This window comes from Desulfogranum japonicum DSM 18378, from assembly GCF_000429945.1.
GTDB classification, from domain to species: Bacteria; Desulfobacterota; Desulfobulbia; order Desulfobulbales; family Desulfobulbaceae; genus Desulfogranum; species Desulfogranum japonicum.
On record NZ_AUCV01000002.1, the window covers coordinates 115343 to 173013 of the forward strand.

48 protein-coding genes and 1 riboswitch (1 of these 49 cut by a window edge) are annotated in these 57671 nt (G+C 44.8%); of the genes, 21 read left to right on the forward strand and 27 right to left on the reverse strand.

Annotation, left to right across the window (positions count from 1 at the left end; genetic code table 11):
* Window positions 1-316 precede the first annotated feature (316 nt).
* The 5 genes from G493_RS0102515 to G493_RS27490 are packed head-to-tail and all read right to left on the reverse strand — an operon-like array spanning window position 317 to window position 3777.
* On the reverse strand, window positions 317-901 hold the full coding sequence (locus tag G493_RS0102515; RefSeq protein WP_028579100.1) for a flavodoxin family protein: 585 nt from the start codon (window positions 899-901) through the stop codon (window positions 317-319).
* A 4-nt stretch (window positions 902-905) separates the two neighbouring features.
* The gene (locus tag G493_RS0102520; protein WP_232363702.1) at window positions 906-1508 is read right to left on the reverse strand and encodes a 2-oxoacid:acceptor oxidoreductase family protein; all 603 of its coding nucleotides are present in this window, start codon (window positions 1506-1508) and stop codon (window positions 906-908) included.
* Window positions 1505-2347 (reverse strand): 2-oxoacid:ferredoxin oxidoreductase subunit beta, encoded by an 843-nt coding sequence (locus G493_RS0102525; protein WP_028579102.1) that lies wholly within the window; start codon window positions 2345-2347, stop codon window positions 1505-1507. The genes G493_RS0102520 and G493_RS0102525 overlap by 4 nt, the downstream gene beginning before the upstream one ends.
* 10 nt (window positions 2348-2357) lie before the next feature.
* A complete protein-coding gene (locus tag G493_RS0102530) occupies window positions 2358-3500 on the reverse strand; it encodes a 2-oxoacid:acceptor oxidoreductase subunit alpha (protein ID WP_028579103.1) in 1143 nt (380 codons plus the stop codon).
* Window positions 3490-3777: a 4Fe-4S binding protein gene (locus G493_RS27490; RefSeq protein ID WP_084813387.1), complete on the reverse strand. Its 288-nt coding sequence runs from the start codon at window positions 3775-3777 to the stop codon at window positions 3490-3492. Before G493_RS27490 ends, G493_RS0102530 begins: the two co-directional genes overlap by 11 nt.
* Window positions 3778-4108: 331 nt before the next feature.
* On the opposite strand from G493_RS27490, the gene G493_RS0102545 reads away from it, so the two are divergent.
* From G493_RS0102545 to G493_RS0102570, 5 genes are all read left to right on the forward strand, one after another.
* Window positions 4109-5080, forward strand: coding sequence for a TAXI family TRAP transporter solute-binding subunit (locus G493_RS0102545; protein WP_028579105.1), 972 nt, complete (start codon window positions 4109-4111; stop codon window positions 5078-5080).
* A gap of 567 nt (window positions 5081-5647) precedes the next feature.
* A complete protein-coding gene (locus tag G493_RS0102555; protein ID WP_028579106.1) occupies window positions 5648-7723 on the forward strand; it encodes a TRAP transporter permease in 2076 nt (691 codons plus the stop codon).
* Between the two features lie 32 nt (window positions 7724-7755).
* Window positions 7756-8247, forward strand: coding sequence for a universal stress protein (locus G493_RS0102560; protein ID WP_028579107.1), 492 nt, complete (start codon window positions 7756-7758; stop codon window positions 8245-8247).
* 600 nt (window positions 8248-8847) lie between these two features.
* Window positions 8848-9489: a transcriptional repressor LexA gene (gene lexA / locus G493_RS0102565; RefSeq protein ID WP_028579108.1), complete on the forward strand. Its 642-nt coding sequence runs from the start codon at window positions 8848-8850 to the stop codon at window positions 9487-9489.
* A 44-nt stretch (window positions 9490-9533) separates the two neighbouring features.
* Entirely contained in the window at window positions 9534-10322 is a 789-nt protein-coding gene (locus tag G493_RS0102570; RefSeq protein WP_028579109.1) for a DUF72 domain-containing protein, read from the forward strand.
* A 12-nt stretch (window positions 10323-10334) separates the two neighbouring features.
* Here the strand turns inward: G493_RS0102570 and G493_RS0102575 are convergent, their stop codons facing one another.
* The 3 genes from G493_RS0102575 to G493_RS0102585 are packed head-to-tail and all read right to left on the reverse strand — an operon-like array spanning window position 10335 to window position 13721.
* The gene (locus G493_RS0102575; protein ID WP_028579110.1) at window positions 10335-11027 is read right to left on the reverse strand and encodes a hypothetical protein; all 693 of its coding nucleotides are present in this window, start codon (window positions 11025-11027) and stop codon (window positions 10335-10337) included.
* Window positions 11024-11689, reverse strand: a complete 666-nt coding sequence (locus tag G493_RS0102580) for a potassium channel family protein (RefSeq protein ID WP_028579111.1) — start codon at window positions 11687-11689, stop codon at window positions 11024-11026. Before G493_RS0102580 ends, G493_RS0102575 begins: the two co-directional genes overlap by 4 nt.
* Window positions 11690-11708: 19 nt before the next feature.
* The gene (locus G493_RS0102585) at window positions 11709-13721 is read right to left on the reverse strand and encodes a TrkH family potassium uptake protein (RefSeq protein WP_205623624.1); all 2013 of its coding nucleotides are present in this window, start codon (window positions 13719-13721) and stop codon (window positions 11709-11711) included.
* Window positions 13722-14018: 297 nt separating this feature from the next.
* Between G493_RS0102585 and G493_RS0102590 the strand changes: the two genes are divergently transcribed.
* Window positions 14019-15218 (forward strand): DNA polymerase Y family protein, encoded by a 1200-nt coding sequence (locus G493_RS0102590; protein ID WP_028579113.1) that lies wholly within the window; start codon window positions 14019-14021, stop codon window positions 15216-15218.
* Between the two features lie 101 nt (window positions 15219-15319).
* A complete protein-coding gene (locus tag G493_RS27495; protein WP_051308958.1) occupies window positions 15320-18325 on the forward strand; it encodes a DNA polymerase III subunit alpha in 3006 nt (1001 codons plus the stop codon).
* Window positions 18326-18391: 66 nt separating this feature from the next.
* Here the strand turns inward: G493_RS27495 and G493_RS27500 are convergent, their stop codons facing one another.
* Window positions 18392-20344 carry a methyl-accepting chemotaxis protein gene (locus G493_RS27500; protein ID WP_084813388.1) on the reverse strand — a complete coding sequence of 651 codons (1953 nt, stop codon included), beginning with the start codon at window positions 20342-20344 and terminating at the stop codon, window positions 18392-18394.
* A gap of 790 nt (window positions 20345-21134) precedes the next feature.
* Here G493_RS27500 and G493_RS27505 point away from each other — a divergent pair.
* Window positions 21135-22049 (forward strand): DMT family transporter, encoded by a 915-nt coding sequence (locus G493_RS27505; RefSeq protein ID WP_035273282.1) that lies wholly within the window; start codon window positions 21135-21137, stop codon window positions 22047-22049.
* A gap of 201 nt (window positions 22050-22250) precedes the next feature.
* Here G493_RS27505 and ppk1 read toward each other — a convergent pair whose 3' ends face one another.
* From ppk1 to recD2, 6 genes are all read right to left on the reverse strand, one after another.
* Window positions 22251-24407, reverse strand: coding sequence for a polyphosphate kinase 1 (gene ppk1, locus G493_RS27510; RefSeq protein WP_035273400.1), 2157 nt, complete (start codon window positions 24405-24407; stop codon window positions 22251-22253).
* A 96-nt stretch (window positions 24408-24503) separates the two neighbouring features.
* Entirely contained in the window at window positions 24504-25067 is a 564-nt protein-coding gene (locus tag G493_RS31705; RefSeq protein ID WP_028579114.1) for a DUF4136 domain-containing protein, read from the reverse strand.
* Window positions 25068-25335: 268 nt separating this feature from the next.
* Window positions 25336-26376, reverse strand: coding sequence for a phospholipase A (locus G493_RS0102620; protein WP_028579115.1), 1041 nt, complete (start codon window positions 26374-26376; stop codon window positions 25336-25338).
* A 23-nt stretch (window positions 26377-26399) separates the two neighbouring features.
* The gene (locus G493_RS0102625) at window positions 26400-26579 is read right to left on the reverse strand and encodes a hypothetical protein (RefSeq protein ID WP_028579116.1); all 180 of its coding nucleotides are present in this window, start codon (window positions 26577-26579) and stop codon (window positions 26400-26402) included.
* 5 nt (window positions 26580-26584) lie between these two features.
* Window positions 26585-27472 carry a bifunctional methylenetetrahydrofolate dehydrogenase/methenyltetrahydrofolate cyclohydrolase FolD gene (gene folD / locus G493_RS0102630; RefSeq protein ID WP_028579117.1) on the reverse strand — a complete coding sequence of 296 codons (888 nt, stop codon included), beginning with the start codon at window positions 27470-27472 and terminating at the stop codon, window positions 26585-26587.
* A 105-nt stretch (window positions 27473-27577) separates the two neighbouring features.
* Entirely contained in the window at window positions 27578-30049 is a 2472-nt protein-coding gene (gene recD2, locus G493_RS0102635; RefSeq protein ID WP_028579118.1) for an SF1B family DNA helicase RecD2, read from the reverse strand.
* Window positions 30050-30253: 204 nt separating this feature from the next.
* On the opposite strand from recD2, the gene G493_RS0102640 reads away from it, so the two are divergent.
* Window positions 30254-30487 (forward strand): NifU family protein, encoded by a 234-nt coding sequence (locus G493_RS0102640; RefSeq protein WP_028579119.1) that lies wholly within the window; start codon window positions 30254-30256, stop codon window positions 30485-30487.
* A gap of 11 nt (window positions 30488-30498) precedes the next feature.
* Complete coding sequence (locus G493_RS0102645; protein ID WP_028579120.1) at window positions 30499-30891, forward strand: cell wall hydrolase; 393 nt, start codon at window positions 30499-30501, stop codon at window positions 30889-30891.
* Window positions 30892-31079: 188 nt separating this feature from the next.
* Here the strand turns inward: G493_RS0102645 and G493_RS0102650 are convergent, their stop codons facing one another.
* Both G493_RS0102650 and G493_RS34595 read right to left on the reverse strand, forming a co-directional pair.
* The gene (locus G493_RS0102650) at window positions 31080-31445 is read right to left on the reverse strand and encodes a hypothetical protein (RefSeq protein ID WP_028579121.1); all 366 of its coding nucleotides are present in this window, start codon (window positions 31443-31445) and stop codon (window positions 31080-31082) included.
* Between the two features lie 763 nt (window positions 31446-32208).
* Window positions 32209-32580 (reverse strand): type II secretion system protein, encoded by a 372-nt coding sequence (locus G493_RS34595; RefSeq protein WP_035273284.1) that lies wholly within the window; start codon window positions 32578-32580, stop codon window positions 32209-32211.
* A gap of 501 nt (window positions 32581-33081) precedes the next feature.
* On the opposite strand from G493_RS34595, the gene G493_RS0102660 reads away from it, so the two are divergent.
* A complete protein-coding gene (locus G493_RS0102660; RefSeq protein WP_028579122.1) occupies window positions 33082-33939 on the forward strand; it encodes a transporter in 858 nt (285 codons plus the stop codon).
* 296 nt (window positions 33940-34235) lie between these two features.
* Here G493_RS0102660 and icmF read toward each other — a convergent pair whose 3' ends face one another.
* Together icmF and G493_RS0102670 are read right to left on the reverse strand one after the other, a co-directional pair.
* Window positions 34236-37520 carry a fused isobutyryl-CoA mutase/GTPase IcmF gene (gene icmF / locus G493_RS0102665; protein ID WP_035273285.1) on the reverse strand — a complete coding sequence of 1095 codons (3285 nt, stop codon included), beginning with the start codon at window positions 37518-37520 and terminating at the stop codon, window positions 34236-34238.
* Between the two features lie 89 nt (window positions 37521-37609).
* Window positions 37610-38206: a TetR/AcrR family transcriptional regulator gene (locus G493_RS0102670; RefSeq protein ID WP_028579124.1), complete on the reverse strand. Its 597-nt coding sequence runs from the start codon at window positions 38204-38206 to the stop codon at window positions 37610-37612.
* 319 nt (window positions 38207-38525) lie between these two features.
* A riboswitch (TPP riboswitch) is annotated at window positions 38526-38625 on the forward strand.
* Between the two features lie 100 nt (window positions 38626-38725).
* Here G493_RS0102670 and thiS point away from each other — a divergent pair.
* The 6 genes from thiS to thiC all read left to right on the forward strand — a co-directional run bounded on the left by thiS (window position 38726) and on the right by thiC (window position 43374).
* Window positions 38726-38923 (forward strand): sulfur carrier protein ThiS, encoded by a 198-nt coding sequence (gene thiS / locus G493_RS0102675; protein ID WP_028579125.1) that lies wholly within the window; start codon window positions 38726-38728, stop codon window positions 38921-38923.
* 3 nt (window positions 38924-38926) lie between these two features.
* On the forward strand, window positions 38927-39697 hold the full coding sequence (locus G493_RS0102680; RefSeq protein ID WP_028579126.1) for a thiazole synthase: 771 nt from the start codon (window positions 38927-38929) through the stop codon (window positions 39695-39697).
* 21 nt (window positions 39698-39718) lie between these two features.
* Window positions 39719-40828, forward strand: coding sequence for a 2-iminoacetate synthase ThiH (gene thiH, locus G493_RS0102685; RefSeq protein ID WP_028579127.1), 1110 nt, complete (start codon window positions 39719-39721; stop codon window positions 40826-40828).
* On the forward strand, window positions 40825-41361 hold the full coding sequence (gene thiF, locus G493_RS0102690; protein WP_028579128.1) for a sulfur carrier protein ThiS adenylyltransferase ThiF: 537 nt from the start codon (window positions 40825-40827) through the stop codon (window positions 41359-41361). The genes thiH and thiF overlap by 4 nt, the downstream gene beginning before the upstream one ends.
* The gene (thiE, locus tag G493_RS0102695; protein ID WP_035273288.1) at window positions 41358-41996 is read left to right on the forward strand and encodes a thiamine phosphate synthase; all 639 of its coding nucleotides are present in this window, start codon (window positions 41358-41360) and stop codon (window positions 41994-41996) included. The genes thiF and thiE overlap by 4 nt, the downstream gene beginning before the upstream one ends.
* An 85-nt stretch (window positions 41997-42081) precedes the next feature.
* Window positions 42082-43374: a phosphomethylpyrimidine synthase ThiC gene (gene thiC, locus G493_RS0102700; RefSeq protein WP_028579130.1), complete on the forward strand. Its 1293-nt coding sequence runs from the start codon at window positions 42082-42084 to the stop codon at window positions 43372-43374.
* A 237-nt stretch (window positions 43375-43611) separates the two neighbouring features.
* On the opposite strand, the gene msrB is transcribed toward thiC, so the two are convergent.
* From msrB to cutA, 8 genes are all read right to left on the reverse strand, one after another.
* Window positions 43612-44709, reverse strand: coding sequence for a peptide-methionine (R)-S-oxide reductase MsrB (gene msrB, locus G493_RS0102705; RefSeq protein WP_332308196.1), 1098 nt, complete (start codon window positions 44707-44709; stop codon window positions 43612-43614).
* 330 nt (window positions 44710-45039) lie between these two features.
* Window positions 45040-47046 (reverse strand): hybrid sensor histidine kinase/response regulator, encoded by a 2007-nt coding sequence (locus G493_RS0102710; protein ID WP_028579132.1) that lies wholly within the window; start codon window positions 47044-47046, stop codon window positions 45040-45042.
* 9 nt (window positions 47047-47055) lie between these two features.
* The gene (locus G493_RS0102715; protein ID WP_028579133.1) at window positions 47056-47595 is read right to left on the reverse strand and encodes a YfiR family protein; all 540 of its coding nucleotides are present in this window, start codon (window positions 47593-47595) and stop codon (window positions 47056-47058) included.
* 63 nt (window positions 47596-47658) lie between these two features.
* On the reverse strand, window positions 47659-49728 hold the full coding sequence (locus G493_RS27525; protein WP_051308961.1) for a TonB-dependent receptor plug domain-containing protein: 2070 nt from the start codon (window positions 49726-49728) through the stop codon (window positions 47659-47661).
* Window positions 49729-50273: 545 nt separating this feature from the next.
* Window positions 50274-52295 (reverse strand): DNA topoisomerase IV subunit A, encoded by a 2022-nt coding sequence (locus G493_RS0102725; RefSeq protein ID WP_028579134.1) that lies wholly within the window; start codon window positions 52293-52295, stop codon window positions 50274-50276.
* Complete coding sequence (locus tag G493_RS0102730; protein ID WP_028579135.1) at window positions 52292-54124, reverse strand: DNA topoisomerase IV subunit B; 1833 nt, start codon at window positions 54122-54124, stop codon at window positions 52292-52294. Before G493_RS0102730 ends, G493_RS0102725 begins: the two co-directional genes overlap by 4 nt.
* A gap of 70 nt (window positions 54125-54194) precedes the next feature.
* The gene (locus tag G493_RS0102735) at window positions 54195-54407 is read right to left on the reverse strand and encodes a hypothetical protein (RefSeq protein ID WP_028579136.1); all 213 of its coding nucleotides are present in this window, start codon (window positions 54405-54407) and stop codon (window positions 54195-54197) included.
* Window positions 54400-54729: a divalent-cation tolerance protein CutA gene (gene cutA, locus G493_RS0102740; RefSeq protein WP_028579137.1), complete on the reverse strand. Its 330-nt coding sequence runs from the start codon at window positions 54727-54729 to the stop codon at window positions 54400-54402. The genes G493_RS0102735 and cutA overlap by 8 nt, the downstream gene beginning before the upstream one ends.
* 141 nt (window positions 54730-54870) lie before the next feature.
* Between cutA and G493_RS0102745 the strand changes: the two genes are divergently transcribed.
* The 4 genes from G493_RS0102745 to G493_RS0102760 form a co-directional block, all read left to right on the forward strand.
* Complete coding sequence (locus G493_RS0102745) at window positions 54871-55659, forward strand: type III pantothenate kinase (RefSeq protein ID WP_028579138.1); 789 nt, start codon at window positions 54871-54873, stop codon at window positions 55657-55659.
* A gap of 3 nt (window positions 55660-55662) precedes the next feature.
* Complete coding sequence (locus tag G493_RS0102750) at window positions 55663-56604, forward strand: S66 peptidase family protein (protein WP_028579139.1); 942 nt, start codon at window positions 55663-55665, stop codon at window positions 56602-56604.
* A 146-nt stretch (window positions 56605-56750) separates the two neighbouring features.
* Window positions 56751-57263 (forward strand): hypothetical protein, encoded by a 513-nt coding sequence (locus G493_RS0102755; RefSeq protein ID WP_153306414.1) that lies wholly within the window; start codon window positions 56751-56753, stop codon window positions 57261-57263.
* A 229-nt stretch (window positions 57264-57492) separates the two neighbouring features.
* A protein-coding gene (locus G493_RS0102760; RefSeq protein WP_028579141.1) for a PilZ domain-containing protein crosses the window boundary here: on the forward strand, window positions 57493-57671 show its 5' portion. Its footprint extends 259 nt past the window's final position; only the first 179 of its 438 coding nucleotides appear in the window; its start codon is at window positions 57493-57495; its stop codon lies off the right edge, out of view.

Below are 57671 nucleotides of genomic sequence, written 5' to 3' on the forward strand. Positions count from 1 at the left end.
TTCGATCCATTACCTCCAAAGCAGCCAAATCCTTACTCATCCGAAATCGGAGATACACCTAACAGGTGCCAGTCTCAATATGAAATTTGCTCACGCCAGGGGCGTGTATCTCAAAGTGTGCTGCTTGGTTGAGAGTACACACCGGCTCCAAATTTCTAGCTCCAGGATGGTACAGAAAAGAAATATACATTCCCTTCATCGTTGTACTGTTATATGGCATCCAGACACGGGACGTCAATATTTAAGGTTAAAGGCTCGGAAAATAATACACACTAATAGAAATGATACGGTACCCCCGTTAATTGTTCCTGCCAACCTAAGCGGCTGGGATATTGAGTTTATTTAGCAGCCACGCCATGTTTTTACCCAAATCCTGCATGGTTGCCACACCCTCCGTATCATCTGCAAACTCACCTTTTTCTCTCCCGATTCCTATATTCCAATAACTGGACCCCACTATAATCATCTGGCTGATGGTAAACAGATGGTTCATGGAATCAAAAGCATGTATAGCCCCACCCCGTCGTCGGGCAACCACTGCTGCACCGATCTTACGTTTGAACATGTCGTTGTTTGCCCGGGCAACCATTCCGGCTCTGTCTATAAGTGCTTTCATCTCAGGACTGATGTCAGCAAAATAGGTTGGAGAGGCGAGTATAATAGCATCGGCCTCCACCATCTTCTCTATACAGGAATTGATGCAGTCCACATCCACAATGCATTTTTCATTTTTTTTCTTAAAGCATTGATAACAGGCAATACATCCGTGTGGATGCTCACCGGCAAGTTGTATCTCCTCTGTGTCAATGCCTGCTTTTTCCAACTCTGCAAAAATATATTGAATCATCATGGAAGTGTTCCCGTTTTTTCTGGCACTTCCATTAAACGCGGCAACTTTCATTTGCTTATACCTCGTCAGTTTCTGTAAGTATTGATCGTGGAAGATCCTGCAGGTTACACTTTTCAGCTTCTTCCACCCCTCTCCGAAACGCTTCCTGGTTGAGTTTCTCTGTACCCTTCGGAACACGATTGAGTAACGCCTTTTCCAGGTTCTCTAACGTAACTCTATGACACAAGTGCCCCACTGCCCCTAATGCAATCATATTTGCAACCATTTCCCGGCCAAGCTCGTCCCGTGCAATACCTGTAAAAGGTATGGGGATAATCCTGCTTGTCGGATACTGTTCCACCAGGGTGGAATCAACAATCAATAACCCCGATGCGTTGAGATCGAAAAAATACGCATCGCAGGCGACCTGATTCATAGCCAGGAGTAAATCAAGATTCAATGCCTTGGGATAATCAATGGGACTATCGCTGAGAACAACTTCAGCCTTTGAGCGCCCTCCCCTGGCTTCTGGGCCATAACTCTGGGTCTGACAGACAAACTTACCATCGTAAACACCCGCAGCTTCTGCAAAAATAACAGCGGCTGTTATTAAACCCTGTCCTCCTGATCCACTGAAACGTATCTCATATCGTTGCCTGATGGCTTTCATCGGTCTCATAGCTCACCCTCAGCCTCATTTGCCCGCTGCCGTACCTTTTTATACTCTTCCGTACTTATCGGCATTTCACGATCAGTGAGGACACCAATTGTAATTTTGCCCGCCAGCTCCTCTGCACTCAGCTTTTCAGCCTTTTTCACTGTAACGGCATTGTCCCGATAGGTTTTCAGCATCTCTACAGCTCCTCCAAGCTTATTTCTGCGGCCATATTGCACGTGACAGTTGGAAATAACCTCCACTACAGCGAACCCGCGTTTACGCATGGCCTGCTCAATAAGTTTGTCCATTAACGCTGCATGATACACTGTAGCCCGTGCGACAAAGGAGGCACCAGCTGTGACCGCCAGTTCGGCGATAGAGAAATCATGTTCAATATGGCCGTACAAGGAAGTTGTCGATTTGGATCCGAAAGGAGTTGTGGGAGAATACTGTCCTCCGGTCATCCCATAAATGGAGTTGTTGACTATAATTGCCGTTAAGTTCAAATTTCTTCGCGCAGCGTGGATAAAATGATTGCCGCCAATAGCAGTGGCATCACCGTCTCCCATAATGGTTACCACATTCAATGAAGGTTTGGCCAACTTTAAACCTGTGGCGAAAGTCAAGGCTCGGCCATGGGTCGTATGCAATGTGTTGAAATCAGTGTACGTGGGCATCCTGCTGGAACAGCCTATCCCCGAAGCGAGAACAATTTCATCCTTACTGAGTTCCATGCGATAAATCGCTCTAAGGAGAGCGGCCATGACTATTCCGTTGCCGCATCCAGGGCACCAGACATGGGGGAATTTCTTATTATGACGAAGATATTTATGGCGTATTGCCTGAGCAGGTATGGTCATGGAGTTCCTCCTACAGCTTAACCAGTTGCGTATACAGTTCCTGGGGAGTGATAAAGTTGCCGTCTATGCGGTTATGCTTGACCACAATGCTTTTTCCCTGGTTCACCCGTTGAACTTCCCGGCTGATCTGCCCCATGTTCATTTCAGGAACAAGAACAGCCCTGCATTGCTCGAGTACAGGAGTGACTTGGCTTCTGCAGAACGGGAACAGGGTAATAAGCTGCAGAAGTCCGGCCTTTGTTCCTTGCTTACGAGCATCTTCCACTGCCTTATAAGCTGACCTGGCTACTGATCCGTAAGCAATGACGGCTACTTCAGCATCTTCCAACATGAAATTCCTCGTCATCATGATTTCAGGAAATCCCCTGGTAATCTTTTGGGTTAGGCGATTCTGAAAATGGAGGACTTCATTTTCTTTCTGAGTAGGAAAACCATGCTCATCGTGAATCAGCCCTGTAACATGATGACGATACCCATCCCCAAATGCAGCCATATGGGGTACGCCCCGGTTGTCTCCTTCATATGGCTTATACCAATCAGGAGGTACACTTGGACGTATACGATCCACTATTCTGATTCTTTTGAGTTCGGGCAGTTGAACACATTCCCTTGTATGGGCAACAACCTCATCGGAAAGAATAATAACCGGCACACGAAACTGTTCGGAGAGATTGAAAGCCTTTACTGTAATGGAAAAGGAATCTTCCACCGATGAAGTGGCCAGCACTATAATCGGGTGGTCCCCATGGGTTCCCCATCGGGCCATCTGAACATCACCCTGGGAAGGGCATGTCGGCAGGCCTGTGGAAGGACCTCCTCGCATAACATTCACGATGACACAGGGGACTTCGGCAACGCAGGCATAGCCCAGATTTTCCTGCATCAAAGAAAATCCAGGGCCAGAAGTAGCGGTCATGGATTTGACGCCGGCGAGAGATGCTCCAATTATTGCCCCCATACTGGCAATTTCGTCTTCCATCTGGGCAAATGTACCCCCAACCTTTGGCAGTTCCGCCGCGAGAAGTTCTGATATTTCAGTGGCTGGAGTAATGGGATACCCTGCAAAAAATCTACACCCGGCAGCAAGAGCACCATAGGCAACAGCCTCGTTACCCTGGAGAAGCAGCCTTTTGTTCTCAAGATCAGATATCATCTTTTCTCCTCCTGGGTTGTCTGTCACAGACGGTAATGGCAAAATCAGGACAATGCATTTCACAAAACCTGCAACCGATGCATTTATCAGGATCTTCTATGCCGGGCTTGCCATTTTTATCTGCGATAATGATATGTCTTGGACAAAATGCTATACAAATACCGCAAGCTTTGCACCAATCATGGTAGAATTCAATATCGTAGAGTTTTTTTTTCTTGGGTGTTTGTGTCGTTTCTGTGGTGGCTGGCTGGTCAGGAGACGTTTTTTTTTCTTTCATAGTAACAAGATGAAGTACTGCGAAAAATTGATTAACCGCGATGAACCCTCAAAGAGTGATCATCTGCTCCTCTCCTTTTTGGCATACAGGTTCTCAGATAAAAAATCAAGGGGATCTGCCTAAAACCTCAACAACCCACAAGAAAAGAGTTCCGTCTACGCTTTCGAGAATATGGGGAAACAACCAAACTGATTGAATAGAAAATGCAAGTAAACCTTGTCATGGAGTGCAATTATTTTTATATTTTCCATTTGTTGCTCAAGAGTGACATAATTCAGTTGTCCGGTGTGCAGGAATTCCGGGCAAATCACTACCATCAACGGAGGCATGAATGAAAAAAGGACTATTTTTTTCGATCGCACTTGCAGCGGGAATGTGTATGGCGGCAACTGCCGTGCAGGCCAAAACACAGTTTGTTACCATTGGTACGGGTGGCATAACCGGTGTTTACTACCCTACAGGTGGGGCCATCGCGAAAATGGTAAACAAGAAGAAAAAAGAATACGGTATCCGTGCTACAGTTGAATCCACCGGCGGATCTGTTTTTAATGTAAATGCTGTAATGAACGGTGATCTTGAATTTGGTATTGTACAATCTGACCGTCAGTATCAGGCCATTAACGGATTAGCAGAATGGGAAGAAAAAGGACCGCAAAAAGATCTGCGTGCAGTATTTTCCATTCACCCTGAATCTGTAACCTTGATTGCTGCTGTGGATTCCGGAGCTAAAGATATCGCGGACCTTAAAGGTAAAAAAGTCAATATCGGTAATCCAGGGTCAGGCCAGCTGCAAAATTCCATGGATGCTTTCAGTACGGTAGGAATTGATATAGAAAAAGATATTGCTGCTGAGGGCGTAAAAGCTTCAGAAGCTCCAGGTTTGTTGCAGGATGGACGAATTGATGCCTTCTTTTATACTGTAGGGCACCCCAATGGAGCTATCAAGGAAGCAACATCCGGTGCCCGTAAAGTCCGTTTTGTTTCCATTTCCAATGTAGCAGATCTCATTAAAACCCATCCATATTATGCTAAATCAATAATCCCTATTGAATTATACCCAGGAGCTGAAAACGAAGCCGATGTTTCCACCTTTGGTGTTAAAGCGACTCTGGTGACCTCAGCAAAAGTTCCCGATGAAGTCGTGTATGCCATTACTAAAGAAGTTTTTGAAAATTTTGAAGAGTTCAAAGGGCTCCATCCTGCATATTCAACTTTGACCAAAGAATCCATGCTTGAAGGGTTATCTGCACCTTTTCACCCTGGCGCTGAAAAGTATTACAAAGAAGCTGGATTACTGAAGTAAATAAGTGTTTCAATATAAGGACAGCTGGGGCAATGCCCCGCTGTCCTTTTTTGTTTTATCTCGTACTGCAGGGTGCTGTGCTACCACTGTTCACATCTCTGTTAACCCGTTTTTCTCACTAGGAGTCTGTCGGAGAATTGCTACTTTTTCTCAGATTAAGGTATTTTCAGATAATCAGGCACAGCCATATAGTTGATATTGCGAGCATTGACTTTCTGGAAACATGCTGCACTTCGTTAAAAAAGGACGCAGGCTTTTTAGTATCATATCTACACAATAGTAAGAGATATACGGGTCAGGGGTGTGGGAAGGAATGATTATTCAAAGATTACGCAGGATATTGATTCAGCCATATCGTTGGGAGTAATTGATCATAGGGGAGATCTCCCTGCTTTCATTTACATCATCGATATTGCTGAACTGGAATACCGGCAAGGTTGGATACGTCATTTTTTCAGCGGCCCTTAGAACGTTTTTATTCCACATGCGATTGAAACCACGTGGGTATCCGTGAGTATGAAAAATAAGGAATAAAATGGTAGTTGTGATTTCAACAGGAGGCCATTGATGAGTAATATCCGCATCGATAAAATAGAAGATGGTGTTGAGCAGGCAAAACGTCTTGCTGAAGAGGAAGAAGGTATTGGTCGTAAACCCCAGGGGTGGCAAAAATACCTGATCCCTACCATAGCCATCGCATGGAGTCTTTTTCAGCTCTCCCTACCTAAATGGCTGCTGATCGATTCAACGTACATCCGAGCCATTCATCTGGCATTTGCCTTGGCCCTGGTGTATTTAAATTATCCTTTACTTAAAAAACCGGTTTTTGGAGTAAAGTATTTTTCCAGGCACAGAAGAATACCAATTCTCGATATGCTTCTTGCTGCATTCGCAGCATATTGTGCGTTATATCTGGTTATTAACTATGACGAACTGGTGGTGCGTTACGGCAGCCCGTCAGTCATGGATACGGTAGTTGGGCTTGCTCTTGTGGGCGTTTTACTTGAAGCGGCAAGACGCACAATCGGCCCTGCCCTGCCGATTATTGCCACCGGTTTTATTATTTATGCCTTTGCTGGTCCGTATATGCCAGACCTCATTGCTTTTAAAGGAACATCCATGAACCGTTTTGTCGGTCAGATGACCATGTCAACCGAAGGCATTTATGGTATTCCTCTGGATGTGTCTGCAACCATTGTTTTTCTGTTTGTGTTATTTGGAGCGATGCTGGATAAAGCCGGAGCCGGTCATTATTTTATACAATTATCCCTCAGTCTTCTCGGGCGGTTTAAAGGGGGACCGGCCAAGGCTGCAATTATGGGATCCGGCCTTACAGGACTTGTTTCAGGATCATCCATTGCAAACATCGTAACCACTGGAACCTTTACTATCCCCATGATGAAAAGAGTTGGCTACCCATCAACGAAGGCTGCTGCGATTGAGGTTGCAGCATCCACCGATGGTCAGCTTGCTCCGCCCATTATGGGTGCTGCAGCTTTCATCATTGCAGAGTATGTGAACGTACCATATATCGAAGTTGTAAAAGCTGCTGCTATACCAGCATTTGCTTCCTATGCGGCTCTGTTTTACATATCGCATATCGAGGCCTCGAAGCTTGGTATTCGTGGTATGTCAAAAAGTGAACTACCTCTGTTTTTTAAAACTCTTATGAGTGGTGTTCATTACCTGATACCGCTTGCCATGCTTCTGTATGAATTGATAGTTGTACGCCATTCGCCAGAACTTGCGGCTTTTAACGCCATCATGGTCATGTTCGTTATAATGCTTCTTCAGGAACCGGTAATCGCATACCGTAACAAACAACCGATGCTGCCGGCCCTTGGAAAATCTATCATAAACATTCTTGAAGCTCTGGCTTCCGGCGGCAGAAACATGGTTGCTGTAGCACTGGCAACTGCTGCGGCAGGTATCATTGTTGGAGTAGTTGCCCTCGGACTTGGTAACCTCATTTCTGAAATTATAGATGTTCTTTCCATGGGTAACGTCGTACTCATGCTGGTCATCACCGCCATTGCCAGTCTGATTATAGGTATGGGATTGCCAACTACGGCTACATATATCGTTATGGCGTCCCTTACAGCTCCTGCAATAGTCAACGTGGGCGCGATGCAGGGGTTTATTGTTCCTTTGATGGCCGCCCATCTGTTCTGCTTTTACTTCGGGATTCTGGCTGACGATACTCCTCCCGTTGGCCTGGCAGCATATGCCGCCGCAGCAATCGCGAAATCTCCTCCTATCTCCACCGGCCTGCAGGGATTCATGTACGATATACGTACCGCAATTCTGCCTTTTATGTTCATTTTCAATACAGATCTCATTCTGCATAATGTCTATTCCTGGACCCAGGGTATCCTTATTTTTGTGATGACCTGTCTTGGGAATTTTGCATTTGCTTCGGCCACCCAGGGGTGGTTTATTGCGCGTAATAAGGTGTGGGAGATTCCGCTGTTTTTATGCGTAACGTTTATTCTGATGAGACCTGACCAGATCGCATCGTGGATTGGGCTTGCACAAGACCAACGATACTGGACATACCTCATAGGTGTGGGACTGTTTATTGCAATTTACCTGATGCAACGTCCACGCATACCCAAAACTGAACAGGATACGGTGACGGCCTGATCAGGTTGCAGAACAACAAAATTGGAGAACGTATGAAACCTGTCAATACAATACTTGTTCCTTTGGCATTTTCTCCCTTTTCAAAAGGAATTCTCGTATACAGTGCTAGACTTGCCAAAGCGTTGGATGCAGATCTCATCATCATCAATGTTATAAATGAACGCGACGTTGAAACCGTGCAGACCATTACTGCCTTTGGTTACAAAGTTGATGAAGAACATTATGTAGAGGAAATCGAAAAACAACGCATTGCGTTGTTGGAGACAATGCTCAAGGAGATAGACTATCCTGAAGAGCGTATCCGCTTCATTTTTAAGGTTGGCAGGCCAGCAGATACTATCTTGAAGCTGGCCATGAAAGAACAGGTTGATATGATTGTCATGGGCCTGAAAGCTAAATCAGACTTCATGCATGCACTGAGTGGTTCTGTAGCGGAAAAACTTTTTCGTCGTTCACCTATTACCATTGTTTCCTACCGGGACGAAAATTTATCCCAGAAACTCGCCAAACGTATTGGATTCTGAAAACCATCCCCCTCCTGTCCTGCAGGCAGAAGGGGGATGTTTTTTTTATCTGGCATAGTTAACAAAGGCAAACTCTGATGACCTGGCAGGCTGTTGAAAAACTCGAAGACACGTGAGAATCTACTATATAATACGCTGAACTTTACAAATGTCAGCCATTACTCTCACATCTGTACATTAATACAAAAAGTGAACCCATTGTATTCATATCTGAGAGGAAACGATTTTTTGACAGTTTTTTGTTCGCATAAATGTTTATTCAAAAAAATATGAGAAGTACGTGGTAGCACAGATTCCATGGAGTAACTGTGACCTGATACATATTTTCTCTTTACTCTCCGTGCATCAGAAAGTAATATTACATTAAATGACGATTGTCCATGGATGGTCATTTCATCTGGTAACTGTGTATTCCAAAATTTAGCTTCGCCATGGGATGCATTTTTACCACAGGCATATATCTGCTATCGGAGTCTCCACTTGCCTTCGAGTATGAAATTTTGAGCATAACGCGGAAAAGGACCAGGCAAGTGATAGATGAAACGCCTAAAAGATCCCATTATCGACAGACACTGGGCAAACTATATTTAAGGTTAGAATATGCACCAACTTCCCCTGACTCCGAGACAGCGGGAATTTTACGCCTATCTCGAGAACCAGATAGCCAGGCACGGCCACTCTCCAAGTTTACGGCAGGCAGCCCATGATATGCGCATCAGCCATACGGCCGTGGCCAGTCTCCTCCACACTCTTCAGGAAAAAGGGTGGTTAAAACGTGAAGGGCGTTACAGCCGAAATATCACTCTGCTTTCGTCGGCTGTTGAAAAGGATGTTGTTCCGCAGGGAAAGCAGATTCCGATTATCGGCAGGGTAGCCGCAGGATTGCCTCTATATGCCCAGGAAGAATGGGCTGGAACTGTCTATGTGGACAGCACTCTCTACCGAGGTAACAACCTTTTTGCCCTCACGATAGAGGGAGATTCCATGAAAGACGTCGGGATCCTCAATGGAGATCTGGCCATTTGTGAACCCAGACAATTTGCCGAAAATGGCGAGATCGTAGTAGCCCTGATTGATCATGAGGAGGCAACTGTAAAGAGATTCTTTTACCGGGGCGATCATATCGAACTGTTTCCAGAAAACAGCGAACACCAGTCCATGCGTTTTGGGCTTGGTGACGTGCTGATTCAGGGAAAAGTCATCGGTATTCATCGGGGGCCTGAACAAATGAAAAAACTATAACCCGATACTGATTTTTCCTGGAAACACAAAGGAATAATGACTCCATGACATGCTCTGTATTTGTCGGGACATCAGGCTTTTCCTATCCGGAATGGGTAGAGCACGGCATATATCCTCCCGGCACAAAATCCGCTGACATGTTACAATTGTACAGTGTACTTTTTCCAGTTATCGAACTCAACTACACCTGGTATCAGATGGTACGCAAGGAAAGTGTTGAGCGTATGTTGAGCCGCCTGGAAAAGCCTTTATATTTTACCGCCAAGCTGACCCGCAGCATGACCCATGAAATTGATGGGCACTGGCGACATCAGGCTGCATTATACTGTGAAGGTATTAAACCGCTCCTCGAGGCAGACAGCCTCCTTGCTGTCCTGGTTCAGTTCCCAGCCGCGTTTCACCGAACTCAAGCCAATAGATATTATCTGTCGCACTTGTTCGATGCGCTGGCAGACCTCCCCTTAGCGGTAGAATTCCGTAACTCTTCCTGGGCCCATGAACAGGTATATGCTGGATTACAGCAGAGAAATATTACGCTTGTGACGGTGGATACGCCTCCCCTGCCCCGTCTGTTTCCCTGCCTTGACGTGGTGACAAACCCGAAGCTTTTCTACATACGCCTGCATGGAAGAAATAGTCAGGGATGGTATTCCGGCACCATGCAACAGCAATTTAACTATCTCTATTCCAATGAGGAATTACTGCATTTTCAGAATAGATATTTACTCTCCCTGCAACATCGCTGCAGCCAGGGGGTTATTTTTTTCAATAACCATGTAGCTGGCCAGGCTGTCCATAATGCAAAGACTCTGGTACGGATGCTTCAGCAATAACCAGACACTACTTCAAAATACTCTTTCATTTCCAGCACTGTATTCTTTATAGGAGATATTTGCATCAAGGAGTTCATTTATATTGTTGAAAACTTTGCGTATATTTTGCGGAGGATTCTCCATGGTACAGCGACGCATGCTTGCCCCCTGCCTGAATGCTGTTATTACTGCATCGATTTCCTCAATCGGCTCAGAAAGATTTTTCTGCAGAGAACGAAGAAAAATCATCCCTATGATAAATGAAGTGGTGCCCATAAATACAATAGCCCATGCTCCGGCTTTTCCCAGTTGCTGGGCCCCAATATCGGCTCTATGCATCGCCTTTCGATTAACTTCGGCCAGGGCTTCAATGGCACTGAGCGTCTGGGCAAGGGCTAGTGTATCTCCGGTAAAGGCAGCTGGGTAATAGGTGATAATGCTGCGTATGACTACGGGCTCTTTTTTTTCTGTAATATTATCCTCAGCATTCTGCAGGGCGTTGCGAAATCGTTCGATTGGCCTACTCCCGTCATCTATTGTAATATTCGCCTGCAGCAAGGCTGTTAACATGTTTTCGCAGGATTCCAGGGAAGCAGCATTACGTGCAATGATCACTTCAATGGCCGGAGCCATGCGCATAAAAATCCAAATAGAAGCAAACGCCATGAAGAGATTCATAACAATGAGCAGCCATGCACCGAATTGTACAGGTTGTGCAATTTTCATGACTCAAATCCTTTTGTCAACAGAGGGATTGCTGCCTCATTGGAGGCGATAATCAAGCTGTCATCTTTCTGTAAAGGATCATCCGGTGAAGGTTGCAGCACCCTTTTGCTGGTTCCCCGCCGTATCCCAACCACCATGATTCCATACCGCTTAGGGAGTGCGAGTTCCATCAAACTTTTGCCTATCATACCAGGTTGGATCAAAATCTCAGTAAGATGCAGATCGTCACCCAAGTTCGTATCAACGATGACGTCTCTATAGAGCAGGCGATTGGCAAAACGCTTGCCAAATTCATGCTCAGGGTTGATTACCTGGTGGGCTCCGACAAGGTGCAATATTCGCTGATGCACCTTGTCATTTGCCCGTGCAATTACGACAGGCGCCCCCATTTGCCGTAAGAGAGCAGTGCAAATAATGGAGGATTCCCTGGAATCATCGCCGATCGCGCAAACAGCTGCATCCCGCTTTTTGGGCTCAAGTCGAGCCAGATCGGTTTCATCAGTTGCATCTATAACTATAGCTTCAGCGACAAATGTTGCGGCTTCTTCCACCAGTGCGGTGTTGATATCAACCGCCAATACTTCCGCACCTTTCTCTGAAAGTGTTCTCGAAAGAGACATGCCGAACTGTCCGAGTCCGATAATGAGTATTTGTTGTGCCATGGACTTACTACCTCGTTGCTCATGTAAAAGAAATACGTTCTACGGGATATCTGGTGTCAGAAACAGCCTGTTCATTCCTGAGGAGCATAAACATGGATATCGGCCCAACCCTCCCAAGAAACATGGCTATAATGACGATGACCTTTCCTATTCCATCCAGCATAGCCGTAGCTCCTATGGACAATCCAACCGTACCAACAGCCGATGTCGCCTCAAAAATCAGGCTACGGGAAGAAATAGGCTGGGTAACCTCGAGCATAATGACAACCAAAAAACATACAGCTGTTCCGGCAATCATTATCGTTATCGCGCGATATACAGTATCATTATGAATACGTCGGTGTTGAATAACCAGTTGACTCTGGTTCGTGATATTTGCCCAAAAAGTCATGGCCAAAACGCCCACTGTGGTGGTTTTTACTCCTCCTGCCGTACCGCCTGGACTGCCGCCGATAAACATCAAAAACAAAAAAACGAGAAAAGTCGGGTTTGAGATGTTTGTCAGGTTCACGGAATTGAAACCAGCTGTACGAAGTGTAACTGACTGGAACCATGCGTTTTGACATTTTTCTGCAAATGAAAATCCCGCTAAAGCACCGTCCCATTCAAAAACCAGCATACACAGAGTTCCGCAAAACAAAAGGACAACCGTGCTGACCAGGGCTATTTTTGCCGGAATGGGAACTGTTTTTCCTCTGATCCATCGCGGAATCATAAGACTGGTTGCCGGAGCTAACCCACCTGCAATGATCAACACCGCGATCGTGTGCAAAACCAGGGGCTGACTCTGGTATGGAACAAGACTGTTAGTCTGCAGAGCAAATCCTGCATTACAAAATGCAGATACAGCTGTAAATACACCTCGCCAGAGGGCCTGCACAAAGGAGTCGCCAATTCTGTAAAATTCCGCCACAAGTAAAAGAGCCCCTATCCCTTCAGTTATAAACGTAAACTTCAGTATACCCCCTAGAGATTGCAGGAGATCCTGATGGCTCGTATCTGTCATGGATGTCAGGAGTTTCTCATGTCGAAGACTCAGGCGTCGCCCCATGGCATGGAGTGCAACCGTTGTAATACTCATAATTCCCAGGCCACCGAGCTGTATCAAAACCAGAATGATCCCTTGTCCGAAGAAAGTAAAGTCCGTGGAGGTGTCAAGGACACTCAGTCCTGTTACACAGACAGCACTGACCGAAGTAAACACTGCATCGATAAAGGAAATGCTTCCCAATGATGTTGATGCGGGAATGCTCAAAAATAATGACCCAGCCAGGCTCAGCAAAAAAAACGTGGTAAAAAGAATTCTTTCAGGATGGGTCAGTAGAAAGCTCCACCACTGTTCTTCTTTTTCCAGTCGTCCCTGCTTTTGGGGTGCATGAGGCATTAACAGAAGAAAAACCGGACAAAGCAAGATAACCAGGCAAATGACAAACGTTTCGGAAAATTGGGATACAGAAAATATTACTGTAACCATCGATAACAGGGATAATGCAACGCGCCACCATGATCTGATCGCCACAGACCATTGCAGAAAAAGTGCTTGGCCAATACATGATGCGGCTGCGAAACCATCCACTCCAAATTTGCTCCCGGAGACCGAGAATACGATGGAAATCATGACTACCATGGGTGCAGCCAGGGTACCCCACCATGATCGCTGCAGAGAGTAGCCGGCATGATTGACCAAGGTTTTCAGACTTGCATCAGTCACCTTACCAAGAAGGGAAACAATAAATACAACAGTGACAGAGGCTGCAAGCGCCAGCGCAGGGGCTGTCACCAGACAGGGCAATATCATTCCATACATAGTAAGGACTGCACCTATTCCCAGAAATTTCCCCAGTAAAGGTCTCCTCAACAGGGTGAAACCACTACAAAGAAAGAATACCGCTGAAATAACCATCAGAATAACCTGCCAGTTATCCGTCCTCCCCGCCCCAGCTCCGTCCCCGAAAAAAATTATGGGCAGAGATGAAAACGTCAGGAAAACGCCTTCGATCCCCGCTCGAGAGATATATTGTTTTGATCTCATTATATCTTAATTCGCCTATTATCTTTTGTTCAGTAACTGCTCATAGGGCAGGTGACTAAATCTGGAAACTTTCCTGTGCGTGTAAGTAGTTACATGGTACCTGAGGTTTTCGCAAGCAGGGTTGGATAATATAGTTTTCCACGGCCAATAAGTGCATACCTCTTTCAAGTGTAAATGACAAGACCCTGAGCAGGCATTCTGTTTCTGTTCACGAAACATGCCACGAGTGGCAGGTAGCAGCCCTGCGAATGTACAGTTTAACTTTACATTAACTGTACATTTGTCTATTATTTTTTCATGGAACGAAAAATAATTCACCTAAATATTGCTGACTTCAGTGTAGCCGTTGAACGCTTACTGGATAGTTCGTTGCAAAGTTCAGCACTTATCATTGCGGCACCGACCCCTCGATCCACAGTGTATGACATGAGCGAAGAGGCATATCAGGACGGGGTGCGTAAGGGAATGATGCTCTATCAGGCACGAAAACGATGTCGTCAGGCGATCGTCCTGCCGCCAAGGCCTGAACAGTATCAGAAAATTTTAGGTCGTTGCCTGGAGCATGCCCGTCAATTTTCTCCACGTATAGAACCGTCACAGGGTAATGGACATATTTACCTTGACGTCACCGGAACGCACCGGCTGTTTGGTCCACCGCCGGATATTGGTTGGCGATTGCGAAACATTCTTCGCCAGGATCTGGGCCTTGATCCCATATGGTCGGTTGCTCCAAACAAACTCACTGCCAAGGTGGCCAGTCGTCTGGTTAAGCCTGTGGGGGAGTACATTGTCGCTGCAGGTGAAGAGGATACCTTTCTGGCTCCCCTGGACCTGCATTTACTTCCCGGCATCATGCCCCATGAATTATTCCAACTGCGCAGTATACACATGTACAAAGTCTATCAGGCACTCCACCTGTCAGCACATGAACTTGGCCTTCTGTTTGGCACTCGGGCGCATAGTCTGTACCAACTGTTGCGTGGCATAGATCTGTCTCCTGTAAGTAGCAACTCACCTGCAACAACAAGGCAAAGGTATGTGCATGTCTTCAATCAAGATACCAATCATGAACCTCTGGTTCGCTCGGTAGTTGCATATATGAGCGCCCAAGGGGCTCATGACTTACGGGAACGTGGCTTGGGATGTCTACAGGTGGGAATTCAGTTGACTTACAGTGACAGCATCCAGGTAACCAGACAGGCAACAGCTAACTCTCCTGCCACAGACAACTATGCTATGGAGCAATTAGCCCTTACAGCGTTGTATAGATGCTGGCGAAGGCGAGTACGCTTACGCCGGATAGAACTGTACTGTTCCCGGTTACGCCAACCTGTACAGCAACTCTCTCTTTTTTCTGACAAGGGCAAGATTCAGCAACACACAAGAAATCATGCCATAAGCAAAGCTTTGGACAGCATTCAGGGGAAGTACGGTTCGTTAACAGTACAGCGAGGAATATGCCTGCATCCAAGCGCTGCGTTACCACCTATCCAATAGAGGGGACACGTTCGTTTTTATAATGACAAAATAGTACACAAAAACAGTTAAATGGAAATGAAACCTAGAAACAACATTATAATTTCAGGTGTGACGCAGTCATGATTCCCCTTGGTGTACATTCTCATTTTTCCTTTATGCGTGGTACAGCATCCATGCCTGCATTGTGTCGGTACGCTCGAAAACAGGGATACAGCACCGTTGGGCTCACAGATTTGGGAAGCCTGCATGGGTTATGGTCTTTTCTTGCCGCCTGTGAACGAGAGCAGATCAAACCGATAATTGGTGCTGAAATTCACAGCAACAGACAGCAGATTTATTGTCTGGTAAAAAACCTCAGGGGATATCGTCATCTCTGTCAACTCCTTACCCGTGCACATCGCCAGTTGAATTTTGATCTGTATCAATCACTTCAAGAACTGCACCAGGGAATGGTCTGCCTGGCGGCTACCCCATCATTGCTGCGTTATTGCCATGAAATAGAGGCTGATACCTTTGCCGCCCTTCCAGGTGGCCCCAATCGGAAAAACAGTGAAATGTTCCGCATGGCAAAACAGCTGCATATACCCGCAGTGGCTCTCAGTGATGCTTTTTTTCTGCAGCCTTCTGATCATGTGCTGCATCAACTGCTTAGAGCCATTGACACGAACAGTTCACTTAGCCGTATCAATATGCAGGAACAAGTTGAAAAAAACAGGTATCTCGCTGCTCCAACAGAATATCGGCAACGGTTCAATCAATGGCCGGAAACAATCATGGCAACCCATGCAGTTGCGGAAAGATGTAACTATCGCAAACCTGTATTTGGTCTGGTGATGCCACCTTATACAGAGGATGATGCCAGATCAATACTCCGTTATGCAGCCTATGAGGGGGCTCTCAAACGTTACGGTAAGCCTTTGCCTCATCCAGTAGTAAGTCGACTGGATCACGAGTTGCAAGTAATTGAAAAAATGAGATTCTCATCGTATTTCCTGGTTGTGCGAGATATTATTGGCCCTGTAGCCAGAACCTGCGGTAGAGGATCCGGTGCCGCCTCGCTAGTTGCTTATTGCCTGTTTATCACCAATGTCTGCCCTGTGAAACACAATCTCTATTTTGAACGGTTTCTTAATCCTGGAAGAACTGATCCTCCTGACATTGACATAGATTTTTCCTGGGATGAACGTGATACCGTTCTCACCGGAGTATTGGAGCGGTTCGGATGCAGGGCAGCCATGGTTTGTAATCATGTTCTCATGCAGCCGCGAATGGCAATTCGAGAGACAGCCAAGGTTTTTGGCCTGCCGGGAGCTGAGGTAAGTCAGGTTACCAAAAGACTTCCCTGGATGTGGCGAGCCCATCATCATCAGGAGGGATACATGGACTATATTTCCTCCCTCCCTCAATTGCGTAACGAGACCTTTGCAGAGCCCTGGCCGCGAATCTTCCGTATGGCAGCTCAGATAGCAGGTACACCGAGAAATCTTTCAGTACACCCTGGCGGAGTCATTATTACCCCTAAACCCGTTGATCACTACGTTCCAGTGGAAACTGCCCCAAAAGGTATTCCTATTATTCAATGGGAAAAAGATGGTGCTGAAGAGGCAGGTCTGGTCAAAATAGATCTGCTCGGCAACCGCAGTCTCGGAGTTATCAGGGATACAATTCAGGCCATCGGAGAACAAGGTATTATCTTTGATGAACATTCCTGGGAACCGGAGGATGACATTTCAACCAGGCAGAATATTGCCAAAGGCAACACCATGGGGTGTTTTTATATAGAGAGCCCAGCCACACGTCTTCTGCAACGAAAAGCCAGGACCGGTGATTTTGCACATTTAGTGCTGCATTCCTCCATTATCCGGCCTGCTGCCAATGAGTACATACGTGAGTATCTGCGACGACTGCACGGCGGTCAATGGCAGCCCCTGCATCCACTGGTAGGGAATGTACTCAATGAAACCTATGGTATCATGGTCTACCAGGAAGATGTCTCCCGGGTTGCTGTACAGTTTGGTTTCTCCCATGCCGATGCTGACCGGTTGCGTAAAATCATGTCTAAAAAGGATCGCCACCATACTCTGGTAGATTATCAATCCCAATTTTCTCAAAGCGCTGCGGAAAAAGGAGTGGGGCAGGAAGACATTGCACGTATCTGGGATATGATGATGAGCTTCAGCGGCTATTCCTTTTGCAAACCCCACTCTGCCAGTTACGCCAAAGTATCATTTCAGGCTGCATATCTGAAAACCCACTACCCGGCCGAGTTCATGGCAGCAGTTATTTCCAATCAGGGAGGATTCTATTCCACTTTCGCGTATGTATCAGAAGCCCGCCGTCTTGGAATTGCAATCCAGCCTCCCGATGTCAATCGGAGCAGAATCCACTGGCATGGGCATGACAAAAAACTTCGTGTAGGGCTCATGGCTCTTAACGGACTCTCCCATGCAACCATGCATACTATTATTCAAAAACGAAATAGAGGGCCTTATGGAAGCCTTATGGATTTTTTACAAAAAGTGAAACCTGAGCGTAATGAAGCCCATGCCCTTATTCACTGTGGAGCCCTGGACTGCTTGGAACCACATACGGACAAACAACAAAACAGAGGAGTACTATTCTGGATACTCAACATTTGGTTACAACAAAAACACGCTTCACCCGCACGTTTGTTTGGCCATGGCTGCTCTGCTCCAAAATTACCAGAGCAGCCGCCCCTGGAACGACTACGAAACGAGTATCGTATACTCGGCTTTTTGTGTCACATCCACCCCATTACTTTATATGACAACTATCGACAACGATTTCAAACTATAAAAGCGGAACAAATCAGCAATTCGTGTTCCGAAAATCAGACCATACGTTTTCTTGGCTGGCTCATTACGGGAAAAATCGTTGGTACCAAGCACGGAGACCTTATGGAATTTCTCAGCTTTGAAGACGAGACAGGACAGGTGGAATGCACCTTTTTCCCACAAGTCTACAAACGGTATTGCCATCTGCTACACAGTAAAGGTCCACTCTTACTTGAAGGGATTATTGATAAAGAGTTTGGTGTCCACACATTAACTGTACACAAAGCAGCAGATAAGCAGAGTGGTTTTCGTTTTGCCAGCGATTATTAACCTGACGGCTATGGATCATAGGGGTGAAGGTGCACCCCTTGTCCGTTATTGGCTGACGGTTTCCTGCTATTGCCGAAAAGTATCCAGGGTTATTTTCAATTGTTCTGCCAGCCTAGAGAGTTCTTCGGCACTGGCCTGCACTTTATTGCTGCCGCTGTCGACGGCCTGGGATGCTTGATTGACCATGGATATTTCGTCTGCAATACCATTTGCCGCCACAGTACTCTGAGCAACATGTTCATTCACCTCTGAAATACCTTCGGAGATCTGGGCAACATTTTGGCTTATTTCTGACGTAGCCGCAGACTGTTCCTCCACAGAGGTGGCGATAGTGGTTATTATGGCATTGATTTCACTGATAACCGTGGAAATACCTTCAATATCCATAATTGTTGTTTGGGTGGAACTCTGCATTTCTTCAATCTGCTTTTTAATATCCACAGTTGCCTCAGCTGTTTGTCTGGCCAGCTCCTTAATTTCATTAGCCACAACGGCAAATCCTTTCCCAGCTTCCCCTGCCCGTGCCGCTTCAATGGTAGCATTAAGAGCAAGTAGATTGGTCTGCTCGGATATTTCAGTGATAGCTTCGGTTACTTTACCTATTCTGTCCGCGCTCCCTCCCAATTCACTCATTTTACCGGAGGCTAAAAGAGTTTTTTCAACTGCCTGCTCTGAAATAATCTTCGCCTGTTCCGTTTCTTGAGCTATTGTGCTGATTGTTGAAGACATTTCTTCAGTAGAGGAGGCCACCATATTGGTATTGGTGGCTGACTGCTCCATTGCCACTGAAACGGAATGGATATTGGCGTTCATGTCTTGCGTTGAGGCGGCAACATTTTTCGTTTTCTGTGCTGCATCACTCGCCGCACCAATCAAATCACTAGAAATAACACTCAGTTCATCTGAAGAAGAAGAGATGGTATTGATGCCCAGGGAAAGATCGGTGATGATAGCCGAAATATTGGTGCGCATTGTATTAAGACTTGCAGCCAGCTCCTGAAACTCATATCTGAATCTCCCTGAAAGTTCCTGGGACAGTTTCCCGCTGGCAATATTTTTGGCAAAAACTTCCATGTGCTTGAGGGGAGTGACAAACAATTTTCTCATCAGGAAGTTGATCAGCAAAATAACAAGAACTACAGTGGCTATTCCCATGATCAAGAGAATAATTTTCTGCTTGCTCGCGCTTGCTGCAAGCTCATCTTCATAGGCACTCATTGCTATTACCCAACCTGTGGCTTCGTTGGTTGTAAATGCCAGTATCTTCTTTTCTCCTTTCCACGTATAGCTCACTGTGCCTTCTTTATTCTTCAGCATGGTCTGGGTAAAAGCATATTGCGATATATTCTCCAGAAGAAGCTTTTTATCAGCTGCATGGGCAATAAGTCGTCCCTCATGGTCGATGACGAAAGCATACCCTCTTTTGCCAAAGGCAATGGGATCGATGAAAACCCTGGTAAAACTGGTCCAGTTGGGGACGACCGCCGCTCCACCCACAATATCTCCGTTCCTGTCATAGACAGGCTGTGAGATGGCAAAAAACAGGGAGCCATCAACTTTGCTTTTAAGCAGGGTTTTCTGAATAAATTCAGCCTTGCCGGAAAGAGCAGCCTTACAATAATCTCTACTGCTTACATCGACACCCTTAATATTTTTTAATCCCGAATCAAAACCCTGGGTGATTTTTCCTTGCTGGTCAAACACATAAAGATAATTGTAATTGCTGTATTTCTTGATGAATGTTTCCAGGCGTTTTTCCCCGACCGGGCTCTCTCCGGTCAAGGAATTGGTAATGGCAGACTGGTGAGCTAGAGAAAAGAGCAGATTACCTGCCCCGTTGAGATATTGGTTGAGGGATTGGTTGACAGAACGGGCCATGCCCAGCATGCTTTCCTGTTGATTGTGCAGCACCATGCTTCTTGAGGAAAAATTGATATAGAGCACGAGGCCTGCCACGGCAATGAGAATCACAAAAGAGACATACATGGTCAAAATTCTACTGATACTTTTCTTAAACATACGTAACCTTAAAAAAATTTGAATTAACGTATTAACATCTCAATAGATTATTGTCTCAAGCTCTACAGAAAGTGTATACCATCCTATTTTTTTTTCCAGAAATTTATCCTGGGCTTCGAATTTCGATATATTTTCGGATCCTTGTCATAGTTGCGGGAGATAAGGAGGTATACTGTCTAGAATGCGCACGAATATAACGCTGTGGGATTACTGTTGTAAGAGGTAAAAAAGGTAAAGGTCGTCCCAGAATCTATGGGAACCGTCTTGGCAGTGCTGATGACTGTGCAGAGAGATGGCGTGACATGGCAACGAGTTGTACCTGGGGCGCCTCAGTAATTCATGGCAGGCTTATCGAAAACGGGCCGTAAAACAGGAAGCTTCTGCATCTTAAGGAACCGTCAAAATTTATGGCTCCCCGCTTTTCAGGAAAATCCATAAAAAATCACATCACTTCAGGCGTTGGAACTACAGACAGCTTCTGGGTCTGATAAAAATATTGCATAGCAGTAAAAATGCATCTACAAGAAAGGGGAGAAATATTTACAAAATATTTACCTCTCATCTAATTTTATTAAATAGCGTATTCGCTTGCTCGAACATGCTGTTGTAGATGTGCAACTGTCGCAAGATCATAGGGTTGCCTTAAAAATAGGTCAAAATGCCCACGAAACAACTCGGCAGTAACGCGCATTGGACGTAGGCAGTATTGAGTAAGCGGAAAAAATGCGACTTTTGCATTGGAGGGAGACTGGAATCAGTCACCTGCTGGATACTTTTCAACACCTTTTTTATGAATATTCCCACGTATTTTTCCCTCATCCTGACCACTTTTTTCTGGGGCGGGACATTTATTGCCGGTCGTGCCCTGGCGGGATCAGTTCCTCCGGCCACTGCCGCATTTTATCGTTTTGCCATTGCCTCGGTCGCGCTCCTGGCTCTCTGCCGCATCATTGACGGTCGCTTGTCCTTCCCGCCCCCCAGTCTCTGGTTTTCCCTGCTGTTGCTCGGATTTACCGGTGTATTCAGTTACAATATCTGTTTTTTTAACGGACTGCACTACATCGAGGCGGGGCGTGCTTCACTCATCATTTCACTCAACCCTCTGGCCATTACACTTTTTGCCTCTCTGTTTTTTCACGAGACGCTAACACTCAGGCAATTAAGCGGTGTTATTTGCTCACTCGTTGGCGCCATTTTTGTTATTAGCAACGGTCACCCCGCTGTCATTCTCACCGGCAGTTTTGGCCGAGGTGAACTGGCAATACTCGGCTGTGTCATCAGTTGGGCTACCTATTCCCTGGTGGGACGCTCTGTGGTCAAGACACTTACCCCGTTGTCAGCTGTACTCTATTCATCCATTCTCGGCTGCCTGATGCTCCTTTTTCCAGCCTTACAGGAAGGCCACCTATTGCTAGCCAAATACTCATTTATGGACGTTGTCAATATCGCTTACCTTGGTCTCTGCGGTACTGCCATCGGCTTTTCTCTCTATTACCAGGCAATCCGAAAAATCGGCGCAACCAGGTCGAGCGTATTTATCAATCTCGTGCCGGTGTTTGCCATTCTGCTTTCATGGGTTATGCTTGGAGAAGCAATCAAACCGAGTGTGCTCTCCGGTGGCTTGCTAGTTCTGGCCGGAGTATCGCTCACCAATATGCCGAAGAAAAACAAAAAGAAGATTCTGTTCAAAAGGAATGCCACCTGAAATCAGTGCCCGGTGAGGTTTCCATTCATTTTTGGTTGCGGAACCGTTGTCTCAAAATCACAGGAGCCGCCTAGCAGTGGTGATGTTAAAAGGTTTTAATAATGTCTTTTTTTTGAAACATGTGGCTATTTTTCACATGCATTGTTGCCTGCCCTCGAACTGAGCATCCCCTTTGGGGACACTATCTAGCAATCGACGACCTTATTTATTTTTTCGTTTGGCTATTTTTTTAGTAGCAAACTTCTTCTTGTACTGTTTTCTGGCCGCTGCCAGGCGCTCCGCACTCCTTTCAATCAAGAGATCTTGACTGGATCGAATTTGGTCGACCTCTGCAGGTTGACGCTGGATATAGCTTCCATCAGATTGCATATCCCAGGCGCTTCGTTGATCTGCAAGTTGCAGGTCTAAAATTTCCCGTAACTGTCCTCTTAAGGTTTCATCGACTATCGGCGTGATGACCTCTACCCTTCGTTCCAGATTGCGCTTCATCAAATCAGCCGAACCAATGAAATATTTTTCATCACCCCGATTTTTGAAGTAATAAACACGGGCATGTTCAAGAAATCGTCCAACTATGGAAATAACAGAAATATTTTCTGAAAGTCCTGGTATTCCTGGTCTGAGCAGACAGCTGTCTCGAACAATCAGATTGATCTGTACGCCAGCCTGGGAGGCCTGATACAGTGCGGCAATGATATCAGAGTCGGTCAAGGCATTGGTTTTGAGCTGAATCAATCCTGGATTTTCAGTTGTGTGGTTATCTATTTCGGCCTGGATATACTCCAGAAGAGCGTTTTTTAAAACCCGCGGCGAAGGCAATAGTTTGATATATTTACGCTGCGGCGCATATCCCATGGTAAGAAAATTAAACAACTCGGTCAAATCTCGTCCGATTTCAGGGTCACAGGTTAACACGCCCAAATCACTATATAGCCTTGCGGTTCCAGCGTGATAATTCCCAGTTCCCACATGGGCATATCTTTTCAGGCCATTGTAGTCTCTTCTTACTACAAAAATAACCTTGGAATGGGTCTTTAACCCCACAACACCATAGGTAACATGAATACCGGCTTCTTCCAGATAGGTCGCCCAGTGAATATTTGCAGACTCATCAAATCGCGCCATCAACTCCACCACAACGGCTACCTGCTTGCCGTTATGTGCAGCATCAAGTAAATATTGGATAATACGTGAGTCTGAAGATGTTCTGTACAAAGTCATTTTAATGGCAAGCACTTTAGGATCAGTACTGGCTTCCTTGAGAAAACGCTCAATGGATGCACTAAAAGATTCATATGGGTGCTGCAACAGGAAAGGACCTTCTTTACGAATCAGATGAAATATATTAGGAGCATCGCTGTCCAGCTTATAATGATTCAAAGGTTGGTGTGCTGGATACATAAGCGCTGGCTTGTTGATGCCCACAATCTGCATCAGATCATGCTTATCCATGATACCGTTGACTGTAAATACATCCATTCTGGAGTCAATACCAAGCTCGGCAGCCAACATCCCCCTATGTTGCGGGGTCATGTAGTCACTGACCTCCAGACGAACAATCTCTGCAAATTTACGGTCACGCAGTGCAGACTCAATCATGGATAGCAGATCGGTAGCCTGATCAACGGTATTTTCGGTTACTGCGTTTCTGGTAACCCTGAACAGTTCAGCACTATCTATAACCATGCCAGGAAAAATCTTATCCAGATTATTGGCAACCACATCTTCGTAACGTACATAAATATGCTTGTGTGCATCCACACGTATAAACCGGGGGATACCTCCAACTCCAATGGGCATTTTAATACGGTTTAAAAAGATATGATTGTCGTTTTTATGATGGGTTGCCACCAGAAGATTCAGGGAAAGATTGGAAATAAATGGAAACGGGTGTGCAGGATCCATTCCCTGTGGAGTCAGCAGCATGTAAATATTTTCGTCAAAATAAATATCTATGCTCTTCTGGTGCTCCTGTTCAAGCTGGCTATATTCAAGTAGATGCACTTGTTCATCTGCAAGCAATGCAAGAAGTTGTGTCTCAAGGGCTTGCTGCTGAGACAGAATATCCCGGACAACTTCATATGCCTCTTTGATCTGCTGCTGGGGCGTTCGTCCGTCCACAGAGAGTTTTTTCAAGCCAGCCCCAACCTGCTGCTTCAACCCCCCTATACGTTTCATGAAAAACTCATCCAGGTTGGAACTGATAATGGACATGAACTTCACACGTTCCAAGAGAGGGGTACGATCATCCTGTCCCTCATGGAGTACCCGACGATTAAACTCCAGCCACGTAAGCTCCCGATTCAAATACCATTCCGAACTTGAGAGATCAAATTGATCTTTTCCGTCTTCCAGCATCTCTAAAAGTGCAACGGATGATTCTGCAACCGAAAAAATTTTCTGTTTATCGTCTGTCATTTTTACATTTGCCATAACGGTTTGTTTGGTAAGGTATTATTTTTCATGGCCAGGGGGGAAATGATTCAATATCTCAGCTACGTATTCATCAATAAAATGCTGCATTTTCTCCTGATCATCGTATTTCCTGCTCATGCGAATGCCCTCACCTCGCCATATCAACTCGGAATCCGCAGCTCTTATAATATCTATAATCAGCGTCCCTTCCGTATAGTAATGGATATCTACCCTGTCCCTGTAATAATAGCTTCTCGGCCAGGGGTACATGTAAAATCCATGGGGACCGCCCCAGTCAATAACCTGCATTTTGTTTTCAAAACCAGCTTGTACTGCCAGGTACACGTCAGGTGTATCAGCCAGGATATATCCCCGGCCCTGCATGTAGGTGTTAACACCTTCAACAATGCGTTTTTTCAGTAAAGGGTTTGCCTGCAACGCATCACCTGGTATTTGAATCTCTGTCCAACCATATGTGCGAATGCCTTGAAACGCTGCATTCTGATCAAAATCATAATGTACGCTGATGGGATTGCAACCGCTACAGAGACATAGAGAAACCAGGTATGCGCAACATACAAAAAATCGGGATAAAAAGATCATAAATCTTCTCCCATGAAAATGGTTTGAAGACTTCTCGAACAAAAATCCTTATTTATGGATAGATACTGACTACATATTATAAGCTGGAAGCGGTGAGAATGAAAGTTAAAGATGTGTTAGGATTTTTTCAGCAGCTCCGGTCAGAGTGCCAGGGCGATTGTCGAACATTTCTGAAAATACTCTGGTGATCAGGAATGTTCAAGCAAGCCCTCCGGGTTACCCGGAGGGCTTAGCAGTGTATATTCACACAAGTCATGGAAAATGCAGATTAAAGCCAATCGGTCAGAGAGACACCAATACCTATACGGTTAGTGTGCTGGTTATAATCAATCAGACTTTCACCATAACCATTGAAATATTGAACATATCCCCGGAGATATGGCCAGTATAAAAGAGGAAAGCTCCAACTGAGTTGCACCGCACCTTTTGAAAATTCGGATTCTATATTGTTGCGGGTCATCAGGCTGAACACGTTCTCTTTGTATCGATAGGCTGCAAGGAGCTCACAATGCCCCATGTAGTCACTGATATCGGGATTGTCATCATCAGCTTCGGATTCCGGGATACGAACCCACGGCTTAAAACCAAGGGCCAGATTGCCATGCTCTAAGGTAATATTGGCATACACCCTGTTCCAACTTCTTGAGAGTGTGCCCCCCTGCCCGTTTGACTGATGACTAAAGCCAATCCTACTCAACGTGTTGTTAAAGCCAAGCATATTCCATTCAGGATGAAATTGCAGCCAAACTTCTGGTTCATGGTTGGTCTCGCGAAATGGCGAGGAGATATCATCGTTGAATACCTGCCAGAATGATCGATTGGTATAGGCGGCATAGATATCCATGGAACTGCCAAATAAATCCGTCATCAGGGGAAACTTGACAGACAGCTGAAATTGAGCCTCCATATCGTCGAAACGGACATCCTGGACCCCATATTGCTCGTTAAACGGATCCTCGTTATATCCATCTGAATTGTGGGCAAAGAAAAGCAGATAATTGGGTTTATGCGCCATGAGTGTAAACGGTTCAAGAACATGCTCATTATCAAGCTTTACTCTTTCCTCAACTACCCCCACTTCGATCTTATTTTTCGTGCTGATGCCGGCCTGTTCTGGAACCGCCTTGACAGCAGTTTCCTTTTGTTGCCGATTCTGACAACGCTCCCTGAGTTGTCCCATGGTAACATCATCCGCAGCTGTTTCCATGGCTTTATAAAGACACTGTTTAAACGTGTCTGCCTGAACATACAAGGGAAAGATAACTACACCGCATATACAAAAAAAAGAAAACAGCCACATTCTATTCATACAACGTTTACCAAGACCGAGCTTTAAGCTTCTTTATTCTCTTCAGAGGCTTTTTCATCATCTTCAAGAATGTATCCAAGACCATAACAAGCCGGGCACTCCTCCCTGGTAATAAAGAATCGACTTTCTCCTTGAAAATAGCCAATCTCCCCAGATCCACCGCAGGTGTCACAAATCTTTTTCTTTTCTTGTGAATCAGCCATGAAACTTAAGCAATGTTTGCCTGCTGCTTTGCAGCCTGGACAGTATTTTTCATCAACATGGTTATGGTCATAGGTCCCACACCTCCGGGCACAGGAGTGATGGCCGCAGCTATTTCCTTCACCTCATCAAAGGCCACGTCACCTGCCAGTTTAGCTTTGCCAGCATCTGTCACGCCGATACGATTGACACCAACATCGATAACCACGACGCCTGCCTTAACCATGTCAGCAGTGATCATGTTGGCCACGCCTGCCGCAACGATAAGTATATCTGCGCGCCTGGTGTGAAACGCCATATCCTTTGTACGTGTATGGCATAAGGTTACAGTAGCATTACCACTGTCTCTTTTTTGCAACATCAAGTTTGCAATCGGTTTACCTACGATATTTGAACGACCAACTATAACCACTTCCGCTCCGGATGTTTCAACACCGGTTCGTTGTAGCAGTTCAAGGATACCATGGGGTGTACAGGGAAGAAAACACTGCTCACCAAGTACCATTTTACCGACATTCACTGGATGAAATCCATCTACGTCTTTTTCAGGATCTATGGCAAAGAGTATTTTGGCCTCATCAATGTGTCTGGGTAAAGGCAACTGTACAAGAATCCCATTGATCTTTGGATCACTATTGTACTTGTGAATCAGATCAAGCAGGTCCTGTTCCGCGGTTTCAGCTGGTAAAGTCACCTGCTCGGAATGAATACCTAAATTTTTAGCAGTTTTATTTTTAGCAGCCACGTATGATTGGGAGGCAGGATCTTCCCCGACCAGTATGGTCACAAGACCAGGGACAACTCCATGTAAGTCTTTGAGTTCCGCTACCTCTCTGGTCAATTCTTCTCTGATTGTTTTTGCAATTTCGGTTCCACTAATAATTTGTGCACTCATAATAACTCGTTGTAAAAGGAATAAAGTAACTTGTACCTGTCAGGATAAGCATTTTTTCGCTGCAAAAGATGAAATATGCAAATTAGCCTGCAGGCTGGCAAATACTCAACATATTTCTCCCCGCAGCAAACTTTTCAGCGCTGTCTGTCGTAATGATGTATCCATATTCCGCACAGCCATTGCAAAAGCTTTGCGCGTACCCACCAACACCACTAACTTTTTGCCCCGGGTAATACCAGTATATAGTAAATTACGAAAGAGCATTTTAAAATGCTGGGTTACCACCGGAATAATCACAGCATCAAATTCCGAGCCCTGGGATTTATGAATGGTGATTGCATAAGCCAGTTCCAGTTCACCGATCTGTTCCTTGCTGTATTCAACCTCCCGGTGATCTGGAAGAAATGAAACCACGACAGTCAGCTCATAGGGATTTACGGAAAGAATTCTGCCAATATCACCGTTAAATACATTCAGATCATAGTTGTTACGTCGATGAATAACTCTATCACCTACCCGGAAAATACGCTCACCAACGTGCAATTCGGCTTTGCTGTCATGGGCAGGGTTTACCTGTTCCTGGAGTGATTTATTCAGGTTGGCTGTACCCAGTCCGCCACGAATCATAGGGGCAAGCACCTGAGTTTCCACATCACTGCCCAAGTATTTGGGAATCCACCTGGTGTAGAGATTGTGTACCACATCCAAGGCAGTCATCCCGTAATACAGAGAGGACCAGGGATGAATTTTTCTGCTCATCACCTTGAGTTGATCTGCTGAAGATTCAGCTGCCGCAAGGGCAGGAAGGTCAACGTGGGCGTATTGTTCAGGGACTGTTGGCAGCACTTGAGTAGCTGCAGCCATTTCCTCATCGGGATCGGTGTATAGTGGTTCTGTGTATTGACATTCTCTGTCTTCAATGGTTCTGTAGTGTCGCTTTATCTTGGCAACAAATTGCATTTGGGCTTTGGTGGCTTCATCTGAATCAATGAAAAAACAATCTACTTGTTTCCATATATCAGGCTCTTTAAATGGTGACTTCAACTGAGGAGTCACTCCGTCATTGATGGAATGAGCAGCTTGAATGATCATGGATTGTGCAGCCTGTCGGAAAATAGTAGTCAAGTGATAACAGGGAATTATTTCGGAATGTATACAGTCTTTCAATACGTTTCCCGCGCCGACAGATGGGAGCTGATCTGGATCACCAATAAACAGCAGCGACGTTTCAGGGCTTACGGCCTTTAATAATGATGCTGTGAGCGAAATATCAAGCATGGAACACTCATCAACAATGAGAAAGTCTGCCTGTAGTGGATTCTCTTCACAACGCTGAAAGCCTGTCCCTTGGAATTCCAACAGACGGTGTATGGTTTTTGCTTCCATTCCAATTACTTCCGCCATGCGCTGGGCAGCCCTTCCAGTTGGCGCGGCAAGCAAGACGGTATTATCCATGGCAAGCAGTAACGCAACTATGACTTTCGTGGTAGTGGTTTTTCCACAGCCTGGCCCACCTGTCAGTATGGAAAAACGCTGATTTGCTATGGCACAAACAGCTGCACGTTGCTCACTGCTCAATTCCAGGCCTATCTTCTGGCAATATTTTTTTACCCAGTTAATAATACGTTTCTGGTCATTATTTTTGGACTCGACATGCAACATAAGGCGCTTTGCGACATAGTCTTCATCGTAATACAACGATTTTGAATAGTAACAGGTCACATGCTCCTGTTCCTTTTCAAGGGCTAGCACTCGAGTACACAGTTGCGATTCCTTCTCCATCAACTCTAACTGTTGAGGAATCACATTTTCTACGGAAAGGTTGAGAAGTACATTCACCTGGTTTGCAATCTGTGTTTGGCTTAAGTAACAGTGACCGGACTCCCTTGCAGAGGAAAGAACATGCCGTATAGCGGCAGTGATCCGCAAGGGACTATCTTCAATAAATCCCATGGACAAGGCCACTTTATCAGCAGTAAAGAAACCTATGCCATAAAAATCAGAGGCTAGTCGATATGGATTCTCCTGAACCAGAGCAATGGCGTTATCTCCGTATTGTTTATAAATCCTCACGGCAAACAGGGTGGAAATACCATGGGATTGCAAAAACATCATCACATCACGAACTGCCCTATGCTCAATCCAGGAGAGCTTGATATTCTCAAGTTTTTTTTCAGCTATACCAGGAACATGAATTAATTTATCAATATCTTTTTCAAATATATCCAGAGTATGTTCACCGAAATGGCCAACTATTTTTTTAGCGGTTTTGGGGCCAACCCCTTTTATCAGCCCTGAGCCAAGATATTTTTCCAGGGCACCGGCAGTGGCAGGTTTTAATTCAGTGGCATAATACGCTTTAAACTGTTTGCCATATACTGAATGATGGGTCCAGTTTCCTACGAATTCCATGGTGGCTCCGGCAAAAACCTTTGTCTGATGAACAGTTACCGTAACCAGGTCGCTGTACCCGGCAAACGTGGAAACTCTGAGGACTGACCACCCATTGCTTTCGTTAAAATAGGTAATTCGCTCCACAATACCGCGGATTTTTTCTTCAACTTTGTTATTGAACAATTTTCCACCAAATCAAGAAGAATGTTGCCTGTAAGCGTTCACAGGCACGCCAATTCGCAAGTAATAACGAAAGATCAGCTTACAAATATATGATAACAGATCAGAGAGTTACCCACCACAGGGAGAGTTACTATTGTCGAGAAGCTCAAGTCGTGCTATGATAGAATGCTTTTGAGATACTGGCAATAAGCAATAGGAGAATTCATGCATCCATTACAACCGGATATCCTCAGAGCCTTGGAAGAGGTTCGTCCAACCCTGCAAAAAGATGGCGGGGATGTCGAATTTATTTCTGTTGATGAGCAGAATGTTGTTACAATACGTCTTACGGGCGCATGTGAAAACTGCCCTATGTCTGAAGTTACCCTCCGAGAGGGAATCGAAAAATTTATCAAAAGTGAGATTCCTGCAGTGCAGTCAGTACAGGCGCTCGCTTAATGTAGCACATCATGAGTTTTTTAGAAGGATTGTTGTGGCTTACTCTCAACGTCTATCACGAGGCGCGAAGTGAGCCGGAAATTGGCCAGTTAGCAGTTGCCCATGTTACCTTGAACAGGGCTATATCAAAACATACCAGTGTCGGAGAGGTTGTCACAGCTCCCTACCAGTTCAGTTGGACGTTCCAGAAAAAATCATACTTCCCTACAGAATTTAACGCATTGCAGCAGAGTGCAGGGGTTGCGCTCAAGGCGCTTACCACTCCTGATTTTACTGATGGGGCCACGTTTTACCATCGTACAGATGTACACCCTAACTGGGCATCAGATATGGTCTTTATCGCACAGTATGGTTCTCACCTGTTCTATCGTAAAGATAGAGATTTTGTTCACGCCACATTTTAGCCCGCATCTCCCTTGCCTTTGGCAAGGAAATACCCTTGGGTAGTATTGATTTCAAAAAGCATCTACGCGTAAATACTATTAGCTACGCGTAGATGCTTTGCACTCTTTAGAGTCCTCTGTAAGTGGCCTTGTCAGAGTCTGAGCCAGCCTACTCTTGGACGAAAAGTCTTGTTTCCTGCACCCCCCTTCTAATTTTTGAAGTCCCACGAGACCATCTTAAACTGACTTGGGGAACCCCATTTTTCCCATCCCACAACTGTTTCTGCGCCAAGCTCTTCGCTATCCAGGGTGACTCTAAGTTGGAGGCGATATGTTATGTTTTCCCCCATCTGCTGTTCTGCTTTGGTAATTTCCAGTAGTTTAAGCTTACTTGCTCGCCGCCCCATCCCATGATTAAGAGCATACTGCTCCTGCTCTACAGCATAATGAGCAGCCATAATGATCCGGGGTTTATCGATAGGTATTTCAATATAGGCGTTGGGATCTGGTTTGTCAGTAATGCAACCAGTCAGGACCACAAGCATAACCATAAGCATGAATGAAAAAATACGCATACAAGGTCCTCCTCCAGTAAGGACGAAATGAATCCTGAAAACACAAGTACTTTTTTTATTTTTACGCACTATCCAGGTAGTGGAGTACCTTAACATTTCTTGCTCAAGCGGTCTATTATGAATGGAATCTGCCCTTGAATTGATGTTGGAAAGTCAGGAAAAATTTTGTCCTATGCTGACATAGAGTGACATGTCAATTAGGGTGGGCCATAACTTGTGTCTGGTATGACAGGCAGATAGTTACTATCGGATTCTACGCTCATCTTCGAGGGAAAAATTTTGAACACCATCACAAAATGGGCAACTAAGGCAAGATGAGAAGGCTGGTTCTTTTATCTCATTTTTGTTGGTGAATGTTTTCTCGCCGCAGGTAATCGTTCTTAAAAATTATGGACGTATCTTAGGGCGTAGAAAGAGAGAATCGACATAGTATCACTATCGGAATGGACCTCGGCCATAAAAACAATGTCATTTATGTTCGTAATGGCAAGGGCATTATCCCTGGATCAGCCGCCTGCTTAGAGAATTGAGGGCCAGGTTCTGGTCGGTAATCCTCGAAAGCTGCGGGCAAGCCAGAATCCCCCGGCAATATACAGATTGTTGTATGCAGGATACGAATTGGCTACGTGTAATGAACGGATTAATACTGACATTACTCTTCGATAATATACGTATGCCTGCCATTTGGCGTTATTCGAAATCGACCGGTCATCAAATCACCGTTATCTATCTTTTCGTCCAGTAACTGCATAACTTCAGGCGGTTACGTGGCGCCTAATATTGCAATTCCCGCATATGGATAAGAATCAGGACCCTCCCAATTGTAATTTCCTCCTAAAGGAGTAGTTCCCTGAAAGTGTTGAGGAGAAATGAGATATTCAAAACCGTACCCAGGAGGGAGAATAACATGGCTGTCATCGGGGAATTTTCCATGTTCTAACGCGACGGTTATAAATGCTTTCTCAACCACTTTAAGATCATTCATCGCCTCTATAACATATGCTCGAGTTCTATATCGAGCAAAAGAAGGGATGGCGATAGCGGCAATAATTCCTATGACTGCAATTACAATCATAAGTTCCACCAAAGTAAAACCACATTGAAAATGTCGGGAGGAAATCTTGATATAACGCATATTCTTTCACCTTGTTGATTTTAAAATCTCATGTATGATGAAGAACCACTACGGTAAACGCAAACGATACTCCACCTGGCAAAAAAATATAATATCAACTATTTCTGCGCGTTATGACATTCACTAAATATTTGTGCAGTGATTTGAACAGTTGATGTGCATAGACATGTTGCCGCGTAGCTGCATCAAGTGACATTTATTGTCACTTTCAAATCGATAAGAACCTTCAGGCGATATTCTTCCCTGGCCACGATAGCCATCTAAGCAAAACGTAATGTTTACCTATTTTGAAAATAATATTTCCTTAAAATTTTTTTTATAAAATTAGATTTTTTTTAAAGCAAAAACTCATCAATTTTACTAAGAAGATCGCTATGCATCCTCGTGGTTTGCATATGTGGTTGTGTTTGAACATCATTTCAACATAGCCCTACAATGCGGTGGAATAGGTAAAAGGGGGGCTGGGACAATTACCTTATTCACATTAACGAGGAGGAAAAGATGAAAAGAAGTATCCTGAGTTGTGCTGTATTAGGTGCCTTGGTTTTTTCGGGTCAGGCGTTTGCCAATAATGCACGGGATTATATCCCTCTGGACCCTGGCAGTTTTTTCCTTGGCCTCTATTACAATCACACAGGAGCAGATGATTACTACCTTGATGGCGATAAAGTAAACTCATCAATGGACTACACGGGCAATGTTTCTATCCTTCGTCCTGTGTATTACACTAATATTGGCTCCATTACCCTAGATCCACAACTTATTTTACCCGTTGGTGAAGCCAGCCTGGCCAATGATCAATCGTCCGGTATTGGTGATGCCATTGTTGCAGCGACCATTTGGTTTGTGAATAATAAAGAGAGCAAGTTTCTCTTTGCATACACACCGTTCATTACCATGCCAACCGGTGATTATGATGAGCAAAGTTCTGTTAATCTTGGTGCGAACCGCTGGGCACACAAACACGAATTTTGTGTTGTTAAGGGATTCGGGGATAGCACTTGGCTGGAACTGTCAGCATACGCTCAATTTTTTACCGACAATGATGATGTTTTAAGTGCTGACAATGTTAAAGTCGAACTTTCTCAGGAAATGGTATACGGTGCCGAAGCCCACCTGAGCCACAATTTCACGCCTGAATTTTTCAGTTCTTTAGATTATATATATACCGGTGGTGGAGAGACCTCAATCAATGACATTGATCAGGATAATGAACTGAGCACCCATAATCTTGGTGTTACCTTTGCATATATGCTGACACCCAATGTCCAGGTGATGACAAACTTCAATACCGATGTATCTGTTGACACAGGATTAAAGACCACAACCTTTATGGGGCGATTAGGCTTTATCTTCTAATTATCCCTGTGACGCATTGTAAGCTTCACATATTGTAAGACAACATGGTATGAAGCTTGTCGTCTAAAAAAATGGAATGTGAAGAATGCTTTCGCATTCCATTTTTTCACATTTTCACAATATGCCCTATCTGCCCCTACCCTCTAAGACCACAATCTCTACCAGTAAAAAACTAGTCAACAGCATACTGATTGTTCATTTGTTCGTATCGGCAGCAGGACGGAAACGACCAATGTACCTCCCCTCATTTGAGCCGAGGGATTTGGTGTTCAAAACATTGCAACAGCCTCCACCAGCTACATGTTCCGACGGTATTTCCCTCCCACCTCATTGAGAGCACCTACAATTTTGCCAAGACTGCAGTACCGTACCGTATTCATCAGTTCTGCAAAAATATTTTCGCCTCTTAAAGCCACCTGCTGCAGTTTCTTTAGAGCGTCTTCCATGTTATCAGCATGATCGGAATTGAACATGGACAAACGCTGCAATTGCGATCTTTTTTCTTCCTCTGTTGCACGGGCCAGCTCCACACTGCCGGCCAATGCATTAAAATCAGCATCGGGATCAATAAAGGTGTTCACGCCAACAATCGGAAACTCACCAATATGTTTCATGGATTCGTAATAGAGAGATTCTTCCTGTATCTTACTTCGCTGGTATCCGGTCTCCATGGCACCCAATACTCCGCCCCGAGTGGTTAACCGCTCAAACTCCATCAAAACCGCCTCTTCAACCAGGTCGGTTAATTCCTCGACAATAAAACTGCCCTGATTCATGTTCTCGTTTTTGGCCAGGCCCCATTCTTTATTCATTATCAGCTGAATTGCAAGGGCACGGCGCACCGATTTTTTGCTGGGGGTCGTCACAGCCTCGTCATAAGAGTTGGTATGCAGACTGTTGCAGTTGTCATAAACCGCACAGAGCGCTTGCAAGGTCGTACGGATATCATTGAACTGCATATCACGACTGTGAAGGGAACGCCCGGATGTCTGAATATGATACTTTAGCATCTGGGAACGCGCTGATCCACCGTATTTATTCCGCATGGCTACTGACCAAATTCTTCGTGCCACACGTCCAATAACTGTATATTCCGGATCCATACCGTTGGAAAAGAAAAAGGAGAGATTAGGGGCAAAGGTATCAATAGGCATGCCCCGTGACAAGTAATACTCCACATACGTAAACCCGTTCGCCAGGGTCAGGGCTAACTGGGTAATCGGATTGGCCCCCGCCTCTGCGATGTGGTAACCGGAAATGGAAACGGAGTAGAAATTCCGAATGTTCCGGTCAATAAAGTACTGCTGAATATCTCCCATCATCTTGAGTGCAAAATTAACAGAAAAGATACAAGAATTTTGTCCCTGATCCTCCTTGAGAATATCGGCCTGCACAGTTCCGCGGACATTACTCAGAGTGAAGTTCCTGAGTTCTTCTGCCTCTTCTACTGTTGGCTCGCGATGGTTTTCCTTCCGGAACTTGTCCAACTGCTGGTCAATGGCGGTATTCAAAAACATGGCCAGAATGATTGGCGCAGGACCATTGATAGTCATAGAAACCGAAGTGATTGGATTGCAAAGCTCAAATCCGTCATAGAGCGTTTTCATGTCTTCCAAGGTGCAGATGCTCACCCCTGAGTTACCGATTTTGCCGTAGATATCCGGCCGCTCATCTGGGTCAAAACCGAATAGAGTTACGGCATCAAAGGCTGTAGAAAGCCGCTTTGCCTCGTAGTTGGCAGACAGCAGTTTAAAACGTTGATTGGTACGAGCAGGATCCCCCTCTCCGGCAAACATCCGTGTCGGATCCTCACCGACACGCTTTAGGGGAAATAAACCTGCCGTATACGGGAAATATCCGGGCAAATTTTCCCGTCGCATCCAACGATACACCTCTGCGGGATCGTCAAATGCTGGCAAGGATATTTTTGGAATCCGGCTGTGGGACAGCGACTCAGTGTAAAGTGGTACGCGAATTTCTCGCCCACGCACCTGGTACACAAGCTCATCATCATTATAGCGACTCTTTATATCCTCCCACTGTGCCAGGATTTCCTTTGTTTCTTCGCTTAATCGCCCCTGCACCTTCTCAACTTCCTGCTTCAAACGAACTGTTAATTTTACGCTTTCCTCATCAGCGGCAAGTGCCTTTTCTGCTCCTGCTAAATTTGTAACCTTTCGAACCAGTTCTTTCTGAATGTCGGTTTCCTTATGATAATTTCGAACACAATCTGCGATTTCTGCCAGGTAACGAGTCCGTTCAGGAGGTATGATCACTGTCTGTGAGGAGGGTATTTTAAGGCCGGTGCGCGGAAAACTCGATTCAAGCGTTATGCCTTTTTTCTCTTTGATCTTATCCAGTACTCCATGATAAAAAGCAGTTACTCCGTCATCGGCGAACTTGGAGGCGATGGTTCCATACACCGGCATCTCTTTGGCGTCGACACCAAATGCTCTCATGTTTCGCTGCATCTGCTTTTGTACAGCCAAAAGGGCATCTTCACTGCCTTGCTTTTCATATTTATTGATCACTACCAGATCAGCGTAATCCAGCATGTCGATCTTTTCCAACTGTGAAGCTGCCCCGAAATCACTGGTCATCACATAGATGGGAATGTCCACCAAGTCAATAACACGGGAATCCCCCTGTCCGATACCGGCAGTTTCAACAATAACGACATCAAATTCGGCCGCTTTAGCTACTAAAATGGCATCTTGCAGGCTGATCGGGACTTCGGAGTGAGATTTGCGGGTCGCCAGGCTCCTCATATATACCCTCGGGCTGGCAATGGAATTCATGCGAATCCGGTCCCCCAACAAGGCACCACCCGACTTTCGACGTGAAGGATCACAACTGATGACTGCAATCTTCAAATCTTTAAAATCATGCAAAAATCGAAAGATTAACTCATCCGTTAAAGAAGACTTCCCTGCACCACCTGTTCCCGTTATACCTATAATCGGTATCTGCTTCTCACTTATATTCGTATTCAGCTTATTTCGTAAGTCTGATGCTGTGCCTCTGCCGGAATCAGTCACCTGCTCAAAAATTGTCATCATTCGCGCGACAGCCGCATGATTAGTCAAATCAAGGTCTTCCGAATCTAAACCACTGATATCTGATACCGGGAAATCCAACAGCTTTGTCATATGGTTGATCATGCCCTGCAAGCCCATTTTTGCGCCATCCTCGGGCGAATATATTTTTGTCACACCATAGGCTTCCAACTCCTTTATCTCAGCTGGTACAAATACACCTCCGCCACCGCAAAAAACTTTGATATGAGGAGCATTGCGTTCTTTCAACAAATCCACCATATACTTAAAGTACTCTACATGTCCTCCCTGATAGCTGGAAACAGCAATCCCTTGTGCATCCTCCTCAATAGCAGCATCCACAACATCATTGACCGAGCGGTTATGCGCCAGGTGTATCACCTCAACACCTGTATCCATGAGAATGCGCCGCATGATATTGATGGTTGCATCATGGCCATCAAATAATGCCGTCGCTGTAACAATCCGGATATTATTTTGTGGTTTATAGACCTCTGTTTCCTGAATAGCGACATTTGCAGTCATTTTTCCGTCCCTTTTATTAAAATATCAGTGACTATAATCCTTGTATCAAGTTGAATCGCAATCCCTCAGCATGATTCCAATGAACGAAATCAATTTCTCAATTGTCCGATATACAATTTAAGCTGCTCGATTGTCTGTCGCCAGATTTCAGAATCTCTAGAAGCAGTATAAATGGCAAACGCTCCGTTCAGCGCAATCACTATAAAACTAGCCACGTCCCGGTAATTCAGCCCAGGTTTAAGCATACCCAGCTCACCAGCTTCACGTAACCAATTCCGCATTAACCGGGAAAAACGAACATACCCCCGCAGTATATGACGCCTCATGGATTCCGACTGCCCTGACATCTCCACCAGCATGTTCAGAAAAAAGCAACCCCCATCAAAAATATTGGCAGCAAGATAGTCTCGCATGATCCGGTCAATAACCAGCTCAACACGCTCCAATGGGTTTTCCACCGTACGCAACCCATGAAAAACAATCCCCCGCCAGATAGTCACTGCCTCGTCATACACAGCGTACCAGATTTCTTCCTTGCTTTTGAAATGCCCATATAACCCTCCTTTGGTCAACTCGGTCACTTCCAGGATATCATTAATGGAAGTATTGTAATATCCCTTGACGGAAAACAACTGCATTGATTTTTCAATAATATTCCGCCGGGTTTGTTTGCCTTTGTTTGTCAAGCAACCTCCCTTTCAAGTCTAAATATACCAACCGGTCTTTTTATTAACACCTTGAATAATTTTTTGTCAAGAGAGTTTCCAAATGATCCCGATACCATCGATATCATTTGGATTACGCATAAAAACAATTGCTCCGACGATACATACAAATATTTACTATGGTACTATTTATTAACTTTTTTCTGCCCTAAAGTTAAACTTAAGGATTAACTCTATTTTATAATCGACCGTTTTTACATTCTTATTAATAACAAGCAAAGAGTTTGCCCAAGGCTATACAGATTCTGTTGACAAACCATCATTGGCCCGCTATAGATTATTGAAACGCTAGGGGTGCAATCTCTTGCTGAGAGGATTTAGTCCAACCCTTAGAACCTGATCCGGATAATACCGGCGAAGGGAAGCGAATAGTCACAGATACAACCAGGTAAAATCCTGTGTTAGATATCCGAGAAACCGCTTATCCCTTTTCAGGGGACAAGCGGTTTTTTTTTGCTTTTTAAAACGGGGGTCTACACCATGCTACTTCGCGTAAATGGCGATAGTCAAACCACTGCAGCCACCACTCTGGAAGAACTGATCCAAGAAATTGGCCTGAAAACAGAGTCCCTGGTGGTAGAACATAATGAACATATAATCCGTCAGGAGCTCTGGGCCAAAACCAGATTGCAGGATCAGGATCAGGTTGAACTGCTGAGTTTTGTCGGTGGAGGATGAACTATGAATGATGAGGGGTTACGTCTTGGGGATACCACATTTACTAACCGTTTGTTCACAGGCACAGGTAAGTTTGCATCCAATGAAATAATACCAGAAATGTTAGAGACCAGTGGTTCTCAAATGATAACTGTGGCCTTAAGACGCATAGATATGCAATCTGTAACAGATAACATTCTGCAATATATACCTGACGGCGTCACGTTGCTGCCCAATACATCAGGAGCCAGAACGGCAGAACAGGCTATTCGCGTAGCCCGCATTGCCCGTGAAGCCGGATGCGGCAAATTTATAAAAATAGAAGTTATAACAGATGCCAAATATTTAATGCCAGACAACCATGAAACCCTTCGTGCAACCGAGACCCTGGCCAAAGATGGTTTTGTAGTTCTTCCGTACGTATTACCAGACCTCCCACTTGCAAAACGACTGGAAAATGCCGGTGCCGCTGCAATTATGCCTTTAGGAGCACCCATTGGCACCAATCGAGGGCTTGAAACAAAACCATTAATTGCCATGTTGATCGAGAACAGCGCTGTGCCTGTGATTGTTGACGCGGGAATCGGTTTTCCCTCCCAGGCTGCTGCTGCCATGGAAATGGGGGCTGATGCGGTACTGGTAAATACGGCTATCGCCACTGCTGAAGATCCGGTTGCCATGGGCCATGCTTTCAGCCTCGCCGTGCAAGCCGGACGAGCTGCCTATCTGGCTGAAGCTGCCGGCCAGAGTGTCGTGGCCAGAGCTTCGTCACCACTTACAGGGTTTCTTGATTAAATTCGAGTACAGGGGGGATGTATGTCTTTTTACAATACACTTGAACAGTTTGATCACTTTGATTTTTCAAGTTTTTTCAACTCTGTCAGTGATGATCGGGTGCGAGATTGTCTTACAAAAGAATATCTGAATGCATATGACTTTCTTACTCTGCTAAGCCCAAAAGCTGGCAACCATCTGGAAATGATAGCCAAGGTGGCACAAAAAAAAACCATTCAATATTTTGGCAAAACCATCCAGTTATTTGCACCTTTATACATATCTAATTATTGCACCAACAAATGCATATACTGTGGATTTAATCATGCCAATGTCATTGATCGCCGAAAACTTACCATAGAAGAGATAGAAAAAGAAGCCAAGGCTATTTCATCAAGGGGAATACAGCATATCCTTCTGCTGACAGGTGAGTCTCGCCAGGCCACGCCCATGGAATACCTTCTGGAAGCGGTTAAATGCTTGAAACATTATTTTGCATCAGTTTCCATTGAAATCTTTCCACTGGAATGCCACGAGTATGTGCTGCTCCAACAGGCTGGTGTTGATGGGCTTACTCTGTTTCAGGAAGTATACGACAAGGTAATTTACGACAAGGTGCATCTGGCTGGCAAAAAAAAGGACTATCATTACAGACTCGATGCACCCGAACGAGGAGCCATGGCTGGTTTCAGGAATGTTAACATCGGCGCATTGCTGGGGTTGGGTGAGATGCGCAGCGAATTTTTCTTTACAGGGTTACATGCCAGATACCTTGACGACAAGTATCTGGATACGGAAGTTGCTGTTTCCCTACCGCGATTCAATCCTGCAGAATGTGATTTTCACCCTGAATTCCCCGTAAATGATAAAACTTTCGTCCAATTTCTGCTGGCGTTTAGACTCTTTTTTCCCCGTGCCGGCATTACGGTTTCAACACGAGAAAATGCCTACATGAGAGATCATCTCATACATCTGGGAGCCACGCGCTTTTCTGCTGGTGTGAGTACCAGCGTCGGAGGATATGCTCAACATCAGGATCAATCCACCCCACAGTTTGAAATTACAGATGGAAGAAGTGTGGAGGAAGTTGTCTCTGCAATAAGCTCCAATGGTTACCAGCCTGTCTACAAAGACTGGGATCGTGCAATATGAAAATAGGCATAGCCGGAGCAGGTGGCATAGGTTCCAATGTAGCTGTCTCTCTGGTCAGGTCAGGAATCAGACAAATCAAAATCGTTGATTTTGACAGAATAGAACAGAGCAACTTGAATCGTCAATTTTACTTTGCTGACCAGATCGGAAAAATGAAAATCGATTCCCTTGTGGAAAATCTACATCGTATTGCTCCCACCTGCATCGTGGAAACAGTTGCAAGCAAAATCACTCAAGATAATATCGGTAAAATTTTTAATGATTGCAGCATTATAGTAGAAGGCCTTGATAACCGTCAAGACAAGAAAATGCTGCTGGAAAATCTCGGTCCACACAAAGAGCTGGTGGTTTCTGCGTGTGGTATTTCCGGGCATGCAACCAACCGCATCACAACCCGTACTATGGGTAGTTGCTGCATAATTGGTGATTTTACTACGGATTGCGCACAAGCCAAACTCTATACCCATAAGGTTATGCTTATTGCTGCAATGATGAGTGGACGAATCATTGAATATATCGAGGAAAATCAATGAACGATTACAAACTGCCAAAAGGGCTGTATGGAATTACAGCAGAACAATTTTCTCTTGGTCGTTCCAACATCGAAGTTGTACAGGAAATGATTAAGGGAGGCATCGGTATTATTCAATACCGCGAGAAACGGCATAAAAAAGATTACTGCGAAATTTTCAAAGAATGCCAGGAGATTCGTAAGATAACCAAAGAATGCGGAGTGACCTTTCTCATCAATGACTTTGTCGACATTGCTCTGCTGGTTGATGCAGATGGGGTACACGTCGGCCAGGAAGACCTTCCTGTTCCTGCGGTTCGTGAGCTTCTTGGACCAGATAAGATCATTGGCCTCTCTACTCACTCACCGGAACAGTGCAGAGACGCTGCAAAGATTGGAGCAGATTATATCGGTGTAGGACCTATATACTCCACCCAAACCAAAGAAGATGTTTGCAATGCGGTTGGCTTTGAGTATCTGGATTATGCAGCTGCGCATAGTACACTTCCCTTTGTTGCCATAGGAGGCATCAAAAAACATAATATCGCAGAGGTATCAAGGCATGGAGCACAATCAATTTGTCTGGTTACGGAAATAGTTGGAGCCAAAGATATCAATGCCATAATACGCGAACTCACGCAGACCATGCAGATATAAATACGAAACGCAATTAACGGGATGACCAGTCGCGCATAACGCCAGTATTTTGCGCAGCAAACACCATTTATCAGGAGAAATATCTATGCCTTATGCAACACAAATGCAAGCAGCCAGGAAAGGAATTCTAACGCCACAAATGCAACATGTCCTTCAAGAAGAGGCTATAGAGCCAGACGTGCTCCTGAAAAGAGTTGCTGAAGGTACCATAGCTATTCCTGCCAACAAGAATCATCACAACCTCAAAGCTACAGGTATCGGGCAGGGATTACGTACAAAAATCAATGTTAACCTTGGAGTTTCTGAAGATTGCTGCCATGTTGAAAGTGAGTTGAATAAGGTTCGCCGTAGCGTCGAACTTAAAGCTGACGCTATCATGGATCTCAGCACTTTTGGTGATACCCGAACATTCCGTAGACGTACTGTGGATATTTGTCCCGCAATGATTGGTACAGTACCTGTATACGATGCTGTGGCGCGATACGGTAAAGACGTGGCGTCGATCACTGTGGATGATTTTTTTGATGTGGTCGCCATGCATGCTGAAGATGGAGTTGACTTTATGACGATTCATGCCGGCTTAAATCTGACGGCAGTGGAAAGATTAAAAAACAACCAGCGTCTGACCCATGTGGTCAGCCGGGGCGGTTCCCTTCTTTTATACTGGATGGAAAAAAATCAAAAAGACAACCCATTCTTTGAACACTTTGACAGGTTGCTGGAAATTTGCAGGAAGTATGACGTAACTCTAAGTTTAGGAGATGGACTCAGGCCAGGTAGCCTGAAAGATGCCACCGATGCGCCCCAAATCCAGGAGTTGATCATCCTTGGTGAATTGACAAAACGAGCCTGGGCTGCAGATGTCCAGGTGATGATTGAAGGTCCGGGGCATGTGCCTTTAAACGAAATTGTTTCCAATATGCAGCTTGAGAAAAAACTCTGCCACGGTGCCCCGTTCTATGTTCTTGGACCACTGGTTACAGATGTCGCACCAGGATACGACCATATAACTTCAGCCATTGGAGGCGCGTTGGCTGCAAGTTATGGAGCAGATTTCCTCTGTTATGTTACCCCGGCCGAGCACCTGCGTCTTCCTGACATGGATGACATGAAGGAAGGGATAATTGCCTCTCGCATTGCTGCCCATGCAGCAGATGTTGCCAAAGGAATTCCCCATGCCATAGACTGGGATAATCGCATGAGCTACGCCCGCAAAGAACTGGATTGGGAAGCAATGTTTGACTTGGCTATCGATCCGGAAAAAGCTCGAAATTATAGAGAAACATCACAGCCAATAGATAAAAGTGTCTGTACCATGTGCGGTGATCTTTGCGCGGTAAAACGTAGTCGAGAAATTCTTGAACCTGCGACAGAATAAAAAAAGTATTTTTTACTGAAACACATGAGCCGGATGACTGTTTCACACCTCCGGCTCATGATATTAGGGTCGCGGAAAATAATAAATATCTAAAGTTTGCGTAGGATATCGGTTTGGTAACGTCATTGCGTCAATGGTTGCGTACTGGCCGTATTGAACAATTGACGTGGCGACGTTACCAAGTTGAGAGACAAGCAAGATTGGATAATGTACTTTTTTCGTGACCCTTATATTTCTTTACCTGCTTTTTTCTATCTGTTTTTCAAACAAGCGCAGGTATTCTCCATAGCCTTCCTGGTCCAGGTCTTCAACTGGAATAAATCGTAATGCAGCCGAATTGATACAATACCTGAGTCCTGTAGGTTTAGGGCCGTCTGAAAATACGTGCCCCAAGTGTGAATCGCCCTGTTTGCTTCGCACTTCTGTTCGCACCGTAAACAGGCTGCGGTCACTTTTTTCAACTATATTCTGCTGTTCGAGAGGCTGATAAAAACTAGGCCAACCAGTGCCTGAATCAAATTTTTCAAGTGAACTGAACAATGGTTCTCCTGAAACCACATCCACATAAATTCCTTGTTTTTTGTTATCCCAATACTCGTTTTTAAAAGGAGGTTCTGTACCATCATTCTGTGTCACTTCCCATTGTAGAGGGGTAAGTCGCTCACGCAAAGTTGAACTCTCAGCACGTATCTCTTTGGGAATATTCTTCCAGGTTTTTTCAAGGAAATCGTCTCTGCCGGAACGTGAACGATAAAATTTATAACGGAGTGGATTTTTTTTGTAATAATCCTGATGATACTCTTCTGCTGGATAAAATTCTTTGGCTTCCAAAATCGGAGTCACAACAGGTTCCTTAAAAATCCGTGACTTTTCCAGATTTTGTTTTGATTGTTCTGCCTGATGCTTTTGCTCCTGGTCATAATAAAAAATGGCTGTACTGTAACCATGCCCCCTATCTACAAACTGTCCTCCTGCATCAGTAGGGTTTACCTGCCGCCAATATACATCCAGCAACTTTTCATAAGGGACTTTTTGGGGATCAAACAAAATCTGAACCACTTCCAGGTGATCACCATCGTGATAGGTTTGGTACGTCGGATGAGCGGTAGTCCCTCCAGCATATCCTGAAATTACGGCATGCACACCATCCAGTTTTTCAAAGGGGGCTTCCATACACCAGAAGCATCCACCCGCAAACATAGCTTTACTGAGATTGCTCTTTTTCATGGTCATCCTATCATCTTCTGTTGTTGTCGCATTGGAGAGTACCAGGAACCAAATCAGTAGAAAGAGAATACAACCTGTTCCTGCCATCAGTGAAGATCGGGATCTCATTACTATTCCTCCAAAATAACTGCTCACAGCACACCTGGTCTTTCCACCATCCGACCTGGCTAGTGGATATGTAATACGCTGCACCACTGGCCTGTTTGGGACAATATCAGGTACTCTGTCACCAGTTACAGGTTCGGGAGAGTTGCAAACCTGTCAGTCTCCCCCACGAGTAATTGCCCTCCCAGAAGGGCTTAGCTTTACATGTTATACTATGACCATTCTCATTCAGCTGGCAAGAGACTGGTATTAAGAATTACTCACAAAACAGGTGCGCAAATAAAATGTATAATAATTGCAGGGAGCTAAAATAGAAAAACTCTTAGTGAAGGGTTACTTCTTTAAAGCGAGATCAACGGCCGTTGCAATATCTGAAATGGTATAGGGTTTTAGAATATACGACTTTACGCCCATATCTATGGCATCCTGGATCCTTTCAGATGAGGCAAAACCACTGGCAATAATAGCTTTCTGATCTGGATACAGCCTCAATATATGTTGATATGTCTCCAGGCCATCCATCCCGGGATCCATCAACATATCCAATAAAACCAGATCCATAGGTTTGTGCATGAGAAATTCGAGAGCTTTTTCACCACTTTCTACGGTCTCCACCAAATACCCGAGATGGATAAAAATATCCTCGGCAATCATCCGCTGGTTTTGAGAGTCATCAACCACCAGAACAGATTGCCCCTGGCCCATAATCGGCTTGTTGCCTGCTACATCTATTTTGCTGACAGTCTCCTTGACTGCCAAAGGCAAAAGTATCGAAAAAGTCGTGCCCTCTCCCTCGGTACTGTTCACCGTGATAAGACCGTGATGATCCTCAACCGTACCCCACACCACCGCCATACCCAACCCTGAGCCGCTCAATCCCATAACTTTACTGGAATAAAATGGTTCAAAAATACGGTCAATAAACTGTTCGGGTATACCTACCCCCGTATCCTGAATGGTGACTTGCACGTAATCGCCAGAACGCCAATCCTTAAAACCAACAGGCTGTTTTTTCAGCCGCATTACCTGGCAGGAAATCACAATGTTACCTCCTTCTGGCATGGCCTCGGCAGCATTGGCAAGCAAATTCATCAGCATTTTTGAGAGATGTACAGGTGAACCAATCAATGGAAGGTCCTGTTCCGGTTTTTCAAAAATAATCTTAACATTGGGATGATTGACGAGCATCTCCAAACTCTCAGGACTCCGAAGATGATCCTTGATTAAATTCCCCAGTTCAACCCTCTCCTCTACTTTTACCCCCCGCCTTGCCAAAGTCAGGAGATCCTGCACTATAGCTGCAGCCTTTGAACCCGATGTCTTTATGGCATTAAGCGGCTTATACAGGGGTGAATCTTCTGGCAAGGTGGCAAGGAGAAGATCCGGGTAGGTTACTATTCCGGAGAGGATGTTGTTCAAATCATGGGCCACACCGCCAGCAAGCGTGCCTATTGCTTCCATTTTCTGTGCATGGGCGAGTTGTGCTTCCGCCGCTTTACGCTCTTCAATTTCCTCAATAAGTTGAGCATTGGTTTGACGGAGTTCTTCAGTTCGCTGATTAACCAGTTCTGTCAATTGATTGCGATGGCGATCAAGTTCATAGTCCCGCTTTTGTATCTGAGACAGCATATTGTTAAATCCATCAATCAATACACCGAGTTCGTCCTCTCTTTCTTTTGTGACTCTGATACCATAGTGCTGCTCTGCACTGACAATCTGCATCCCTTCAACAAGGTTGAAAATCGGTTTGATAAGCGAACGATTCAACCTGAAAGTAATAACCAGTCCGAGGACGAACAAGAGAACGCTGAAAACAAATAACATGACCGTGAAATACACGATTTGGGTCTGTATTGGAGACAGATCTGCAAGAATACCTATATGACCTATGGTTTTGCCATTAAGCAAAACAGGACCGAATATGGAAAACCTATCGTTGGTAAATGCCTGAATATGCTGATCATTATATTTCGAGGGAAGGGGTAAAACAGTACCGGACGTATTCGATTCTCCTTCTTCCGGTTTCCAGTTTTGTCGAGTGTATGTAGCGAAACGTTTCTTATCTGCATCAAAAAGAATGGCTGCAAGTACACTATCTTCAGCTTCTAACGCTGAAAGAATTTCACCTGCTGTTTCCTGATCTTGAAATATCAGAGCAGCTGTACTGTTCGTGCCTGTTATTTGTAGCAATACTGTCATTTTATCCTGCACACTATGACGGAACGTAAGTACTTTTTCAACAGTAATAGCCACAGCCATTATGCCGATAAGCAGTCCAGAGGTAATAATCACGATAACGGAAAGCTTACGGCTAATCGACCAGTCGAGAAAATGTTTCATAGTACTGCGTTATTTAACCAGTTTGGCGAGGCTAAGCAGTTTGGAGCTAATGGAAATTCCTGCAGGTTCTACGGCATCCGGATTAATTTCGATTTGAATGCGGTTGTGAATATTCAAGAGATTTACCATACCACCCTGTTGGCAGAATTGCTTACTGTCACCAACGGTAAGTATAGGCAGGCTGTTGACACCAGGATTGGAGGTAAACCATTGTAGAACATAATTTTCGGAAATAAATAAAAGGTGAGGTTGCATGCGAAGAGCACTTTCTACATCTTCAAAATATACCATTTGGATGGGAAGTCCCCCCTTTTTCTCCCCTTTTACAGCCTCTTCAACGATTTCAGAGAAATACACATCTCCCAAAACGCCAATGGTAAACGTATTTCGGTTGTTCATGGTTTCCTGGGGCCAGGAAACAAAATGAATGAGATTATATAGAAACACGGCTTTTACATGCTCCTCCTCAGTTGCCCCATGCACATTCAGTGAAACTGACGTATGCAACAGCATAACCAAAAAACTAGAAAAGAGAAGCAGCCTTCGCATTGGATACTCCATGCCTTAAGAATCCTGCAGAGTGAAATGCATTGCCGTGACAATAACCATATCTTAAAATAAATACTGCATTTTCAATGAGAAAATTCTTGGTATTTCAGATATTTCAATACCTGATCTTTCTATAAATTCCACGTGCCCCTCATCAAAAAGGTTTTCAATATTCATACTAACCTGCAATGCTTCAGTGGGCTGCCATCCGCAACGAAGGTCGACGCGTAAATATTCTGACACGTTGTTGTCAAGTTCACTTACATAATACACCTCGCTATCCAGGGAAACATTATGGGGCAAATCAATATAACTTCGTACGCTGAATTGATGATTAGGACTCAGATCCATGTCAGATGGCTCACCTTCCAACACTTGATCTGTAAATTGGAGATCCATTTGCAACCATGAATATGCCGCAATGAATTTCAGCCATTCAACGGGTTTCCACGAAACCTGAAATTCCAGGCCATATGTTTGTCCTTCTATGGAGTTGGAAATGATTTGGGGAATCACTAGATGAGGGGGATAGGGATTTGTCTCGACAAAATACGCCCCTAAATCAGTTGATCTTAACTTGTCGTAATCATTGTAAAAAGCTGCAATGTCAAGGGAAAGGTCATGCAGTGGCTGCCATCTGTATCCTGCCTCATAAGCTATGAGTTCTTCTGAGTCAAAATTCTCATTACCGAGAAGACGTATGATCGACGGCATGCCACCTGAATTTGCTGTCAGAGCTTCGTGATCAAAAACCAGGCTACCAATATTGCTACTGACCCCATAATCAACCCGTGACGGAGTATGTACAGCTCTGGAAACAGATGCCCAAAGCAAACGTTCAGCTGAAAATTTATATCTTGCTCTCATCGAAGGCTGAAACTCAAACCCCGAGTAGTCGTTATGTTCAAATTTAGAGCCAAGGGTTACCCAGAAGGTATCATCAATGAGCATGATATCATCCTGAATAAACGTGTTGAACAGATTATCCGTTTGACTGTCTGGTTCAAAGGACATGTTCTCTGTTTCAGTAAGCGAATCACTTGTAAGGCGATAGCCAACTCCCCAGACCACCTCATGCATCGTATGCGGATTCCAGTGATGTTTGAATTCCACATCAAGGGTATCTCTCGTTTCATCAATGACGTACTGGTCACGCTCGGTATGATCGTAATACAATTGCAACTCTGCGGAAGAACGATGGGAAAAAGCATGATTCCAGCGTCCAAGAATATTGGTGCCACTATATTCTTCTGTTACCAGGGATGTCTGTTCATAGGGTGCTTCCAGGTAACCGGAAAGGGTCAGCATGGCGTCGGCTTTACCTCGATATACATCACCTGTCACGGTGAAGGTATTCTCCTCACCGCCATTCCATTGAGCAGTAAACCCTGAACGCAGCTGCTGCCAACCATCATATGCATCATCCCCCTGCTCTGTGGAATATTCGCTTCGATTGGAGGTCTTGGCATATACTCGGTAATATCCTCTATCGCCAATCTGCCCTCCATATCTTGCAGCAGCAGTTGGCTGATCTATGTTTCCGACTTCGGCCACAAGCAAGGCGCCCTGTGTGTCTTCAGGTTTTTTAGTAATTATATTGATAACGCCATTAACAGCGTTGGCTCCCCAGACAGTCGCGCCCGGCCCCCGTATTATTTCGATACGTTCAATATCTTCTATCATGGTATCCTGGCCATTCCAGTATACACCTGAAAACAAGGGAGTATACACGCTCCGGCCATCTATGAGTACAAGCAGCTTATTGGAAAAATAATCAGCAAATCCACGAGAAGATATTGCCCACCTGTTGGCATCCAGGTGGGAAACCTGAATACCAGGTGCCAGACGCAAGGCATCCGGCAAGGTGCGTATACCTGCTCTTTGCAGATCTTCCTGGGTGATAACTGTCACAGCTGCGGCAGCATCAAATAATTGCTCGGACCTTTTGGAAACCGAAACAATTTCAGTTTGCAGGAGTTGTTCAATACTCAAACTTTTAAGATAGGAAAGAGTCTCTGTATCAGCAGGCTCAGAACCAGATACATTGGCAGGAAACAAAATCGGCACACCTGCGCAAAACATTGATACAGTAAGAAAACTGCAAGAAAACAATGCATTACAGAGGTTTTTCAAGGGGTTTCCTCCTTGACCGTTAGAAAATTTTTATTATCACATGTAACATGTCGGTCATTACTGCGTACTTTTGTAGATACTGATCGGAAATCAGCATCATGTGGAGAGGTGAAACATAACTTTAACAATATTGTAGCAAGCTACCATCAACTGTCAAAATCTATATAGCCTGAACCCCTGATACCTCAGGTATATTTTATACCATAGACAGTTATTATCAAAAAAAACTATGACCAATTGATCACAGACATTCCACAAAGCCTCTCGCCGGCCCCTTATCTCTTTGAACAAACGTTATTTCATGCATGGGCAGGCTAACGGAGTCTGCGCTTACCTGCAAAATAATCACGCTTGTCCAGATAGGCGGTGCCTGTGATCAGTTACAGGTCGGAGCTGAGTGGAACCAAGAAAATTCAAACTCCGTGGTTAGTTACGACAGTGGGGGCACAAAGTGAGTAAGGACTGCGGTGAAGTACTCCCTTGGAAGTACTCCAAGGGAGATATGAAAAAGGTTTTATTCAGTCAAAGAATGCCTGCTGCTCCTGTCATTTTTTATCGTTTTCTGAAGGATAATTTTGAAATCCAGGAAGTTCAGGGATAACGGGCTCCTGTTGCACTGGTTTTCCAGTAGCATCACTTACCCTGCGAACTACTCTGGTGGATATACGCTTACCTTTTGCAGCAGCCCCTTTGATCATGTAGTCGCTGAAATCGATATCAAGGCTGTTATATTTGGCCCGTGAAGAAGGGACTAAATTTATCCTGGCTCGAATTTCATCATTGCCGGTTTTCAAAAAAAGTATTGCGGAACGATTGTGCTCTTCAAAAAGATGATACTCCCTGTTCAGGATGAACTTAGGGGTTGCAAATCGTTTGACATAGCACATATTCTCCAGACCATTACGATAAATAATATTAAACGTAACCTCTGGATCTACGAGATCCATATACAACAGCTCGCTGCCGACAAATATTTTTTCCTGTACATTGATGACTTTATACAACCCTGATTTGAAGATAAGCAGAACACGGTCATATTCTGAACAACTAATTTCCAGATCGTTCTGCGGATCCTCAACTTTGAGCTTATGGCCGATGAAACCTGTTCCACTCTGATACACCAGTTGAAGGTTCGCCAGAGCAGCTGAACGTGCATCCACCTCGTTAAGGGTGTTCAACTCACTGATTCTTGGGTGTGCCTCACCGTATTTTTCCTTGATATCAGAGATATACCCAATGGTGAAGCCAACCATATCTTTGAGTTTGTTTTTTACTGACCGAATGTTTTTTTCAATCTCCCGCAACTCTTTCTGCTGTTTGTTGATATCGTAACGAGAGATTCGACGAATCTTAATTTCCAGAAGACGCTCAATATCTTCTTTGCTTACCGCCCGTTTAAGTTCATCTGCAAACGGTTTGAGCCCCTCATCAACAGCTTTGACCACATCCTGATATTTAGTCTGCTCTTCAATCTTTTTATAGATACGTTCCTCAATAAAAATCTGCTCCAGTTTCCTGGCATGCCATTTTTCCTGCAATTTGCCTAATTCAAGTTCCAGTTCCTTACGCAGATTTTCCAGCAGCATGTCAGTATTACGTTTGAGCACGTCTTCCACCTGCATCTGCTGCGGCATGTTATTTACAATGGTAACCAGAGACGGAGAAATACTGATCTCGCAATCTGTAAACGCATACAACGCATCAATGGTTTCATCGGCATGCACGCCTCTGGAAAGCTTAATCTCTACCTCGACTTTCTCTGCAGTATAGTCGTTGATCGAGGCAATTTTCAGTTTTCCGGCCTTGGCTGCCCTTTCCACTGAATCAATCAACCCTTGGGTCGTAATATTATACGGAATTTCGGTTATCAGGATAGTCTTATCATCTGGCATTTCCAATCGTGCCCGACAACGAATACGCCCATTACCATGGTCATAGTCACTGACATCGAGAAGCCCCCCTTTTGGGAAGTCTGGGTATAAGGTAAATTCCTTATTCTGTAGATAATCAATCTGAGCCTGCAGTAATTCATTGAAGTTATGGGGCATGATTTTCGTTGCCATCCCCACAGCAATCCCCTCAGCTCCCATGAGAAGCAGTAGGGGAATCTTGACCGGTAAGGTCACAGGTTCCTGCATACGCCCATCATAGGAATCAATGAATTCTGTCAGTTCCTTATTGAACAGTGTTTCCCTGGCAAGCGGAGAGAGTCTACACTCTATATATCTGGCAGCCGAGGCCTGATCACCGGTGTAAATATTTCCAAAGTTTCCCTGGCGATCAATCAGAAAACCTTTATTCGCCAGGTTGACTAAAGCTGCAAAAATGGATTGATCCCCATGGGGATGGAGTTTCATGGTCTCCCCTACTACGTTGGCGACTTTATGATATCGCCCGTCATCCATATTATGTAGAGTTTGCAGGATTCGTCGTTGTACAGGTTTAAGACCATCATCTACATCTGGAATAGCTCTTTCCCGGATAACATATGAAGTATATTCAAGAAAGTTTCCATCAAAAAGCTGGTGCAGTTTACCGTGCTGTCGTTCTGTTGATGTTTCGCTCATTCAGGCCTCAAGGTCAAATGTTCCATAATATATTGACGACGCTCGGGTGTATTTTTTCCCATATAGAATTTCAGTACTCTGCTCACCTCGCTCAATGAATCTATACGCACTGGTTTTAAGCGCATGTCCTCTCCAATGAATTGCTTGAATTCAGCAGGAGAAATTTCTCCAAGGCCTTTGAACCGCGTAATTTCCACGCTACGGTCGGATTTCCCCTTTGCTTTGAGGATGGTAAATGCCTGCTGCATTTCTTCATCGGTGAAGCAGTAGATTGTTTTCTGTTTATTACGAACTCTGAATATGGGAGTTTCCAGAATATATACATGGCCCTGTTTAATGAGTACTTCAAAATAGTGTAAAAAAAACGTCAGTAGAAGATTGCGAATATGCAAGCCGTCCACATCCGCATCTGTGGCCAATATAATTTTATCAAACCGCAAATTGGCAATGGACTCCTCAATATTCAATGCCCGCATCAGGGAATACATTTCGTCGTTTTTATACAGTAGATCTAGGCGTTGTCCGAGAACATTCATAGGTTTTCCCTTAATGGAAAACACTGCCTGGGTCATCGGATCACGTGAACTGACTATGGAGCCTGCCGCAGATTGCCCCTCAGTGATAAAAAGCATATTTTCCCGCCCTGATTGGGAGGGTTTCCCTTTGGCAGGATGATATTTACAGTCTTTGAGTTGTGGAATTTTGAGGGCGACTTTCTTGGCCTTTGCTTTCGCTTCCTTCCTTACCGACTGTAGCTCTCTACGTATTTTTTCATTGTGCTGTACTTTTTCAAGAAGCAATTCAGCTATATCTGTCTGTTTATACAGATGATTGGCTACAGCATCTTTAACAGCATTGACAATGGGGGAACGGACGTCAGTGTTTCCCAATTTATTCTTTGTCTGGGACTCAAAAACAGGTTCCTGGACTTTGACGGCAAGAATTCCCACTATACCGTCACGAACGTCCTGGCCATTAAATTTTTTATCGCTGAATTCGTTGACACCCTTGAGAATACCTTCGCGAAATGCAGAAAGATGCGTTCCACCTTCACTGGTAAACGTTCCATTAACAAAGGAAAAATAGGATTCTCCATAGTCATTGGTATGGGTAAAGGCAAATTCAACGGTTTTGTCCGCAAAATGAAACGCCGGGTAAATACGATCGTTGCTTACTTCCCTGTCCAGAAGATCCAGGAGTCCGTTTTTAGAATGATATGCGCTTCCATTACAATGGAGGGTGAGACCGGCATTCAAATATGCATAACGCCATAGCCGCTGTTCAACGTACTCAAAATCAAATTTGTACTCAGGGAACAGTTCAGCATCAGGATGAAAACTGACCAACGTACCATTTTTTTCAGTACATTCTCCTTCTTCTTCCTCTATCAGCGTGCCTCGATCAAATACTGCACGCTTATACTTTCCTTCCCTGTACGCACAAACTGTAAAATTAGTGGAGAGTGCGTTGACTGCTTTCGTACCTACACCATTAAGACCAACAGAGAATTGAAATACATCGGTATTGTATTTCGCGCCGGTGTTAATAGTTGAAACACACTCAACGACTTTCCCCAAAGGTATTCCCCTGCCATAGTCCCTTACACTGCAGGTTCCCTCATGATCGACGGTGATGTCCACCTTCTTTCCATACCCCATAATGAATTCATCCACGGCATTGTCGATGACCTCTTTTAAAAGAATATAAATACCATCATCGGGGTGGGAACCATTACCGAGTCGTCCGATATACATACCCGGTCGTTTCCGGATATGCTCAAGGGAACTGAGGGTTTTAATCTTGGACTCGTCATATTGCTGTACTGACATAAATGAGTAAGTAAAATAAAGTTGTAGGTTGAAAAAACGCTGGGATAAACCAGACCAGAAACTTATTCCATCATATGAACCCGACCACAGTCAGGACATATCCATGTGGGACCGTTACTGATACCCCAAGTGTTTTCCTGGAAACATTCAGGACAAATCTGAAAACCGCAGGAACAATTCCAGCAAAACGGTTTTGTCTCTTTACAGCAATGACACTGAAACGTTTTCTTTTTCCGTCGTCCTCTTCTGTTTTTTGTAGTTGAATCAGACATATTTCAATCATCCTGCCTGTTCACTTCCTGGTTCAACCATTGAAAATATGGTTCATGGCCGTCTGTTATTTCTGTGGCAATAATTTCAGGCACCTCATAGGGATGTACTTCACAGAGCCTGTTTTTGAGACGATCAAAGAGTTCCGAACGTGTTTTCATAAGACAGAGATGTTCCTGGGTCTCTTCAATCGTTCCCTGCCAATGATAGCGCGAAAGGCAAGGAACGATCTGTACACAGGCTGCCAGTCGCGAGGAGAGAACTGCCTCAGCTATTTTTTTGGCATCTTTCGAAGTAGAAACTGTCGTATGTACCTGTATATATGGTCGACTCACTTTTTTCTCCATAAAAAATGATTGTGAACGCCCCGACAGGGCGGACTCAACTGGAATAATTTTGCAAAGTGGAATATCTTACCAGCCTCAGGAAAAAAATACAAATGCTCTGCATATTACCAGCCCTCATCAGGAGGAATCATGCTTTTTGTTGTCGATGTAGGCAATTCACATACGGTCAGTGGTGTTCTTCATAAAAACAAATTTATTGCCAACTGGCGACTGCAGTCCAATCAGGACCGAACCGCGGATGAGCTTGCCATTCGCTATAATGCCCTTTTTCAAATGGCTCAGATAGACCCCAAGGCTATCCATGGGTTTATTGTGTCTTCTGTTGTCCCGCCTCTTGAAACAAGCTGGATGGATTTTGCAGAAAATTACCTTACAACCACCTATAAGCCGCTTGCTGTGAGCAACTCACTTAACCTGGGGGGCCTTATAATACGGATAGAAAATCCTGCTGAAGTTGGCGCTGACCGTATTGTCAATGCAGTGGCTGCCTGGGAGCGATATCACTCCTCTCTCATTGTGGTTGATTTTGGTACTGCCATTACCTTTGATTGTGTCAGTTCCAACATGGAATACCTTGGCGGAACCATTCATCCCGGAATCGGTATTTCCCTGGATGCACTGGCATCCCGTACAGCCAAGTTACCGCGCCTGGATATTGGTGTTGCTCCTGAAAATCCCATAGGTTCATCCACTGTCAAGGCTATCCACTCTGGGATGCTCTATGGCTTTGGCGGACTCATTGATCGTATGGTAGAGGTGCTGAGTAAAGAAATGGAACCTGACGGAAAGCATGTACATGTTATTGCCACCGGTGGCATGGGAAAACTGATTCACCCTTATGCCCGCAGTATTGAGGTGACAGACAAGCATCTCACCCTGACCGGCTTGCAGATACTCTTTGAACTCAATAAGGAATAAGCCATGCCACGTCCAGTTTTCCCCAGGCGTCTGCGCAGAGGCGATACCATCGGGCTTTTTTGCCCTGCTGGCCCCATACATAAATCCATGGAAATGGAGCGCGGAATACGTGTGCTCACATCCATGGGGTTTCAGGTAACCATTCATGGCAATATGCAATGTGGTCATCCTTATCTCGCAGATACAGACCAGGCCAGAGCAAACGCGTTCCTTTCCTTGTGGCATGACGAAGAAGTGCAGGCGCTTATGGCGGTTCGTGGTGGTTTTGGATGTATGCGCCTCATGGATTACCTGGGACTGGACAGCCTGCAGGGACAACCAAAACTACTCATAGGTTTCAGTGATATCACAGCCCTTCTTCAGGGCTTGCTGGTTCATGGCAATATAGTTGGCATACACGGACCAGTGGTAACATCATTGGCAGACCAGGATGAAAACAGCACTCGTAGCTTCTTCTCCCTTGTCACTGGCGAAATCAATACACCCATCATGCCGTTAAACCTTGAAATTCTCCGCAGTGGAGATGCTCAGGGACCACTTGTGGGAGGCAACCTGACCACCCTTATTCACCTCATGGGCACGCCCTGGGAATGCCCATGGGACGGAGCCGTACTTGTTCTCGAAGACACCGGGGAAGTTCCATACCGACTTGACAGAATGCTGACCCAGCTTGCCTGCAGTGGTCGGCTGGCAAACCTCGCAGGTATCATACTGGGAACATTTGATCAGGGGAAGGAAATGGACAGCCTGGAATTGCTAAGGCTTCAGGAACAGGTTTGGACAAGAGTCCTGGAACTTACCCAGGCATACGGATACCCAGTGTGGGGCAATTTTCCCATAGGGCATCAAAAAAGCAATGTAGGCCTGCCCATTGGTATGGAGGTGCAAATGAACTCTTCCACTGGCCAGTTACAGCTCCTGCAGGAATCTGTTACCTTGCTTTAACAGGTATGGTCAAACGCTATTTATATACATCAGGGGCGTTCTTTTTTCTGCTGCTTATCTACATTTTCAGCCTGGTACCTTTTTTCTTTATACGAAAGGTTCTCTCGCACGATCAATATATACTGATCCTTAGTGGATGGGCGGTAGTGGCCCTGCTCTGTCTGCTGCCTGCAATGAGCCTTATAATTCGACATATCTGGTTTTTTAAAGGGACGGGTAAAACACTGGAAATGGAAGCAATGCGGCAGAAACTTTTCTCTATCAATGCAATGGACTGCCCTGTGCAGGTGATTAAGAAAAAACGTTCCCTCATTGTTACCTGGAACCATAGTGACTGGAAATGGTGTGATTACATGAGCTGCGCGGGTATGAAAACACTATATGAACTGTGCCTGCACTTTGAACCTGCAACAAATACCGTTAATATTAGCGATAAAATCAGATCCGTGTATTTTATTGTCTGTCCAGATGAGGTAAAAACAGGGCTGTTTAGTTGGCCCAGGCCATTGCTTAACCTCTACACGGGAGAAAAATGGACCATTGAGAAATACATCGACTGTATTCCTCCTGATTTCTCTTTTACTCCGCAGGAAATAAAATCTCCTGTTCTCGGCACGTTACGAAAACATGGCTGGAACATACGTTTTCATTATTTCTAGGAGTTTGTCGGAGAATTGCTATTTTTTCTCAGATTAAGGCATTTTCAGGAAATCAAGCACAGCCATATAGTTGATATTGCGAGCATTGATTTTCTGAAAATAACACAAATATGGGGAAAAAGAACTTTCTCCGACAGATTCCTAGTGTACAGCTTGACAGGCGCCAGGTTTCTCATTAAGAAATTATTATATTCCTGCTAATATCCCAACAGCTTCATAGGAGGATAACATGTTTGCCTCTCCAAACAGTTGTGATGTAAAAGGCGGCAGAATTCGTACAGTCTGTTCACGGTGTAAAAGTGTACGTTACGTCCCTGTATCCAGTAATACTCGCAGAAAAGCCGTCCGCTGCAGATGTGGAAAAAACACCACCTATATGGTCAACCATCGCGGTTTCAGGCGGGAAAC

What these genes read in the sequence shown, in the direction of transcription:
- G493_RS0102515 (WP_028579100.1), bottom strand. Translation starts at nt 901, where the DNA reads ATGAAAGTTGCCGCGTTTAATGGAAGTGCCAGAAAAAACGGGAACACT.
- G493_RS0102520 (WP_232363702.1), bottom strand. Translation starts at nt 1,508, where the DNA reads ATGAGACCGATGAAAGCCATCAGGCAACGATATGAGATACGTTTCAGT.
- G493_RS0102525 (WP_028579102.1), bottom strand. Translation starts at nt 2,347, where the DNA reads ATGACCATACCTGCTCAGGCAATACGCCATAAATATCTTCGTCATAAT.
- G493_RS0102530 (WP_028579103.1), bottom strand. Translation starts at nt 3,500, where the DNA reads ATGATATCTGATCTTGAGAACAAAAGGCTGCTTCTCCAGGGTAACGAG.
- G493_RS27490 (WP_084813387.1), bottom strand. Translation starts at nt 3,777, where the DNA reads ATGAAAGAAAAAAAAACGTCTCCTGACCAGCCAGCCACCACAGAAACG.
- G493_RS0102545 (WP_028579105.1), top strand. Translation starts at nt 4,109, where the DNA reads ATGAAAAAAGGACTATTTTTTTCGATCGCACTTGCAGCGGGAATGTGT.
- G493_RS0102555 (WP_028579106.1), top strand. Translation starts at nt 5,648, where the DNA reads ATGAGTAATATCCGCATCGATAAAATAGAAGATGGTGTTGAGCAGGCA.
- G493_RS0102560 (WP_028579107.1), top strand. Translation starts at nt 7,756, where the DNA reads ATGAAACCTGTCAATACAATACTTGTTCCTTTGGCATTTTCTCCCTTT.
- lexA (WP_028579108.1), top strand. Translation starts at nt 8,848, where the DNA reads ATGCACCAACTTCCCCTGACTCCGAGACAGCGGGAATTTTACGCCTAT.
- G493_RS0102570 (WP_028579109.1), top strand. Translation starts at nt 9,534, where the DNA reads ATGACATGCTCTGTATTTGTCGGGACATCAGGCTTTTCCTATCCGGAA.
- G493_RS0102575 (WP_028579110.1), bottom strand. Translation starts at nt 11,027, where the DNA reads ATGAAAATTGCACAACCTGTACAATTCGGTGCATGGCTGCTCATTGTT.
- G493_RS0102580 (WP_028579111.1), bottom strand. Translation starts at nt 11,689, where the DNA reads ATGGCACAACAAATACTCATTATCGGACTCGGACAGTTCGGCATGTCT.
- G493_RS0102585 (WP_205623624.1), bottom strand. Translation starts at nt 13,721, where the DNA reads ATGAGATCAAAACAATATATCTCTCGAGCGGGGATCGAAGGCGTTTTC.
- G493_RS0102590 (WP_028579113.1), top strand. Translation starts at nt 14,019, where the DNA reads ATGGAACGAAAAATAATTCACCTAAATATTGCTGACTTCAGTGTAGCC.
- G493_RS27495 (WP_051308958.1), top strand. Translation starts at nt 15,320, where the DNA reads ATGATTCCCCTTGGTGTACATTCTCATTTTTCCTTTATGCGTGGTACA.
- G493_RS27500 (WP_084813388.1), bottom strand. Translation starts at nt 20,344, where the DNA reads ATGTTTAAGAAAAGTATCAGTAGAATTTTGACCATGTATGTCTCTTTT.
- G493_RS27505 (WP_035273282.1), top strand. Translation starts at nt 21,135, where the DNA reads ATGAATATTCCCACGTATTTTTCCCTCATCCTGACCACTTTTTTCTGG.
- ppk1 (WP_035273400.1), bottom strand. Translation starts at nt 24,407, where the DNA reads ATGCTGGAAGACGGAAAAGATCAATTTGATCTCTCAAGTTCGGAATGG.
- G493_RS31705 (WP_028579114.1), bottom strand. Translation starts at nt 25,067, where the DNA reads ATGATCTTTTTATCCCGATTTTTTGTATGTTGCGCATACCTGGTTTCT.
- G493_RS0102620 (WP_028579115.1), bottom strand. Translation starts at nt 26,376, where the DNA reads ATGAATAGAATGTGGCTGTTTTCTTTTTTTTGTATATGCGGTGTAGTT.
- G493_RS0102625 (WP_028579116.1), bottom strand. Translation starts at nt 26,579, where the DNA reads ATGGCTGATTCACAAGAAAAGAAAAAGATTTGTGACACCTGCGGTGGA.
- folD (WP_028579117.1), bottom strand. Translation starts at nt 27,472, where the DNA reads ATGAGTGCACAAATTATTAGTGGAACCGAAATTGCAAAAACAATCAGA.
- G493_RS0102640 (WP_028579119.1), top strand. Translation starts at nt 30,254, where the DNA reads ATGCATCCATTACAACCGGATATCCTCAGAGCCTTGGAAGAGGTTCGT.
- G493_RS0102645 (WP_028579120.1), top strand. Translation starts at nt 30,499, where the DNA reads ATGAGTTTTTTAGAAGGATTGTTGTGGCTTACTCTCAACGTCTATCAC.
- G493_RS0102650 (WP_028579121.1), bottom strand. Translation starts at nt 31,445, where the DNA reads ATGCGTATTTTTTCATTCATGCTTATGGTTATGCTTGTGGTCCTGACT.
- G493_RS34595 (WP_035273284.1), bottom strand. Translation starts at nt 32,580, where the DNA reads ATGCGTTATATCAAGATTTCCTCCCGACATTTTCAATGTGGTTTTACT.
- G493_RS0102660 (WP_028579122.1), top strand. Translation starts at nt 33,082, where the DNA reads ATGAAAAGAAGTATCCTGAGTTGTGCTGTATTAGGTGCCTTGGTTTTT.
- icmF (WP_035273285.1), bottom strand. Translation starts at nt 37,520, where the DNA reads ATGACTGCAAATGTCGCTATTCAGGAAACAGAGGTCTATAAACCACAA.
- thiS (WP_028579125.1), top strand. Translation starts at nt 38,726, where the DNA reads ATGCTACTTCGCGTAAATGGCGATAGTCAAACCACTGCAGCCACCACT.
- G493_RS0102680 (WP_028579126.1), top strand. Translation starts at nt 38,927, where the DNA reads ATGAATGATGAGGGGTTACGTCTTGGGGATACCACATTTACTAACCGT.
- thiH (WP_028579127.1), top strand. Translation starts at nt 39,719, where the DNA reads ATGTCTTTTTACAATACACTTGAACAGTTTGATCACTTTGATTTTTCA.
- thiF (WP_028579128.1), top strand. Translation starts at nt 40,825, where the DNA reads ATGAAAATAGGCATAGCCGGAGCAGGTGGCATAGGTTCCAATGTAGCT.
- thiE (WP_035273288.1), top strand. Translation starts at nt 41,358, where the DNA reads ATGAACGATTACAAACTGCCAAAAGGGCTGTATGGAATTACAGCAGAA.
- thiC (WP_028579130.1), top strand. Translation starts at nt 42,082, where the DNA reads ATGCCTTATGCAACACAAATGCAAGCAGCCAGGAAAGGAATTCTAACG.
- msrB (WP_332308196.1), bottom strand. Translation starts at nt 44,709, where the DNA reads ATGAGATCCCGATCTTCACTGATGGCAGGAACAGGTTGTATTCTCTTT.
- G493_RS0102710 (WP_028579132.1), bottom strand. Translation starts at nt 47,046, where the DNA reads ATGAAACATTTTCTCGACTGGTCGATTAGCCGTAAGCTTTCCGTTATC.
- G493_RS0102715 (WP_028579133.1), bottom strand. Translation starts at nt 47,595, where the DNA reads ATGCGAAGGCTGCTTCTCTTTTCTAGTTTTTTGGTTATGCTGTTGCAT.
- G493_RS0102725 (WP_028579134.1), bottom strand. Translation starts at nt 52,295, where the DNA reads ATGAGCGAAACATCAACAGAACGACAGCACGGTAAACTGCACCAGCTT.
- G493_RS0102730 (WP_028579135.1), bottom strand. Translation starts at nt 54,124, where the DNA reads ATGTCAGTACAGCAATATGACGAGTCCAAGATTAAAACCCTCAGTTCC.
- G493_RS0102735 (WP_028579136.1), bottom strand. Translation starts at nt 54,407, where the DNA reads ATGATTGAAATATGTCTGATTCAACTACAAAAAACAGAAGAGGACGAC.
- G493_RS0102745 (WP_028579138.1), top strand. Translation starts at nt 54,871, where the DNA reads ATGCTTTTTGTTGTCGATGTAGGCAATTCACATACGGTCAGTGGTGTT.
- G493_RS0102750 (WP_028579139.1), top strand. Translation starts at nt 55,663, where the DNA reads ATGCCACGTCCAGTTTTCCCCAGGCGTCTGCGCAGAGGCGATACCATC.